General features: G+C 65.8%; 51 protein-coding genes and 2 riboswitches (2 of these 53 only partly in view). Of the genes, 15 read left to right on the forward strand and 36 right to left on the reverse strand.

Annotated elements, in window-relative coordinates; translation table 11 throughout:
• Positions 1–307, forward strand: the 3' portion of a protein-coding gene (gene ppsR, locus AC1D02_RS12460) for a posphoenolpyruvate synthetase regulatory kinase/phosphorylase PpsR (protein WP_477317243.1). The gene continues 542 nt to the left of window position 1, outside the view; only the last 307 of its 849 coding nucleotides appear in the window; the start codon falls outside the window, past its left edge; the stop codon is at positions 305–307.
• Between the two features lie 52 nt (positions 308–359).
• Here ppsR and AC1D02_RS12465 read toward each other — a convergent pair whose 3' ends face one another.
• Both AC1D02_RS12465 and AC1D02_RS12470 read right to left on the reverse strand, forming a co-directional pair.
• Positions 360–878 carry a hypothetical protein gene (locus AC1D02_RS12465; protein ID WP_477317245.1) on the reverse strand — a complete coding sequence of 173 codons (519 nt, stop codon included), beginning with the start codon at positions 876–878 and terminating at the stop codon, positions 360–362.
• Between the two features lie 15 nt (positions 879–893).
• A complete protein-coding gene (locus AC1D02_RS12470) occupies positions 894–1,124 on the reverse strand; it encodes a hypothetical protein (protein ID WP_477317247.1) in 231 nt (76 codons plus the stop codon).
• Positions 1,125–1,127: 3 nt separating this feature from the next.
• On the opposite strand from AC1D02_RS12470, the gene AC1D02_RS12475 reads away from it, so the two are divergent.
• On the forward strand, positions 1,128–2,051 hold the full coding sequence (locus AC1D02_RS12475) for a PEP-CTERM sorting domain-containing protein (protein WP_477317249.1): 924 nt from the start codon (positions 1,128–1,130) through the stop codon (positions 2,049–2,051).
• On the opposite strand, the gene AC1D02_RS12480 is transcribed toward AC1D02_RS12475, so the two are convergent.
• Positions 2,031–2,996 carry a diguanylate cyclase domain-containing protein gene (locus AC1D02_RS12480; protein WP_477317251.1) on the reverse strand — a complete coding sequence of 322 codons (966 nt, stop codon included), beginning with the start codon at positions 2,994–2,996 and terminating at the stop codon, positions 2,031–2,033. The genes AC1D02_RS12475 and AC1D02_RS12480 overlap by 21 nt on opposite strands.
• A gap of 139 nt (positions 2,997–3,135) precedes the next feature.
• Between AC1D02_RS12480 and AC1D02_RS12485 the strand changes: the two genes are divergently transcribed.
• Together AC1D02_RS12485 and AC1D02_RS12490 are read left to right on the forward strand one after the other, a co-directional pair.
• On the forward strand, positions 3,136–3,495 hold the full coding sequence (locus tag AC1D02_RS12485; RefSeq protein WP_477317253.1) for a hypothetical protein: 360 nt from the start codon (positions 3,136–3,138) through the stop codon (positions 3,493–3,495).
• Between the two features lie 96 nt (positions 3,496–3,591).
• On the forward strand, positions 3,592–4,302 hold the full coding sequence (locus AC1D02_RS12490; protein WP_477317256.1) for a trypsin-like serine peptidase: 711 nt from the start codon (positions 3,592–3,594) through the stop codon (positions 4,300–4,302).
• 45 nt (positions 4,303–4,347) lie between these two features.
• On the opposite strand, the gene AC1D02_RS12495 is transcribed toward AC1D02_RS12490, so the two are convergent.
• From AC1D02_RS12495 to AC1D02_RS12605, 23 genes are all read right to left on the reverse strand, one after another.
• Entirely contained in the window at positions 4,348–4,929 is a 582-nt protein-coding gene (locus AC1D02_RS12495) for a DJ-1/PfpI family protein (RefSeq protein ID WP_477317258.1), read from the reverse strand.
• Between the two features lie 58 nt (positions 4,930–4,987).
• Positions 4,988–7,297, reverse strand: coding sequence for a hybrid sensor histidine kinase/response regulator (locus AC1D02_RS12500; protein ID WP_477317260.1), 2,310 nt, complete (start codon positions 7,295–7,297; stop codon positions 4,988–4,990).
• The gene (locus AC1D02_RS12505; RefSeq protein ID WP_477317262.1) at positions 7,297–9,252 is read right to left on the reverse strand and encodes a hybrid sensor histidine kinase/response regulator; all 1,956 of its coding nucleotides are present in this window, start codon (positions 9,250–9,252) and stop codon (positions 7,297–7,299) included. Before AC1D02_RS12505 ends, AC1D02_RS12500 begins: the two co-directional genes overlap by 1 nt.
• Positions 9,253–9,337: 85 nt before the next feature.
• The gene (locus AC1D02_RS12510; protein ID WP_477317891.1) at positions 9,338–10,537 is read right to left on the reverse strand and encodes an EAL domain-containing protein; all 1,200 of its coding nucleotides are present in this window, start codon (positions 10,535–10,537) and stop codon (positions 9,338–9,340) included.
• Between the two features lie 52 nt (positions 10,538–10,589).
• Positions 10,590–11,375: a TrmH family RNA methyltransferase gene (locus AC1D02_RS12515; RefSeq protein ID WP_477317264.1), complete on the reverse strand. Its 786-nt coding sequence runs from the start codon at positions 11,373–11,375 to the stop codon at positions 10,590–10,592.
• Positions 11,372–12,052 (reverse strand): ribonuclease HII, encoded by a 681-nt coding sequence (gene rnhB / locus AC1D02_RS12520; RefSeq protein ID WP_477317266.1) that lies wholly within the window; start codon positions 12,050–12,052, stop codon positions 11,372–11,374. Before rnhB ends, AC1D02_RS12515 begins: the two co-directional genes overlap by 4 nt.
• On the reverse strand, positions 12,049–13,212 hold the full coding sequence (lpxB, locus tag AC1D02_RS12525) for a lipid-A-disaccharide synthase (protein ID WP_477317268.1): 1,164 nt from the start codon (positions 13,210–13,212) through the stop codon (positions 12,049–12,051). Before lpxB ends, rnhB begins: the two co-directional genes overlap by 4 nt.
• Positions 13,196–13,984 carry an acyl-ACP--UDP-N-acetylglucosamine O-acyltransferase gene (gene lpxA / locus AC1D02_RS12530; protein ID WP_477317270.1) on the reverse strand — a complete coding sequence of 263 codons (789 nt, stop codon included), beginning with the start codon at positions 13,982–13,984 and terminating at the stop codon, positions 13,196–13,198. The genes lpxB and lpxA overlap by 17 nt, the downstream gene beginning before the upstream one ends.
• A gap of 1 nt (position 13,985) precedes the next feature.
• Positions 13,986–14,474 carry a 3-hydroxyacyl-ACP dehydratase FabZ gene (fabZ, locus tag AC1D02_RS12535; protein ID WP_477317272.1) on the reverse strand — a complete coding sequence of 163 codons (489 nt, stop codon included), beginning with the start codon at positions 14,472–14,474 and terminating at the stop codon, positions 13,986–13,988.
• Positions 14,471–15,520, reverse strand: coding sequence for a UDP-3-O-(3-hydroxymyristoyl)glucosamine N-acyltransferase (gene lpxD / locus AC1D02_RS12540; RefSeq protein WP_477317274.1), 1,050 nt, complete (start codon positions 15,518–15,520; stop codon positions 14,471–14,473). The genes fabZ and lpxD overlap by 4 nt, the downstream gene beginning before the upstream one ends.
• 31 nt (positions 15,521–15,551) lie before the next feature.
• On the reverse strand, positions 15,552–16,022 hold the full coding sequence (locus tag AC1D02_RS12545; RefSeq protein ID WP_477317276.1) for an OmpH/Skp family outer membrane protein: 471 nt from the start codon (positions 16,020–16,022) through the stop codon (positions 15,552–15,554).
• Positions 16,023–16,062: 40 nt separating this feature from the next.
• Complete coding sequence (locus AC1D02_RS12550) at positions 16,063–16,536, reverse strand: OmpH/Skp family outer membrane protein (RefSeq protein WP_477317278.1); 474 nt, start codon at positions 16,534–16,536, stop codon at positions 16,063–16,065.
• Between the two features lie 83 nt (positions 16,537–16,619).
• A complete protein-coding gene (bamA, locus tag AC1D02_RS12555; RefSeq protein ID WP_477317280.1) occupies positions 16,620–18,956 on the reverse strand; it encodes an outer membrane protein assembly factor BamA in 2,337 nt (778 codons plus the stop codon).
• 53 nt (positions 18,957–19,009) lie between these two features.
• Complete coding sequence (gene rseP, locus AC1D02_RS12560; RefSeq protein WP_477317282.1) at positions 19,010–20,350, reverse strand: RIP metalloprotease RseP; 1,341 nt, start codon at positions 20,348–20,350, stop codon at positions 19,010–19,012.
• On the reverse strand, positions 20,347–21,522 hold the full coding sequence (gene ispC / locus AC1D02_RS12565) for a 1-deoxy-D-xylulose-5-phosphate reductoisomerase (RefSeq protein ID WP_477317284.1): 1,176 nt from the start codon (positions 21,520–21,522) through the stop codon (positions 20,347–20,349). Before ispC ends, rseP begins: the two co-directional genes overlap by 4 nt.
• Positions 21,523–21,531: 9 nt before the next feature.
• On the reverse strand, positions 21,532–22,362 hold the full coding sequence (locus AC1D02_RS12570; RefSeq protein ID WP_477317286.1) for a phosphatidate cytidylyltransferase: 831 nt from the start codon (positions 22,360–22,362) through the stop codon (positions 21,532–21,534).
• Positions 22,363–23,115, reverse strand: coding sequence for a polyprenyl diphosphate synthase (gene uppS / locus AC1D02_RS12575; protein ID WP_477317288.1), 753 nt, complete (start codon positions 23,113–23,115; stop codon positions 22,363–22,365).
• An 8-nt stretch (positions 23,116–23,123) separates the two neighbouring features.
• Complete coding sequence (gene frr / locus AC1D02_RS12580) at positions 23,124–23,684, reverse strand: ribosome recycling factor (protein WP_477317290.1); 561 nt, start codon at positions 23,682–23,684, stop codon at positions 23,124–23,126.
• Positions 23,685–23,736: 52 nt separating this feature from the next.
• Positions 23,737–24,453 carry a UMP kinase gene (gene pyrH, locus AC1D02_RS12585; protein ID WP_477317292.1) on the reverse strand — a complete coding sequence of 239 codons (717 nt, stop codon included), beginning with the start codon at positions 24,451–24,453 and terminating at the stop codon, positions 23,737–23,739.
• A gap of 137 nt (positions 24,454–24,590) precedes the next feature.
• Entirely contained in the window at positions 24,591–25,499 is a 909-nt protein-coding gene (tsf, locus tag AC1D02_RS12590; RefSeq protein WP_477317294.1) for a translation elongation factor Ts, read from the reverse strand.
• 127 nt (positions 25,500–25,626) lie between these two features.
• Positions 25,627–26,376, reverse strand: a complete 750-nt coding sequence (rpsB, locus tag AC1D02_RS12595; RefSeq protein ID WP_477317296.1) for a 30S ribosomal protein S2 — start codon at positions 26,374–26,376, stop codon at positions 25,627–25,629.
• 300 nt (positions 26,377–26,676) lie between these two features.
• Positions 26,677–27,120 (reverse strand): hypothetical protein, encoded by a 444-nt coding sequence (locus tag AC1D02_RS12600; RefSeq protein ID WP_477317298.1) that lies wholly within the window; start codon positions 27,118–27,120, stop codon positions 26,677–26,679.
• On the reverse strand, positions 27,117–27,722 hold the full coding sequence (locus AC1D02_RS12605; protein ID WP_477317300.1) for a hypothetical protein: 606 nt from the start codon (positions 27,720–27,722) through the stop codon (positions 27,117–27,119). The genes AC1D02_RS12600 and AC1D02_RS12605 overlap by 4 nt, the downstream gene beginning before the upstream one ends.
• Positions 27,723–27,969: 247 nt before the next feature.
• On the opposite strand from AC1D02_RS12605, the gene map reads away from it, so the two are divergent.
• From map to AC1D02_RS12630, 5 genes are read left to right on the forward strand one after another with little or no spacing between them, the layout of a single operon-like run.
• Positions 27,970–28,797, forward strand: a complete 828-nt coding sequence (map, locus tag AC1D02_RS12610) for a type I methionyl aminopeptidase (RefSeq protein WP_477317302.1) — start codon at positions 27,970–27,972, stop codon at positions 28,795–28,797.
• Positions 28,798–28,800: 3 nt separating this feature from the next.
• Positions 28,801–31,383: a [protein-PII] uridylyltransferase gene (locus AC1D02_RS12615; RefSeq protein WP_477317304.1), complete on the forward strand. Its 2,583-nt coding sequence runs from the start codon at positions 28,801–28,803 to the stop codon at positions 31,381–31,383.
• 13 nt (positions 31,384–31,396) lie between these two features.
• On the forward strand, positions 31,397–32,143 hold the full coding sequence (locus tag AC1D02_RS12620; RefSeq protein WP_477317306.1) for a pseudouridine synthase: 747 nt from the start codon (positions 31,397–31,399) through the stop codon (positions 32,141–32,143).
• 37 nt (positions 32,144–32,180) lie between these two features.
• Positions 32,181–32,945 carry a type 2 periplasmic-binding domain-containing protein gene (locus AC1D02_RS12625; RefSeq protein ID WP_477317308.1) on the forward strand — a complete coding sequence of 255 codons (765 nt, stop codon included), beginning with the start codon at positions 32,181–32,183 and terminating at the stop codon, positions 32,943–32,945.
• A 26-nt stretch (positions 32,946–32,971) separates the two neighbouring features.
• A complete protein-coding gene (locus tag AC1D02_RS12630) occupies positions 32,972–34,585 on the forward strand; it encodes a M28 family peptidase (protein WP_477317310.1) in 1,614 nt (537 codons plus the stop codon).
• A 3-nt stretch (positions 34,586–34,588) separates the two neighbouring features.
• On the opposite strand, the gene AC1D02_RS12635 is transcribed toward AC1D02_RS12630, so the two are convergent.
• The 7 genes from AC1D02_RS12635 to AC1D02_RS12665 form a co-directional block, all read right to left on the reverse strand.
• A complete protein-coding gene (locus AC1D02_RS12635; RefSeq protein WP_477317312.1) occupies positions 34,589–35,068 on the reverse strand; it encodes a hypothetical protein in 480 nt (159 codons plus the stop codon).
• Positions 35,065–35,601: a peptide deformylase gene (def, locus tag AC1D02_RS12640; RefSeq protein ID WP_477317314.1), complete on the reverse strand. Its 537-nt coding sequence runs from the start codon at positions 35,599–35,601 to the stop codon at positions 35,065–35,067. Before def ends, AC1D02_RS12635 begins: the two co-directional genes overlap by 4 nt.
• Complete coding sequence (galU, locus tag AC1D02_RS12645; RefSeq protein WP_477317316.1) at positions 35,598–36,491, reverse strand: UTP--glucose-1-phosphate uridylyltransferase GalU; 894 nt, start codon at positions 36,489–36,491, stop codon at positions 35,598–35,600. The genes def and galU overlap by 4 nt, the downstream gene beginning before the upstream one ends.
• Positions 36,488–38,503, reverse strand: a complete 2,016-nt coding sequence (gene ligA / locus AC1D02_RS12650) for an NAD-dependent DNA ligase LigA (protein ID WP_477317893.1) — start codon at positions 38,501–38,503, stop codon at positions 36,488–36,490. Before ligA ends, galU begins: the two co-directional genes overlap by 4 nt.
• 43 nt (positions 38,504–38,546) lie before the next feature.
• A complete protein-coding gene (locus AC1D02_RS12655; protein ID WP_477317318.1) occupies positions 38,547–39,638 on the reverse strand; it encodes a cell division protein ZipA C-terminal FtsZ-binding domain-containing protein in 1,092 nt (363 codons plus the stop codon).
• 112 nt (positions 39,639–39,750) lie between these two features.
• Positions 39,751–43,275: a chromosome segregation protein SMC gene (gene smc, locus AC1D02_RS12660; RefSeq protein ID WP_477317320.1), complete on the reverse strand. Its 3,525-nt coding sequence runs from the start codon at positions 43,273–43,275 to the stop codon at positions 39,751–39,753.
• 170 nt (positions 43,276–43,445) lie between these two features.
• On the reverse strand, positions 43,446–45,764 hold the full coding sequence (locus AC1D02_RS12665) for a DUF1631 family protein (RefSeq protein ID WP_477317322.1): 2,319 nt from the start codon (positions 45,762–45,764) through the stop codon (positions 43,446–43,448).
• Between the two features lie 211 nt (positions 45,765–45,975).
• Here AC1D02_RS12665 and AC1D02_RS12670 point away from each other — a divergent pair, with 211 nt between their 5' ends.
• Entirely contained in the window at positions 45,976–47,328 is a 1,353-nt protein-coding gene (locus tag AC1D02_RS12670; protein ID WP_477317324.1) for a methyl-accepting chemotaxis protein, read from the forward strand.
• 182 nt (positions 47,329–47,510) lie between these two features.
• The gene (locus tag AC1D02_RS12675; RefSeq protein ID WP_477317326.1) at positions 47,511–47,864 is read left to right on the forward strand and encodes a hypothetical protein; all 354 of its coding nucleotides are present in this window, start codon (positions 47,511–47,513) and stop codon (positions 47,862–47,864) included.
• A gap of 101 nt (positions 47,865–47,965) precedes the next feature.
• Here AC1D02_RS12675 and AC1D02_RS12680 read toward each other — a convergent pair whose 3' ends face one another.
• Positions 47,966–48,526, reverse strand: a complete 561-nt coding sequence (locus AC1D02_RS12680) for an ATP-dependent Clp protease proteolytic subunit (protein ID WP_477317328.1) — start codon at positions 48,524–48,526, stop codon at positions 47,966–47,968.
• A 143-nt stretch (positions 48,527–48,669) separates the two neighbouring features.
• A riboswitch (glycine riboswitch) is annotated at positions 48,670–48,756 on the forward strand.
• Between the two features lie 15 nt (positions 48,757–48,771).
• A riboswitch (glycine riboswitch) is annotated at positions 48,772–48,878 on the forward strand.
• A gap of 75 nt (positions 48,879–48,953) precedes the next feature.
• Here AC1D02_RS12680 and gcvT point away from each other — a divergent pair.
• The 3 genes from gcvT (at position 48,954) to gcvP (ending at position 53,485) form a co-directional block, all read left to right on the forward strand.
• Positions 48,954–50,078, forward strand: a complete 1,125-nt coding sequence (gene gcvT / locus AC1D02_RS12685; protein WP_477317330.1) for a glycine cleavage system aminomethyltransferase GcvT — start codon at positions 48,954–48,956, stop codon at positions 50,076–50,078.
• A gap of 72 nt (positions 50,079–50,150) precedes the next feature.
• Positions 50,151–50,531 carry a glycine cleavage system protein GcvH gene (gene gcvH / locus AC1D02_RS12690; protein ID WP_477317332.1) on the forward strand — a complete coding sequence of 127 codons (381 nt, stop codon included), beginning with the start codon at positions 50,151–50,153 and terminating at the stop codon, positions 50,529–50,531.
• Positions 50,532–50,611: 80 nt separating this feature from the next.
• The gene (gene gcvP / locus AC1D02_RS12695; RefSeq protein ID WP_477317334.1) at positions 50,612–53,485 is read left to right on the forward strand and encodes an aminomethyl-transferring glycine dehydrogenase; all 2,874 of its coding nucleotides are present in this window, start codon (positions 50,612–50,614) and stop codon (positions 53,483–53,485) included.
• Between the two features lie 3 nt (positions 53,486–53,488).
• Here gcvP and AC1D02_RS12700 read toward each other — a convergent pair whose 3' ends face one another.
• Positions 53,489–55,177: a methyl-accepting chemotaxis protein gene (locus AC1D02_RS12700; RefSeq protein ID WP_477317336.1), complete on the reverse strand. Its 1,689-nt coding sequence runs from the start codon at positions 55,175–55,177 to the stop codon at positions 53,489–53,491.
• Between the two features lie 183 nt (positions 55,178–55,360).
• Between AC1D02_RS12700 and AC1D02_RS12705 the strand changes: the two genes are divergently transcribed.
• A complete protein-coding gene (locus AC1D02_RS12705) occupies positions 55,361–55,699 on the forward strand; it encodes a hypothetical protein (protein WP_477317338.1) in 339 nt (112 codons plus the stop codon).
• 9 nt (positions 55,700–55,708) lie between these two features.
• Here AC1D02_RS12705 and AC1D02_RS12710 read toward each other — a convergent pair whose 3' ends face one another.
• Positions 55,709–57,232: the 3' portion of a peptide chain release factor 3 gene (locus AC1D02_RS12710; RefSeq protein WP_477317340.1), read on the reverse strand. Its footprint extends 129 nt past the window's final position; 1,524 of the gene's 1,653 nt are visible here — the last part of the coding sequence; its start codon lies beyond the right edge, outside the window; the stop codon is at positions 55,709–55,711.

Raw genomic sequence — 57,232 nt, forward strand, 5'->3', positions numbered from 1 at the left:
CAAGGCGGCCAACTACCCGCTGATTCCGGACGACTTCGAGCGCGGCAAGCTGCCGTCGTCGCTGCCGCCGTTCCGCCACAAGATTTTCGGCCTGAGCATCACTCCCGAGCGGCTGTCGGAGATCCGGCACGAGCGCCGCGCCGGCAGCAAGTACGCGTCGATCGAGAACTGCCGCTACGAGGTCAACGAGGCCGAGCTGATGATGAAGCGCGAAGGCATCCGCTGGCTGTCGTCGACCACCAAGTCGATCGAAGAGATCGCGACCACGATCCTGCAGGAGATCAAGCCGGAACGCCGCGAGTACTAGCCTGCGGCCGCTTCGCGGTTGGGGTCTGACCCCGCGGGGGCAGACCTGGTGTTCACAGCGGCCCACGAAACAGCGTGACTTCGAGAGGGCCCGACGCTTTCCTTCGGCCGACCGTGACGATCGCCTCCAACGGCGGCACGCCATCGCCGTGAACCGCAAGCTCGCGACCCAGCCGCGGCTTCCTGCCCGCTTCTTTCAACAGCGTCGCCGCGGCCAGATTGAGATCGAAGGTGGTGTCCGCGTGCTCGCCTTGCAGCATGCCAAGCAGCGACGCCGCTTCCTTGTAACCGTCGACCGCCGAATGCGCTTTCGACTGGAACCGGAACGTTGTGACGAAATACTCGCACCCGCCAAGCTCCACTTCCACCTGCATCCCCGAGGGCAGCCGGAACCGCTCTGTCGCCTCGTGGTCCGACTTCAGCGCAAAGGCGTGTGAGCCGAGACCGGCGCGATCGGTCGCAAAAATCGGAGAAGGCGTGCTGCGGATGCAGTCCTCCGCGTGAGCGCCCCAGCATATCAGTGCTGCCGCCATGCCGGCCAATATCCGCTTGCCGTGTTCCAGTGCAGCCATATTCAAGTCCCGTCCTTAGCCGGCCGTTCGCCGCACCGCGGTCTTGCCGTAATTGAAATTGGTATTGTCGAAATATTTTACACAGTCATGAACTTCCCCGGATCGAAGGATCGCAAGTGCTTGATTCGATTGCAATAAAGAAAAGGGGCATTCTTCTTGCTTCGCAGGGACCTGCTCGCGCGCCGCAATCATGTCGCAGCTCGACACTCCCGCGCCTTTAATCGTCACACGATAATCAGGAGGCATTCCATGATTCTCAATGTTAAATTCGCCGCCATCGTTTCACTGGCCACCGCGCTGATGAGCAGCGTCGCCTCGCACGCGTCCACGTTCGCGCTGGCGCAACTGGACAGACCTTCCGGCATTTTCGGAGGCGCGATCAATGAATATATTTTCAATCCTGTCGGCCCGGTGGAGCGCAGCATCGCCGACCCGTGGGGCAGCGCCGGCACGTTCGCGCTGGCCGAATACGGAATTCTAAAAGCCAAAGCGACCGCGAGCGCCACTGACGATCCATACGGTTCGTTTACCGCGCGGTCCGGTGTCGGCTTCAGCGATCAGTTGACCTTTACCGCGGCCGGGCTTGAGGGCCAGGCCGGCACGCTCAATGCAACCATCTTCTTCGATCGTGATTTATCCCACCAGGGCGAACCGACAGGTTATGCACGGGGGGACCTCAGCGTGGCCACGTCGTTCGATACGTTTTACTATCAGGACCTGCTGTCTTTGCAACCAAGCGGTTGCAGCGTGTCGGCGCCACCATGCCAACTCCAGCACACGAGCAGTTTGGCGGGAACCGGCACCATTCAGTATGTGTGGCAAACACCAACCTCGCTTGCCCTGGCCATACCGTTCACGTTCGGACAAGCCACCGACCTTTCCGTCTCGCTGGACATGCAGGCGGTTGCCTTTTTCACTGAAGGCTCATCGGCATGGCTGGCAGACGCCTCGCACTCCCTGTACTGGGGCGGCATCAACTCCGTATCGGCCGCATCCGGCCAGCCGGTCACGTTCACCGTCTCATCAGCCTCGGGGACCGATTATCTTCGGTCGTTTGCTCCAGCACAGGTACCCGAGCCGAGCACCCTTTTTCTGCTGATTGTCGGCTTTATCGGCCTGTTCGCGGCCCGGCGCAGATTCCAACAAGCGATGTTAGCCCAAGTGGGTATTTAATGGGTCGCCGTCGACTACGACCCGATCGCGGCCGGCGCGTTTGGCGGCATACAGCGCCTGGTCGGCCGCCGCGATCAGGCCCGCCGCAGTGTCCAATCCATCCTTGGCGTAGCTCGCCACGCCGATACTCAATGTGACATGCGGACGCGCCGCCGCCGGCGAGTGCGGAATCCCCATCGCGGCCACATGTTCGCGAATCAGGTTGGCATGCGCGCGCGCCTGTTCCGCCGTCGTGTCGGGCAGGATCGCGGCGAACTCCTCGCCGCCGTAGCGCGCCGCAACGTCGGCCGGCCGCTTGAGCATCCCGGCGAATTCCTGCGCCACCGTGGACAGGCAGCGGTCGCCCTGCTGGTGGCCGAAGTGATCGTTGTAGGCCTTGAACGAATCGATATCCATCAGCAGCAGCGACAGCTCGCCGCCGTGGCGCTGTGCGCGCCGCAGTTCGCGCTCGAGCGCCACGTCGAAGTAGCGCCGGTTGGCGATCCCGGTCAGGCCGTCGACGTACGAACGCGCGCGCAGCGCCTCTGCGTGCTCCCGCAACTGGCGCTCGCGGTCCAGCGCGCCGCTGATGTCGCGGATCTCGATCATGCAGAACTGCGCCTGGCCGCAGTCGAACGGCGACACCGTCACCGCCTGGTCGATGCGCTCGCCGTCGAAGCTGCCGGCCTCGCGCAGCGGGAACGGCGCGCGGCTCTGCGACTGCGGAATCCTGGTGGCCTGCTTGCTGCCCAGCGCCGACTCGATGCGCGAGCCGCGCAGCTCGGGAAAGACATCGAACAGCGACTCGCCGATCACGCGCGCGGCCGCGCGTGCCGACCGCGCCACCATCCAGCTGTTCCACACCACGATGCGGTCGCCGGCGTCGAGAACGATGACGCCGCAATCGACCAGGTTGAGGGCGTGCGACGAGAGCTCATTCGCGGATTCGGGTTTGGAAATGATCACGGCAAGGTTTCACTATCAGAAATGAGGGGGATGATACCGCACTCCCCGCGCCGAGCGACAAAAGCATTGACATTGCTGCAATAGGGGCTACGCTGAATTTTTGGCGAAATATTGTTCATTCAATAGATCAGGAGCGGATATGTCGAAGATCGTTATCCAGGCCATCTTGTTTGCTTCCGGTGTCGCAATGGCGCACGGCGCCACCGGCCAGGAGAAGGACAAGGAAAAGGACGCCACCACCACCATCAAGCGCGACAGCGACACCGGCAAGCAGATGCCGCAGCCGTCGTACCAGACCCGCGAGGAACGCCTGAAAGCCCAGCCCCTCGACTGGAACAAGACCAGCGGAAAACCCAGGCGCAAGGCGCAGACGGCGGCCGAACGAAAGGCGCTGGAAAGCGCCAAGGGCGAATCGGCCGAAGGCGGCGCGCCCGATCCGAAAGCGGACGCCGAAGCGCGCCGGCTGTATCCGGAGGAATGGAAGAAGCACGAAAAATAACCGACAACACGCATTCCAGGGAGGTCTGAAATGGTCACGCACGCACTTCGTCGTCAATCGCCTTTCCGTCTGGTCGTTGCGCTTCTTTGTATCGGGGTGTCGGGGCTTGCCCTGGCCACCGCCAATATCTTCACGCAGTATCAGGAAACCGGCAATTCGAATACGCCGCCGTCGATCGGCAAGCTGTTTTCGAATGCCGGCACCTGCTCGGCGTCCGTCATCAGCGGCAAGAACATCATCGTCACCGCGGCGCACTGCTGCTGGGACCGTTCGACGCGGACCTGGATCGGCGGCTGGTCGTTCGCGCCGGCCTACAACAACGGCAACGCGCCGTACGGCATGTTTCAGTGGGCGCAGGCGCGCGTGCTCACCAGCTGGATCAACAACGGCGACGTCGCCTCCGACGTGTGCCTGATCGCCCTGCAGGACGACCGCTCCGGCCACGGCGTGACGTATTACACGGGCTGGCTGGGCCGCTCGTGGAACTACGGCAGCGTGCTCAGTCAGCATGCGCTCGGCTACCCGGGCAACATCGGCGGCGGCAATACGCTGCAGCTGTGCGCGTCCGAAAGCTTCAGCCCAAGCGCCAGCTGCGGCGGCAACGGAGTGCTCAACACCGGCTGCTCGATGACCTACGGGTCGAGCGGCGGGCCGTGGATCCGCGACTACCGCAGCGGCAACCACGTCGATTCGGTGGTGCACGGCTACGACAGCACCACCTGCACCGGGACCTTCGGCCAGACCTTCAACGGCGCGCGCTTCACCAGCAATAACATCGTCACGCTGTGCACCGCGCAGGGGTGCTGACGCCTCGCACCAGGGTCTGACCCGCAGGTCGGGTCCGACCCTTTCTCATAGCGACACGGTGGTGCCGAGCAGCTTGAGGAACTGTGCAAGCCACGCCGGATGCGCGGGCCATGCGGGCGCCGTCACGAAATTGCCGTCCGTGACGGCGTCCGTGACTTCGATCTCCGCATACTCGCCGCCCGCCAACCGCACTTCGGGCGAGCACGTGGGATAGGCGGAGATTTTCTTGCCGCGGATGACGTCGGCCGCCGCCAGCAGCTGCGCGCCGTGGCACACCGCGGCGATCGGCTTGCCGGCCGCAGCAAACGCCTTCACCAGGTCGATCACCGTGGAATTGAGGCGCAGGTATTCAGGCGCCCGGCCGCCGGCGATCATCAGCGCGTCGTACTTGCCGGCGTCGGCCTCGTCGAACGAGGCGTTCAGCGCGAAAAGGTGGCCCGGCTTTTCAGTGTAGGTTTGGTCGCCCTCGAAGTCGTGGACCGCGGTCTTGATCTTGTCGCCGGCCTTCTTGCCGGGGCAGACCGCGTGCACCGTGTGCCCGACCATCTGCAGCGCCTGGAACGGCACCATCGTTTCGTAGTCTTCCGCAAAATCGCCCGTCAAAAACAGGATTTTCTTCGCTGCCATGGGATTCTCCGTTCGAAAGGTACTTCAATCGAAGGTCCATGATACGCCGCTCGCGCGGTCAGCTGGAGGGAATGGCTTCCAGCAGCAGCGCGAGCTTGCGGGTGTCGATCGGCTTGACCAGGTGGTGGTCGAAGCCGGCCGCCATGGCGTCCTTGCGGTCGCTTTCCTGGCCGTAGCCGGTCACGGCGATCAGCACCGCCGCGTTGGTGGCCGCGTCCTCGCGCAGGCGCTGCGCCAGCTCCAGTCCGCTCATGCCCGGCAGGCCGATATCGAGCAGGCAGGCCTGCGGCCGCCACGCCCGCGCCAGCGCCAGCGCTTCGGCGCCGGCGTGTTCGACCATCACCTGGTGCCCGGCCGCCTTCAGCAGCATGCACAGCATGGCCGCGGCGTCGGCATTGTCATCCACCACCAGGACGCGCAGGCCGTGGACGGCGGCGCGCGCGGCGCCCTCGCCCGGCGTCCCTGTCGCCGGGAGGTCTTCCTGCAGCCGCGCCAGCCGAATGCGGAACTGGCTGCCCTTGCCGACACCGTCGCTGCGGCAGCTCACCGAGCCGCCATGCAGCTCGACCAGGCTCCTGACCAGCGCTAGTCCGAGCCCGAGGCCGCCGGACGAACGATCGGAACTGCGCGCGGCCTGGGTGAACAGGTCGAACACCCGCGGGATCAGGTCCGGCGCCAGTCCGATGCCGTTGTCGGTCACCTTGATCAGCACTTCGGACGGCAGCAATTCGATCGCCAGTTCGACGCGCCCGCCCTCCTGGGTGTATTTGGCGGCGTTATTGAGCAGGTTGGTGACGATCTGCACCAGCCGCTCCTTGTCCGCGGCCACCATCGCGCGGTCGGGCGGCAGTTGCAGCGTCAGCTGGTGATGGCGCGCGCGCACCAGCGGCATCACCTGCTCCGCCGCATCGGTGACGACTTCGCGGCAGTCGACCGGCTGCAGCTCCAGCTCGACCAGGCCGCGCGTGACGCGCGACACGTCGAGCAGGTCGTTCAGCAAGTGGGTCATGTGTTCGGCCTGGCGCGCAATCACTTCGCTGATCTTGCGCACCCGGGCTTCGTCGGGCCGGCCAAGCTGCAGCAGGTCGGCCGCGGCCCGGATCGGCGCCAGCGGATTGCGCAGCTCATGTCCCAGCATCGCCAGGAATTCGTCCTTGGCGCGCGCCGCTTCGACCAGGTCGGCGTTCAGCCGCTCGATCTCCTTGCGCGCCACCACGTGCGGCGTGATGTCGACCGCCATCACCATCAGTCCGTACACGCCGCCCGCCACGCTGCGCAGCGGCGCCAGGTTGAAGCTGAAGTACTTGTCCTGCATCTCGCCGCCGCCGTCTCCGCGCAGGCGCACGTGCGTCTCTTCGGAACGAAACGGCACGCCGGTGCGATACGCCGTCTGGATGGTTTGCAGCAGTTCGGTGCCGGCCATTTCCGGGAACACGTCGAGGAATGCCCTGCCGACGATATCGGCACGGTCGACGATGTTGCAGTAGATCGGGTTGGCCAGGTGGTACACCAGGTCCTCCCCCGCCAGCAGCGCGGTGCCGACCGGCGCATCGGTCAGCAGGCGGTCGCGGTCGGCCCGCGCGATCTCGTGCTTGCGCGCGCTTTCCACCTGCGCGATCGCTTCGCCGATGGAAGCGGTGAACTGTTCGAGGAAAGCGCGGTAGTTGGCGTCGAAGGGCAGCTGTTCGCTCAGCGTGAACGCGATCGCCAGACCGCCCTCGGGCTGCGCGTCGGCGACGCGCAACACCGTCGCCTCGGTGGAATGGCTGCCGGCGTCGCCGATGCGCATCGCCGGAATGTCGGATGCATTGGTCAGCGCCACCGCCTGCGCCTGCGCGATCACGTCCTGGCGCGTGACGCAGGCGCCCAGCGTTCGCGAAAATGCGGCAAGCATCTGCTGGCGCCGCTGGGCCAGCACGCGCGCGGTGGTCTCGGTGCAAATGGTCAGCACGCCGCACAGCGCGCCGCCGTCGTCGAATACCGGCGTGTACGTGTAGCTCCAGTAGACCTCTTCCATCCGGCCGTTGCGCCAGATCGGCACCAGCGCGTCTTCCTTGACGGTCGGCCGGCCGTGCGCGAGCACGGCCTCGATCTGGCCGCCGACGACGGCCCATACGTCCTGCCAGAACGCGACCGCGGGCTGGCCCAGCGCCGCCGGATGGCGGTTTCCCAGGCAGGGCGCGAAAGCGTCGTTGTAGATCTGGACCAGGTCCGCGCCCCACCACAGCAGCATCGGCTGCTCGGCGGCCAGCACCATCGCCATCATGCTCTTGAGCGAAACCGGCCACGCCGAACGCGGCCCCAGCGCGGTCGCCGCCCAGTCGAAGGCCTCGACCCGTTCGCGTACCGTCATCAAGCCCATGTCCATCAGCTGGCCTGCCGCAGTTTCTTGATCACCTCCGACATGCGGTAGGGTTTCGCGAGCAGCTCGAATTTGGAGGTGTCGCCGAATTGGCGCGCCAGTTCGGGCGCGGCATAGCCGGACACCAGCAGCACCTTGAGGTCCGGGTTGATCAGAAGCGCCTCGCGCGCAAGCTCATAGCCGTTCATGCCGGGCATCAGCACGTCCGAAAACAGCACGTCGATATTCGGCGTGCGGCGCAGGATCGCCAGCGCTTCGGCGCCGCTGTTGGCGGAGAAAACGTCGTAGCCAAGGCTCTTGAACTGTTCGACCGCGATGTCGAGCACGTCCGGCTGGTCGTCGACCACCAGCGCCCTGTCATTGCCGTCGTTGGTTTCGAGCGAGGCGCCATTGCCGTCTTCATGGTTCAGCATCGGGAAATACAGCGAGATGCAGGTGCCCTTGCCGATTTCGCTCTGAATCTGCAGCACCCCGCCCGATTGCTGCACCAGGCCGTACGCCTGGCTGAGGCCGAGCCCCGTGCCCTTGCCTACCGGCTTGGTGGTGAAGAAAGGTTCGACCGCGCGCGACACCACGTCGGCGGGCATGCCTATGCCGTTGTCCGACACGGACACCTGCAAGTAAGCGCCTGCCGCGGCGTCGTGGACCTCGTTGTCGGCAAGGATCACGGACTCGGTCCTGATGACCAGCGTGCCGCCGGCCGGCATTGCATCGCACGCATTCGAAATGAGGTTCAGCACCGCCGCTTCGAACTGCACGACGTCGATGCGGACCAGGTTCGGCCGGTCCGACAGCCTCAGTTCCAGCTGTACTTCGGGCGGCACGGCGCGGCGCAGGATGGCCTCGAACTTCTGGATCACCATGTTCAGGTTGAAATCGTCCTGCACCAGCGGCTGCTGGCGCGCGAACGACAGCAACTGCTGCGTCAGCGTTGCGCCGCGCATCGCCGCGCGCTGGATGCTGTCGAGGATCTTCGACGCACTGGCGCTCTTGTGCTCGCGCGACAGCAGCTCGGCGCCGCTGACGATCACGTTGAGAAGGTTATTGAAGTCGTGCGCGATGCCGCCGGTCAGCTTGCCGATCGCTTCCAGCTTCTGCGACTGGAACAGCGCTTCGCGGGTCTTCTCCAGCGTGACCGCCGCTTCGCGCCGCTCGGAGATGTCGCGCGTGATCTTGGCGAAGCCGATCAGCTCACCGTCGTCGTCGCGGATGGCGTCGATCACCACATGGGACCAGAATGTCGTGCCGTCCTTGCGCACGCGCACGCCCTCGTTCTCGAAGCGCCCGTCCTCGCGCGCCCGGGCCAGCGCCCTGGCGGGCAGGCCCGCGATCCGGTCAGGTTCGGTGTAGAAGCGCGAGAAGTGCGTGCCCACCACCTCTTCGGCGCGGTAGCCCTTGATGCGCTCGGCGCCTGCATTCCAATTGGTGACCACGCCCTCGGGCGACAGCATGTAGATGGCGTAGTCCGTCACTCCCTGCACCAGCAGGCGGAACTTCTCCTCGCTCGAATGCATCCGGTCCTGGGCCTGCTTGCGCTCGGTGACGTCGCGCGTGATCTTGGCAAAGCCGACCAGCACGCCCTGCTCGTCGCGAATCGCATCGATCACCACGCTGGCCCAGAAGCGCGTCTTGTCCTTGCGCACGCGCCAGCCCTCTTCTTCGTACTTGCCGGTCGACGCGGCCGTGGCGAGCGCGCGCTGCGGCTTGCCGGACAGCTGGTCCTCGTCGGTGTAGAAGCGGGAGAAGTTGGAGCCGATGATTTCCGCACCGGTGTACTGCTTGAAGCGCTCGGCGCCGGCGTTCCAGGTCACCACCGTGCCGTCCGGCGCCAGTGCGTAGATGGCATAGTCGGTGACGCCGGCGATGAAACGCGCAAGATGGCGCGCATCGGCGGAGGACGCGACCGCGCCGCCTGGCGCGGCGGGGAGTCCGTCCGGCACGGACTGATCGTTAGGGGTCATTCGGCTCTCTTGGACAATTTTCTCGCAACTTGCATACTGTACACGAAATGGCACAAATGCAGCGCGCGGCGGCGCCATGCTGCGATCAGAAAAACTGGCGCCAGTCTTCCAGCCAGCCGGGGAAGGCCGACGCTTCCATCGGGCTGGCGATGTGATAGCCTTGGGCGTAGGTGCAGCCGAGGCCCTGCAGGAAATCCCAGTCTTCCTTGGTCTCGACCCCGACCGCCACCGACATCCGGTCCAGGCTGCGCGCCAGGCCCAGGCAGGAACTGAGCACGGTGCCGAGCGCGCGCTTCTTCGAGGCGCCGTCGACGAAGCTGCGGTCGATCTTCAGTTCCGAAAACGGGATGCGCGCCAGCAGCTGCAGGTTCGAGCGCCCGGTGCCGTAGTCGTCGATCGCCAGGCCGTAGCCGGCCATGCGCAGGCGCACCAGCCGCTCGACGAAATTCGGGTCGGTGGTCAGCACCGACGATTCGGGCATCTCGAAGGTGATGTAGTCGGGCATGACGCGATGGCGCTCGACGCAGGCGGCGATCTGCTGCATGAAGGCCGGATGGGCCAGCGTCTCGGGCGCGAGGTTGATCGAGATCGACATCGGGATGCCCTGGTCGTGGAAGCCGCGGCAGGCCTCGACCGATTTCTCGATCATGCTCCAGTCGAGGAAGTCGATGCGGTTGTTCTGTTCGAGCGCGTCGATGAACGCCGACGGCCCAAGCACGCCGTGCTCGGGATGGCGCCAGCGCGCAAACGCTTCGAGGCCCTTGACCTGGCCCGTCTCGAGTTCGATCTTGGGCTGGAAGAAGGGTTCGAACTGGCGCGCCTGCAGGCCGATGCCAATCTCGGAAAACGTGAAGCTCGGGCCTTTCGGCGCGCGGTCCGCCGGCGCGACCGGGGGCACATAGTTTTCCAGCAGCGCGGCGAGGCGGCTTGCCGTGACCGGCTTGGCGATCGCGCCGAGCAGGTCGAAGCCGTAGGCCTGGGCCATGGTCTCGACCGAGAACATCAGGCCGGCCGGCTGCGCGCCGACCACGATCAGGCGCGCGCGGCACTGCATGCCGGCCAGCGTGCGGATCAGCTCAAGGCCGTCCATGCCGGGCAGCGCCAGGTCGATGATCGCCACGTTGACCGTCGGCGTGAACGAATCCTGGAAACAGCGCAGCGCCGTGTGCCCGTCCGGCACCTCGGTGACCTGGCTGGCGCCAAGCTGGGCGAGCATCTCCACCAGCGAGGCTCGCTGCGAAGGGTCGGCTTCCGCCACCAGAAAATGCAAATGCGCGATGTCCATCATTACTCCACTTGGCTCCAGGTGAAAGATTAACCCAGAGCAACGACAGCGTCTACGCCTGATTTTGCCGCAGTTGTTCAAAAAAGCACACCGCGGCGCAGGCGGCCACGTTCAGCGACTCGATCTGGCCCAGGTGCGGGATCACCACCCGGTGGGTCGCCAGGGCCAGCAGGTCGTCGGCCACGCCCTGCCCTTCGTGCCCCATCAGCCAGGCCACCGGCTGGCGCAGGTCGACGTCGTACAGGCGCTGGGTCGCGTAGCCGCTGGTGGCCAGCACCGCCACCCTGGACGCCTTCACCAGTTCGGCCAGGTCGACGTTCTCGTAAATCTCCAGCACAAAGTGGGCGCCCATCGCCGCGCGCAGCACCTTGGGCGACCAGCAGAACGCCGTGCCGGCGCTGCAGTAGACCTGGCCGATGCCGGCCGCCGCGGCGCTGCGCAGGATCGAGCCGACGTTGCCGGGGTCCTGCAGGTTGTCCAGCAGGACCGCCGATTTGGTCAGGGCGCCGTCGATCGCCCGCACCGGGGTGTCGACCAGGAACATCAGGCCGACGCCGTGTTCGACCTGGGTGACGGCGTTGTACAGCGCGTCCGGCAGCAGCGTCACGTGCGCGTGCAGCTCCTCGCAGCGGCGCACGATGGGCGACACCTCGGGGTTGTGCAAGGCGCCTTCGCTGACGATGCACTGCAACGGCGCGCCGCGAAGTTCCAGCCAGGACTGGCACAGGTGCACGCCGTCGAGCAAGGTGCGGCCGGCCTTGCGGCGCGCCTGCGAACTGGTCGCCAGGTGCTTGAGCTCCTTGTACAGCGGATTGTCGCGCGAGGTGATCGACTTCATTCCTCGTCCTCCAGGCTGAAGTCGAGCGGCAGGGTTTCGAACAGGATCTCGCCGGCCAGCGCGGCGCGCACCGGGGCGAACGAGCGGCGGTGCACCGGGCAGGCGCCGAACTCGCGCAGGCGCTCCATGTGCATCTTCGTGCTGTAGCCCTTGTGCTGGTCGAATCCGTACTGCGGATACTGCGCGTGCAGCACCACCAGCGCGGCGTCGCGCGCGGTCTTGGCCAGGATCGAGGCGGCGGAAATCGCGTGCACCTTGTCGTCGCCTTCGACGATCGGGTGGCAGCGCACCGTCATGACCGGGCTGCGGTTGCCGTCGATCAGGGCGATGGTCGGCGCCGTCTTGAGCGCCTCCACCGCGCGCTTCATCGCCAGCATGGTGGCGTTGAGGATGTTGATGGCGTCGATCTCTTCGTGCGAGCACTCGGCGATCGCCCACGCCAGCGCGCATTCCTTGATCTGCGGCGCCAGCTCGTCGCGCCGCTCGGCGGTCAGCTTCTTCGAATCGCGCAGGCCATCGATCGGGCGGCGCGGGTCGAGGATCACGGCAGCCGCGAACACCGGGCCGGCCAGGGGCCCGCGCCCCGCCTCGTCGACGCCGCAGACGATGTCGTCCAGCGTGAACGGGTACTGGGACTTCTTCAGCCCGGGATAAAAATTGATTTTCTTTTTCGTCATGATGAATGTGGTGCGTCGATGATGCGCATGACGGCGGCGGCGCTTTCCTGCGCGCTGTTGCGCAGCAGGCTGTGATGCATGTCGGTGAATCGCTGCACCAGCCGCAGGCGGCCGGGGGCGTCGTTCAGCTGCTTCCACACCGCGTCGGCCAGCGCCTGCGGCGTGGCGGCGTGCTGCAGAAGTTCGGGCACGAGGAATTCGCGCGCCAGGATGTTCGGCAGGCCGATCCACGGCTGGTAGCCCATGTGGCGCATGATCTGCCAGGACGCCGCCATCACCTTGTAGGCGATCACCATCGGCTTCTTGAACAGCGCCACTTCCAGCGTCGCCGTGCCCGAGGCGACCAGCACCGCGTCGGCCGCGCAGATCGCCGTGTGCGAATGGTCGGTGAGCGAAATTTCGACGTCGCCGAGGCCGGCCTTCGCCACCAGTTCGCCGAAATAGGCGCGCTGGCGTTCGCCGGCCATCGGCACGACGAATTTCAGGCCGGGATCGCGTTCGGCCAGCAGCTTGACCGCGCCGACGAAGGGCTCGGCCAGGTACTTGAGTTCGCCCATGCGGCTGCCCGGCATCACCGTCACCACGCGGGCGCCGGCGTCGATGCCGAGCGCCTGGCGCGCCGCGGCCTGGTCGGGCTGCAACGGGATCATCTCGGCCAGCGGATGCCCGATGTAGGTGACCGGTACGCCGGCCTGCCGGTAGATCTCTTCCTCGAACGGGAAGATCACCAGCATGTGCGAGACCGCTTTCTGGATCTTCTTGATGCGCCCGCCCCGCCAGGCCCAGATCTGCGGGCTGACGAAGTGCACGGTCGGGATGCCGGCTTCCTTCAGCTGCATTTCGAGGCCGAGGTTGAAGCCCGGGTAGTCGGCGCCGATGAACACCGCCGGCCGCTCGGCCAGCAGGCGGTCGCGCAGCGCGTTCTGGATGCCCTTGATCTCGCGGTAGCGGGGAATGACTTCGAACAGGCCGCGCACTGTCAGCGTGTCCATTGGAACGTCGGACTCGAAGCCCTGCTCGATCATGCGCGGCCCGCCGATGCCGTGGAAACGCGCATCGGGCAGGTGCGGACGCAGGCCGGCCAGCAGGCGCCCGGCAAGCATGTCGCCGGACACCTCGCCGGCAACCAGCGCTACCGAAATGTCAGCGGACGATGCCACGGGTCGCGGCTCCGAGGAACTCGCGGAAGGCGCGCAGCTGCGGCGCGGTGTCGGCGTTCGCCGCTTCCTGTTCGGCCAGCGCGGCCTTGGCTTCTTCCAGCGACAGGCCGGAGCGGTAGATGGTCTTGTAGGCGCCGCGGATGGCGTCGACCTGCGGGCGCGAGAAGCCGCGCCGCTTGATGCCTTCGATGTTGACGCCGCGCGCGCCGGCCGGGTTGCCCGAGACGAGCACGAACGGCGGCACGTCCTGGGTAAGGCTGGTGTACATGCCGATGAAGGCGTGCGCGCCGATCTTGCAGAACTGGTGCACGCCGGCGTAGCCCGACAGGATGGCCCAGTCGCCCACTTCGACGTGGCCCGCCAGCTGGGCGTTGTTCGAGAAGATCGTGTTGCTGCCGACCTGGCAGTCGTGCGCCAGGTGGACGTAAGCCGAGATCCAGTTGTCGTTGCCGAGCCGGGTCACGCCGGCGTCCTGCGCGGTGCCGAGGTTGAAGGTGCAGAACTCGCGCACGGTGTTGCGGTGGCCGACTTCGAGGCGGGTCGGCTCGCCGGACCACTTCTTGTCCTGCGGCGCCGCGCCGATCGAGGAGAACTGGAAGAACTTGTTGTCCTCGCCGATGGTGGTGTGGCCTTCGATGACCACGTGCGGTCCCACCACGGTGCGCGCGCCGATCGACACGTTGGGGCCGATGATCGAGTACGGGCCGACTTCCACCGTGCTGTCGAGTTGCGCCTTCGGGTCGACGATGGCGCTGGGATGGATCAATGCCATGTTACTGTCCCGCCGCCTTGCTCGCGTCGTCGGTGGCGCGGATGGTGCACATCAAGTCCGCTTCCAGCGCGACCGCGCCGTCGACCGTGCCGACCGCCTTGTACTTCCAGATGCCGCGCGACACGCGCACGATCTCGACGTCCATCTTCAGCTGGTCGCCAGGGCCCACCGGGCGCTTGAAGCGCGCGTTGTCGATGCCGACGAAGTAGACCACCGAGTTCTCGTCCGGCTGCACGCCCATCGTCAGGAACGACAGGATCGCGGCGGTCTGAGCCAGCGCTTCGATCATCAAGACGCCCGGCATCACCGGCTTGTGCGGGAAGTGGCCGTTGAAGAATTCTTCGTTGACGGTGACGTTCTTGATCGCGGTGATCGACTTGTTCGCTTCCCAGGTAAGCACGCGGTCGACCAGCAGCAGCGGGTAACGGTGCGGCAGCAGCTTCTTGATGGCGCAGATGTCGAGGGTCTTGTTTTCGGAAGTGGTGGTCATGATTTGTCTGTCAGTGTTTTGATTGTTTTTTCGAGCGCCCGGATTTTATCCCGCATGGCGTCCAGATTGCGAACGATTGCCGCACTTTTTTCCCAGTCGGCGTTCTTGGCCAATGGGTAAAATCCCGTGTACTGCCCCGCTTCGAGGATCGAGCGCGACACCATGCTGCCCGACGAAATGTGCACGCGGTCGGCGATGGTCAGGTGGCCCAGCACCATCGCGGCGCCCCCAAAAGTACAGTACTTGCCGATCTTCGCCGAGCCGGCCACGCCGACGCAGCCGGCCATCGCGGTGTGCGCGCCGATGTGGCAGTTGTGGCCGATCTGGATCTGGTTGTCCAGCTTGACGCCGTCTTCGATGACGGTGTCGGCCAGCGCGCCGCGGTCGATGGTGGTATTGGCGCCGATATCGACGTCGTCGCCGATGATCACGCGGCCGGTCTGCGGAATCTTGATGTAGACGCCGCCCTCGTTGGCGAAGCCGAAACCGTCGGTGCCGATCACGGCGCCCGAATGAATGATGCCACGCTTGCCGATCTGGCAGCGCGCGTGGAAGGTGGCGTTGGCGAACAGCTGGGTGCCCTCGCCGATCACGGCGTCCTTGCCGACGAAGCAGCCGGCCCCGATCACCGCGCCGGCCTTGACGATGGCGCCCGCTTCGATGGTCGCCCGCGGCCCGACGTGGGCGCCGGGGTCGACCTGGGCGCCGGCGGCGACGCTGGCGCTCGGATCGATGCCCGGCGCGGGCGGCACTTCAACGAGCGACGCGAAATACTGCGCGGCGCGGGCGAAATACACGTAAGGGTTGGGCGCGACGATGCGCGCGCCGGCGTACGAGGCGGCGACGAATGCATCGTCGGCGCCCGACACGATCAGCGCGGCGGCGCCGCTGGCGGCCGCCTGCGCGCGCAGTTTGCTGTTGGAGAGGAAGCTGATGTGATCGGCCCCGGCGTCCGCCAATGGGGCGATCCCGCTCACTTCGAGGTTCGGGTCTCCCACCAGCTGGCCGCCCAAGCGTTCGACCAATTCACCCAGTCGCGTGCCCATCTGGTTGTCCGTTCGATGTCTGGTCAAGCGCTTATTTGTCGAGCTGCTTGATGATGTTGTCGGTGATGTCCACGCCCGGCCGCGCCCACAGCACGTCGCGGAACAGGACCACGTCGATTTTTTCCTGTTCGGCGAAGCGGCCGATCAGCGCATGCGCCCTGGCGGTAATCAGTTCGCGTTCTTCGTTCTTGCGGTGCTGCAGGTCGTCGCGGTAGGCGATTTCCTTGCGCCGCGCCTCGGCGTCGAGGTCGTACACCTCGCGGCGGCGGCGCGTGCGTTCCGGCTCGGCCATGCCGGCCTCGTCGGCCTCGTACTTGTCGGACAGCTTGCGCAGGCGCGCGACCATCTCCGCGTTGGCCTTGGCGCGGCCGGAAAACTCGGCCGCGATGCGGGCGTCGGCCGCCTTGGCCTGCTTCGTCTCCGAGTACAGGCGTTCGGGCGCGACGTAGACCACCCGTGCCGGGCCGCCTTGCGCATGCGCCACGGCTCCCAGTACCAGCAAACCCAGCGCGCTCCATCTGATTCTAAGAAGTGTCACGTATTTATTTGTCGAGCAGCTTGATGATCTTGTCGGTGATGTCGATGCGCGGGCTGGTCCAGGCCGATTCCTGCAGCACCACGTCGAGGTGCTCCTGCTCGGCGATCTGTTCGATCAGCTTGTAGGCTTTCTGGGCGATGTTGGCGCGCTCTTCGCTTTTACGCTGCAGCAGGTCCTCGTTGAACTCGCGCTGGGTGCGCTGGACGTCCTTTTCCAGGTCCGCCACTTCGCGGTAGCGGCGGGTGCGTTCCGGCTCGACCAGGGTCGGCGCGTCGGCGTCGAGCTTTTCCGACAGCGTCTTCAGGCGCGCCAGCATGTCTCGGTTGGCCTTCTGGCGCTTGGAAAACTCCGCCTCGATCTTGGCGTCGGCCGCTTTGGCCAGCTTCGAGTCGGTCATCAGGCGCTCGGTGAAGACGAAACCAATGCGGCTCGGCGCGGTCTGCGCCTGCGCCAGCGAACATGCGCACAAGGCGGCCATGGCGAGCGCTCTGGGCAGCAAGGCAGTCACAGTTTTCAACATAATTCTCCGCTATCTGGATAGTCTAAGTCGACAAGCAAGGATCAGAAACCGGTACCCATCTGGAACTGGAAGCGTTCCAGGCGGTCGCCGAACTTCGCATTCAACGGCTTAGCATAACTCAACTTCAAGGGGCCGACCGGCGAGATCCAGCTTACGCCCAAACCGGTCGAGTAACGCAGCTCCGACAGGCGCATCTTCTGGTTTTCCTGGTACACCTGGCCGGCGTCGAAGAAGCCGAACCAGCGCAGGCTCTTGTCGGTGCCGCCGCCCGGGAACGGCATCTGCAGTTCGGCATTGCCGATCAGGCGCTTGGCGCCGCCCAGCGCGTCGCCGAAGTGGGTGTCGACCACGCCCAGCGAGGAGCTGGTGTAGCCGCGCACCGAACCGATGCCGCCGGCGTAGAAGTTCTTGAAGACCGGGTAGCTGGTGCCGCGGATGCCGTGGCCGTAATCGAGCTCGCCCTTCAGGGCCAGCGTGATCGAACGCGTCAGCGGACGGTACCACTGCTGCTCGTACACCGCGCGGTAGTACTTCGAGTTGCCGACCAGGTCGAGCTCGAGGTTGGCGCGCTGGAAGCGGCCGGCCGTCGGCGTGATCGCGCTGTCGCGGCTGTCGCGCGCCCAGGCGGCCGTCAGCGGCAGCGAATTGGTGGTGGCCGATCCCACGCCGCCCGGAATGTGGGAGAACTGCGCCACGTAGTCCTTGTAGCGCTGCGGGCTCGTGTCGTCGGTCTCGATGGTGGTGCGTTCCACGCCGGCGCCGAAGTACACGGTGTCGGTCTCGGAGAACGGCACGCCGAAGCTCATGCGCCCGCCAGTCTGCTTGACGGTGAAGCTGCCGGTGTTGAGCGCCGGCGGACGGGTGGTGCGCAGGTACACCTCGAACGAACGCGAGATGCCGTCGTCGGTGAAGTAGGGATTGGTCTGCGAGAACGCGATGGTGCGGCTGTAGCGGCTGGTGTTCAGCTCGATGCCGACGGTGTTGCCGCTGCCGGCGAAGTTGGCCTGCTGGATCGCCGCGGTGAAGGTGAACTTCTCGGCCTGCGAGAACGCGCCGCCGATCATGAAGTTACCGGTCGGCTTCTCGACCACGGTCAGGTTGATGTCGACCTGGTCGGAGGTGCCCTGCGCTTCCGGCGTGTCGACGGTGACGTCCTTGAAGTAGCCGAGGCGGTCGACGCGGTCGCGCGACAGCTTGATCTTGTTGCCGTCGTACCAGGAGCCCTCGAACTGGCGGAACTCGCGGCGAATGACTTCGTCGCGCGTGGTGGTGTTGCCGACGATGTTCATGTGGCGCACATAGGCGCGCTTGCCCGGATCGATGAAGAAGGTGAACGCGACTTCGCGCTTTTCGCGGTCGATTTCGGGATTCGCGTTGACGTTGGCGAAGGCGTAGCCGAAGGTGCCGAGGCGGTCGGCGATGCGCTTGTTCGAATCGGTCAGGCGTTCGCCCGAATAGGTCATGCCGGGTTTCAGCAGCAGCAGCGACTTCAGTTCCTCTTCGCGGCCGAACATCTCGCCATCGAGCTTGACCGCCGAGACGGTGTACTTCTCGCCTTCGGTGATGTTAATCGTCAGGTAGATGTCTTTCTTGTCGGGCGTGATCGAGACCTGGGTCGATTCGATGTTCACTTCGAGGTAGCCGCGGTTCAGGTAGAACGACTTGAGCGCCTCGATGTCGCCGGTCAGCTTGGTCTTCGAATACTGGTCGGCCTTCGAGTACCAGGTGAACCAGCCGGACGTGGACAGCGCCATCGTCTCGCGCAGCTCCTTGTCGCTGAAGTGCTTGTTGCCGACGATGTTGATGCCGCGGATGCGCGCGATGTCGCCTTCGTCCACGTTGAACATGACGGTGACGCGGTTACGCTCGATCGGCGTGATGGTGGTGGTGATCTTGACGCCGTACAGGCCGTGCGAGAGGTACTGGCGCTTGAGCTCCTGCTCGGCGCGGTCGACCGATGCCTTGTCGAAGATCTTCGCTTCGCCGACGCCGATTTCCTTGAGCGCCTTGACCAGCACGTCCTTCTCGAATTCCTTGGTGCCGGTGAAGTCCACGGTGGAGATCGCCGGACGCTCTTCAACCAGCACGACCAGCACGCCGTTTTCTTCTTCCAGGCGCACGTCCTTGAAGAAGCCGGTCGCGTACAGCGCCTTGATTGCGGTGATGCTCTTCTCATCGTCGAAGGTTTCGCCCACGCGCACCGGCAGGTAGGTAAACACGGTGCCGGCTTCGGTGCGCTGGATCCCTTCGACGCGGATGTCCTTGACGACAAACGGATTGACTGCGAGTGCATGGCCGGCGCACAGGGCCAGGGCGGCGGCGCCGATCAAACTGCGGCGAAAGAATGGCAGGGCAAAACGATCTGAATGTAATTTCATTGGCAAAATCAATGGTCAATCATAAGACAGCGTACATGTTCGAAAGACGCCGGCTACAGCAGCCGGACGACGTCGTTGAAGACAGCTAGCGCCATCAGCAGGACCAGCAAGCCGATCCCGGCGCGCTGCGCGAAGGCCCCAATCCGCTCGGGCAAGGGGCGGCCGGTCAAAACTTCCAGCGAATAATACAGCAAATGTCCCCCATCCAGCACCGGAATTGGTAACAGATTCATCACGCCGAGGCTGATGCTGATGAAGGCGACGAAGCTCAAAAACACCTGCGCGCCCATCAGGGCGGTGCGCCCCGCGTAATCGGCGATGGTGATAGGGCCGGTGACGTTCTTCAGCGAGACCTCGCCGGTGATCATCTTGCCGATCATCTTGATGGTGAGGACGCTGGTGTCCCAGGTCTTGACCGAGGCCTTGGCGACCGCTTCGAACGGGCCGTAGGACACCGTCACCATCTCCGGCGCCATGCTGGTCATGACCTTGATCGCCCACAGCTTGCGGGATGCGTCGAACTCGGGCGCCACGGTCAGCGCGAACGGGCTGCCGGCGCGCAGGCCTTCGAGCGCGAGCGGGCGCCCGCCGGAAGCGCGCACCGCTTCGACCAGCGCCAGGCCGTCGATCACGCTCTTGCCGTCGATGGCCGTCACCAGGTCGCGCGGCTGCAGGCCGGCTTTCGCGCCGGGACCGCCGGCGATGACCTGCTCGATCACCGCCTTCGGCAGGCCGGGACCGAAACCGAGGCGCGTCATGACGTCGCCTTCCACATCGAGGCCGGCGAACGCGCGGCTCGGGATGACCGCGGCGAACTGGCCGCCCTGCGCCTGGCGCACGTCGAGGCGCGCCTCGTGCTGGTCGACGATGGCGTCCACCAGCTCCCAGCGCATTTCGTCCCAGCTGGCGACAGGCTTGCCGTTGACCGCGACGACATGCTCGCCGCCGCGCAGGCCGGCCGCGTAAGCCGCCGACGTTTCGGCCGGCGCGCGCAGTTTGGTCGACGGCTCGACCGAGCCGTACATCGACAGGCCGGCGTAGACGACGATCGCGAGCAGGAAGTTGGCCAGCGGGCCGGCGGCGACGATGGCGATGCGGCGCCAGACGCTCTGGCGGGTGAATTCGTGGAGCAGGTCGGCCTCGGTCATGCTTGGCGCGTCCGGGTCGCGCGAGTCGAGCATCTTGACGTAGCCGCCCAGCGGCAGCGCCGAAATGGCCCATTCGGTCTGGTCGGGGCCGAAGCGGCGCGACCAGACGATCTTGCCCATGCCGACCGAGAAGCGCAGCACCTTCACGCCGCACAGGCGCGCCACGACGTAATGTCCCAGCTCGTGGAAGATGATCAGCGGACCGAGCGCCAGCAGCAGCGCGAGCACCTTGACGATCAGGGTCATCGCACCAGCCCGGCGACGATGCGCTGCGCCGCGGCGCGCGCCAGCGCGTCCTGCGCCATCACCGCCTCGATGCTGCTGGCGGCGCCGTGCGCGTTTTCGTGCATCACTCGGGCGATCACGCGGTCGATGTCGCGGAAGCCGATGCGGCGATCGAGGAACGCTTCGACCGCCACTTCATTGGCCGCGTTGAGCAGCGCCGGCGAGGTGCCGCCGGCGACCAGCGCCTCGAACGCCAGCGCCAGGCACGGGAAGCGCGCGAAGTCGGGCTTCTCGAACTGCAGCGTGCCGATGGTGGTCAGGTCGAGCTGCCCTACTCCGGATTCGATCCGCTCAGGGAAGGCCAGCGCGTGGGCGATCGGCGTGCGCATGTCGGGGTTGCCCAGTTGCGCCAGCACCGAGCCGTCGACGTAGGACACCATCGAGTGGATTACGCTTTGCGGATGGATCACCACCTCGATCTGCGACGCGGGCGCGCCGAACAGCCAGTGCGCCTCGATCACTTCGAGGCCCTTGTTCATCATGGTGGCCGAGTCGACCGAGATCTTGCGGCCCATCGACCAGTTGGGGTGTTTGCAGGCCTGTTCCGGCGTGACCTCTTCCAGCGTCTCGACCGCGCGCGCGAGGAAGGGGCCGCCGGACGCGGTCAGCAAAATCTTGGCAACGCCGGCGCTTTCGGGCGAACGTGCGTACGACTGCGGCAGCGACTGGAAAATCGCATTGTGCTCGCTGTCGATCGGCAGCAAAATTGCACCATTTTGGTGCACTGCATCCATGAACAATTGGCCGGACATGACCAGCGCTTCCTTGTTGGCGAGCAGGATCTTCTTGCCGGCCCGCGCGGCGGCCAGGGTCGGCGCCAGGCCGGCTGCGCCGACGATGGCGGCCATCACGGTGTCGGCTTCGGCGGCCACTTCGCACAGCGCTTGTTCACCGTACGAGACGTCGCAGCGGATGTCCTTCGCGCGCAGCAGTTCGGACAGGCGCGCGGCCGCGCCGGCCGTGCCGACCACCGCGCGGGCCGGGCGAAACTGCGCGCATTGCGCGGCCAGTTCCTCGACCTTGCCGTGCGCGGTCAGCGCGTGGACTTTATATTTGTCGGGATGACGGGCGAGCACGTCGAGGGTCGACACACCGATCGAGCCGGTGGCGCCTAGGATGGTGATGTGTTGCATGGTGTGCCTTTAGAGCCAGGTGTCGATCAGCGCTGCCAGCGGCAATACGGGGATCAGGGCGTCGATCCGGTCCAGCACTCCGCCGTGGCCGGGCAGCAGGCTGCTGCTGTCCTTGACGCCGGCGCGGCGCTTCAACTGGGATTCGAACAGGTCGCCGACGATGCTCGCGGCGACGATCACCGCCAGTATGCCCGCCAGCGCGGCCCACCCGAACTTGGACTGGACGTGCACCGCGAAGGTGTCGGCCAGCGCGGCGCCGCCGAAGACCACGGTCAGCGCGGCGATGACGAACACCGCGATGGCGCCGCCGATCGCGCCTTCCCAGGATTTGCCGGGAGAGATCGATGGTGCGAGTTTGTGCTTGCCGAACGCCTTGCCCGCCGCGTAGGCGCCGATGTCGGCGATCCATACCAGCGCCATCACCGACAGCAGGTAGATGGGCGAATGGCGGAACAGCGCGACGATGGCGGCGAAGCAGGCGACGATCGCGATCGCGTAGGTCACCGACAGCATGGTGTTGGCGGTGGTGGCCAGCGCCGGCAGGCCGATCTTCAGCGACGGCGCCAGGCGCAGCAGCCAGATCAGCGCGCTGATGGCGAACCAGAACGTCATGACGGTCCGGGGAGCGATGAAGAAGGCGTAGGCGAAGGCAGCGGTCCAGGCGGCGGCGATCAGCAGCGCGCGGCTCGAATCGGGATTAAACAGGCGAAAGCCTTCCCACATCGCGGCGCCGAAGAACACCGTGACCACCACCGCGAACGCGATCGCGTTGTCGAAGTAAAGCACCGGCAGCAATACCGCCAGCAACGCGACCGCCGTGATGATCCGGGTCTTGAGCATTTATTTTTTCTTTTCGGCCAGTTGGTCGCCGGTGCGGCCGAAACGGCGTTCGCGGCCTTGATACGAGGAGATCGCCGCGTCCAGCGACTGGGTCGAGAAATCCGGCCAGAAGGTGTCGGTGAAATACAGCTCCGAATACGCCAGTTGCCACAGCAGGAAGTTGGAGATGCGCTCTTCCCCGCCGGTGCGGATGAACAGGTCCGGCTCGGGCGCGTACGCCATCGCCAGGTGCTCGGCCAGCTGCTCCTCGGTGAAATCGTTTACACCCGGATGCGCGGCCACCATTTTGCCGGTGGCCTGCATGATGTCCCAGCGCCCGCCGTAGTTGGCGCAGATGGTCAGGGTCAGGCGCGTGTTGTTGGCGGTGCGGCGCTCGGCGCTGGCGATCATCTCGCGCAGCTTGGCGTCGAAGCGCGACAGGTCGCCGACGACCTTGAGGCGGATGTCGTTGGCATGCATCTTCGCCACTTCGCGTTCGAGCGCGGTGACGAACAGGCGCATCAGCAGCGACACTTCCTCTTCCGGACGGCGCCAGTTCTCCGACGAGAACGCGAACAGGGTCAGGTACTCGATGCCGCGTTCGACGCAGGCCTCGACGCAGTCGCGCACCGCTTCCACGCCCTTGACGTGGCCGGCGACGCGCGGCAGCAGCCGCTTGGTGGCCCAGCGGCCGTTGCCGTCCATGATGATCGCCACGTGCCGGGGCACCTTGGCGACTTCAGGGACGGCGGTGGTGGAACTCTTGAAAATCATCTGGCGCGTTATACCGTCAACACTTCTTTTTCTTTGTCGACAACCATCTTGTCGACGTCGGCGACAAACTTGTCGGTCAGCTTCTGGATCTCGTCGCTGGAACGGCGCTCGTCGTCTTCCGACGCCAGCTTGTCCTTCACCAGCTTCTTGACCTGCTCGTTGGCGTCGCGGCGGATGTTGCGGATCGCGATCTTGGCGTCTTCGGCCTCGTTCTTGACCAGCTTGACCATTTCCTTGCGGCGCTCTTCGGTCAGCATCGGGGTCGGCACGCGGATCTGGTCGCCCTGCGAGGACGGGTTCAGGCCCAGGTCCGAATCGCGGATGGCTTTTTCGATCGTCGCGGCCATTTTCTTCTCGAACGGCGCCACGCCGATGGTGCGGGCGTCGATCAGGGTCACGTTGGCCACCTGGGCCAGCGCGGTTGGCGAACCGTAGTACTCGACCATGATGTGGTCGAGGATGCCGGTGTGGGCGCGGCCGGTGCGGACCTTGGCCAAATCGGCGCGCAGCGTCTCGATCGACTTGGTCATGCGATCCTGGGCGTTTTTCTTGATGTCAGCGGGTGTCATGCTGCTCTCCTGTAGCTTTTTGAGAATTGTTGCTTGAAAATAATGCGTTATTTTACACGTGAACCAGGGTGCCTTCATCTTCACCCATGATGACGGCCATCAGCGCGCCCGGCTTGACGATCGAAAACACCTTGATCGGCAGCTTCTGGTCGCGGCACAGTGCGAACGCGGTGGCGTCCATCACCTGCAGGTGCTTGGAGATCGCCTCGTCGAAGGTGATCGAATTGTAGCGGGTGGCGTTCGGGTCCTTCTTAGGGTCGGCAGTATATACGCCATCGACCTTGGTGGCCTTCAGCACGATCTCGGCGCTGATCTCTGAACCGCGCAATGCCGCTGCGGTGTCGGTGGTGAAGAAGGGATTGCCGGTGCCGGCGGCGAACACCACGACCTTGCCCTCTTCCAGGTACTGCAGCGCTTTCGGGCGCACGTAAGGCTCGACCACCTGGTCGATGCCGATGGCCGACATCACGCGCGCGGTCACGCCAGCCTGGCGCATCGCGTCGGCCAGCGCCAGCGCGTTCATCACGGTGGCCAGCATGCCCATGTAGTCGGCGGTGGCGCGGTCCATGCCCTGGGCGCCCGGGGCGACGCCGCGGAAGATGTTGCCGCCGCCGATGACCACGGCCAGTTCCACGCCCAGCTTGGCCACTTCGGCGACGTCGGCGACCATGCGCTCGATGGTGCCGCGGTTGATGCCGTACGGGTCGTCGCCCATCAGTGCTTCGCCAGACAACTTGAGAAGAACGCGTTTATAGGCTGGTTTGGTCATGTAGAGGCTCCTGGGTGACGGTTATTCGATGCTGACCGGCGGGCGCCGCGCGGGCGCGCCTGCCGGCCTCACCGCCCGCGAGGGACGGTGAAAACTGCGACAGCTAAAAAAACGGGCCTTCCGGCCCGCTTTGCAACTTACTGCTTCGAGGCAGCCATCTGGGCTGCGACTTCCGCGGCAAAGTCGTCCTGCTTCTTCTCGATCCCCTCGCCGACCACGAACATGGTGAACGACTTGACGGTGGTGTTGGCCGCCTTCAGCATCTGCTCGATCGACTGCTTGTCGTTCTTGACGAACGCCTGGTTCAGCAGCGAGACTTCCTTCAGGTACTTCTGGACCGAACCTTCGAGGCGCTTGGCCAGGATTTCCGGCGACTGGGCCGGCTTGCCCGCGGCGGCTGCCTGGTCGGCGTCTTCCTGTGCTTTCAGTGCGGCGACCGAACGCTCTTTTTCGATCAGCTCGGCTGGAACCTGGTCGGCCGACAGCGACACCGGCTTCATCGCGGCGATGTGCATCGCGACGTCCTTGCCGACCTGCTCGTCCGCGCCTTCGAACTCGACCATGACGCCGATCCGGTTGCCGTGGATGTAGGAAGCCAGCTTGCCGGTGGTTTCGAAACGCTGGAAGCGGCGGATCGACATATTTTCGCCGATTTTACCGATCAGTGCGGCACGCACTTCGTCCAGGGTCTTGCCGTCGAGCGGCAGGGCCAGCAGCGCGGCGACGTCGGCCGGGTTCTTCTCGGCGACCAGCTTGGCGGCGTTGTTGGCCAGGGCCAGGAAGTCGTCGTTCTTGGCGACGAAGTCGGTTTCGCTGTTGATTTCCAGCAGCGCGCCGGTGTTGCCGGCGATGTAAGCGACGACCACGCCTTCGGCGGTGATGCGCGACGAGGCCTTCGATGCCTTGCCGCCCAGCTTGACGCGCAGGATTTCTTCGGCACGTGCCATGTCGCCATCGGCTTCGGTCAGTGCTTTTTTGCATTCCATCATTGGTGCGTCGGTCTTGCCGCGCAGTTCCCCTACCATCGCTGCAGTAATCGCTGCCATGTGAATTCTCCTAGTATCTATCCGTCGGGGGCGCGCATTGCTGGCGCCGCGCTATCGACTTCGGTTTAAAAAAAAGGGTGACGACGCCACCCTTTTTGATTCAAGCAGGGTCGCCCCTGCCTGTGAATTACGCCTGCTCGGACACTTCGACGAAGTCATCGCCCGACGACTTGACCATGTCGGCCACTTCGTTGGTGGCGTTGGCACGGCCTTCGATGATCGCATCGGCGACGCCGCGGGCGTACAGCATGATGGCCTTCGACGAGTCGTCGTTGCCCGGGATGATGTGGGTCACGCCGGCTGGCGAGTGGTTGGTATCGACGATGCCGATGACCGGGATGCCCAGTTTGCCGGCTTCGGTGATCGCGCCCTTGTGGTAGCCGACGTCGACGACGAAGATTGCGTCAGGAACGCCGCCCATGTCCTTGATGCCGCCGATGGACTTCTGCAGCTTGACCATTTCGCGCTCGAACATCAGGCCTTCTTTTTTCGACAGCTTCTCGACCGAACCGTCGGCGATCTGAGCTTCCATGTCCTGCAGGCGCTTGATCGAGGTCTTGATGGTCTTGAAGTTGGTCAGCATGCCGCCGAGCCAGCGCTGGTCGACGTAAGGCACACCGGCGCGCTGTGCTTCAGCGGCGATGATGTCGCGCGCCTGGCGCTTGGTGCCGACCATCAGGATGGTGCCGCGCTGGGCAGCGACCTGCTTGACGGTTTTCATCGCTTCCTGATACATCGCCATCGTCTTTTCGAGGTTGATGATGTGGATCTTGTTGCGGTGACCGAAAATGAACGGCGCCATCTTCGGGTTCCAAAAACGGGTTTGGTGACCGAAGTGGACACCGGCTTCCAGCATTTCACGCATTGTTACAGACATTTAATTCTCCAGGGTTGGGTCTGGAATCCGGTCAGTCACCATGGAGGCACCCTTTGCGACCGGACTCGCGATTTAACATTATTTGCACTACGTTTTACATCTGTGCCCGAAAACCAAACCGAGCAACCCGAGATTATAAGGGGATTTGGGCATTCTTTCAAGCGAAACCATGGCCTGCACGCTGGGGCAGCCACGTGCGCGGCCGGGGCCCGACCCTGATAGCGCGATTCAAAACCTAGGGTCGGGTCATCCGGACCTGACCCCGGGTTGGCGCCGCAAGGGGCTTTCACCGATAACTGGTCACAGCAGCGCGGCCTCAATGGCCGACATGACCGTAGAATCGTCCCGGTTTGCAAGCCAAACAGCGTGAATCTGCCTGGAAAGCAGGTGGCGCTCCATCCGCGGATCGACCTTACCCTCGACAAACAGTAGGCAATCTCCGCCATCGCGCCGCGCGGTCTTGCCGATCAGGCCTAATAGAATGAGGTTCGGCAATGACAAGCCCGGCACGGAGTTAATCTCAACGAACAACCGCCGCCCGGTCTCGGTGTTTCGAATTGCGAAAGTCGGCTCATAGTAGTAGGGGGGATTCTCCCCGCCTTCCAACTCGATTGGGTCGGCACCGTATTCCCACAGGAGCGGTGACCGCAATCGGCTTCGCAGAACGTTCGCGATCCAGAGTTCTTGTTCAGTAAGAGGAACAGAGCCGTCATCGATGTAAGTATGCTCAGCAAGCTTGTTCACAATACTTCCTTCCATACCCAATCTCTGGCGTGAAAAATAAACACGGAAATCTCGATTAACACGCCAATAATTGCTGCAAGCGCGCCTATCCCCGCGGACTGGACTGCTGAAGTTCCTGACAGTCGGTATGCGGTCAATGCAAACACAATTGCCGGAACGACCATCCGGCTCAACCATTTTTCCGCAAGCGCTTGAAAGACTTTGCGCGAAGGCGAAACGCGCTCCCCGCTGATCATGAGCACATGTTGCTTCGCCTTGTCCTGTGCAAACAGGTACGCCAAAGCTGTTCTCTTGCGAGATGTTAGAAACGGCCAGAGCTCACGCGTTACCCGCTCAACCTGCGCCTTCAAATTCGTCATTCTCTTCGCAAAAATGTGAATGAAAATTGTATCTGGTCCATCGAAAAAATACAGAATGGTCACTGCATCCCGGAGACCCAGCGCCGCGACAACGGTGGGAGCTGTTTGCCTCGCGTCCCCGGCCATGCCGGCGCGTCGCAACGCCTCCACCGCCGGAATAGCAGTGGCGCCGATGTGATTCGTCAGTGCCTGCCGCAACTCTTCGCCGTCGTATTTTGCAGTGATGAAGATCTGTGCGTACATTTTAGTCCTTGCAGGGAGGATTGCGAGGCTAGCGAAAAACTGGGCCGCAACGGTCGATCCTAGCGTCAAACCCGGCCACCCGAAATGACGCCCGCGGAATTACGCGTCGAATTTCCCGCCATCACCGGCGGCTCCGGAATCGGCTTCCCGCGTCGCCGATGGCGCAGTTCCCTTATAATGTCGACATATCTGCACGGGTCCGCACCTCGACGGCCCGCTGCGTCCGTTTATTACGATTGCGACCTCTATGTCCTCCATCTCCATCAAGACCCCCGAAGAAATCGCGGGCATGCGCATTGCCGGCCGGCTTGGCTCCGAAGTGCTCGACTACATCACCCCGTTCGTCAAGGCGGGCGTCACCACCGGCGAACTCGATCGCCTGTGCCACGAATACATGGTCAACGTGCAGGGTTCGATCCCGGCGCCGCTGAATTACTGCCCGCCCGGCTACACGCCGTATCCGAAGGCGATCTGCACCTCGGTCAACGACGTCATCTGCCACGGCATTCCGGGCGACAAAGTGCTGAAGAATGGCGACGTGGTCAACCTCGACATCACCGTCATCAAGGACGGCTACCACGGCGACAACAGCCGCATGTTCTTCATCGGCGAGCCGTCGATCCTGGCCAAGCGCCTGTCCGACGTCACCTACGAGTGCATGTGGCTGGGAATCTCGAAGGTCAAGCCGGGCGCGCACCTTGGCGACATCGGCCACGTGATCCAGCAGCACGCCGAAAAGAACGGCTACAGCGTGGTGCGCGAATTCTGCGGCCACGGCATCGGCACCGTGTTTCACGAAGAGCCGCAGGTACTCCACTACGGCCGTCCGGGCACGCTGGAAAAGCTCGAAGCGGGCATGATCTTCACGATCGAGCCGATGATCAATGCCGGCCGCCGCGACATCCGCGAAATGGGCGACGGCTGGACCATCAAGACCAAGGATCGCAGCCTGTCGGCGCAGTGGGAGCACACCGTGCTGGTCACCGAAACCGGCTACGAGGTCCTGACCTTGTCGGCCGGCTCCCCGCCGCCGCCGGCCATCATCGCCAAACAGCCGGCTACCGCGGCGGCGTAAGCCATGCCCGCCGCCGTCCAGATCAGCCTCGCCCGCGACCTCCTCAAGCAGCAGCTGAAGGCGGATCGCCAGCTACTGATCGCGGCATTCCGCGAGGACGGCAAGCCCGAGAAACTGCTGCGCGGACTGCGCCAGAGCGTCGACGCGGTGCTGGCCGAAGCCTGGGCCGGCGCCGGCCTGCCGCCGAAGTCCGCGCTGGTCGGCGTGGGCGGCTACGGCCGCGGCGAGCTGTTTCCCTACTCCGACGTCGACCTGCTGATCCTGCTGTCCGAGCCGGCCGACGCGATCACCCGCTCGCGCCTGGAAAATCTGGTGCAGCTGCTGTGGGACCTGGGACTCGAAATCGGCAGCAGCATCCGCACCATCGACGAGTGCATGACCGAGTCGCAGGCCGACATCACCGTACAAACCAGTCTGCTCGAAGCGCGCCTGGTATGCGGCGACCACGAGCTGTTCGAGCAGCTGCAGCAGCGCTATCGCGCCGCGCTCGACCCGCAGGCTTTTTTCCAGGCCAAGACCGCCGAGATGCGGCTGCGCCACGCCAAGTACGAGGACACCGCGTTCGCGCTCGAGCCGAACTGCAAGGAGAGTCCGGGCGGGCTGCGCGACCTGCAGGTGATCCTGTGGGTGGCCAAGGCCGCCGGCCTGGCCAATTCGTGGAGCCAGCTCGCCACGCGCGGCATGATCACCCAGACCGAGGCGCGCGCGCTGATGGAAAAGGAAAGCGCGTTCAAGGACATTCGCATTCGCCTGCACCTGCACACCGGGCGCCGCGAGGACCGGCTGGTGTTCGACGTGCAGACCGCGATCGCCGAATCGCTGGGACTGGCGCCGACCGGCGACGGCGTCAACGCGCGCCGCTCCAGCGAGATCCTGATGCAGCGCTACTACTGGGCCGCCAAGACCGTCACCCAGCTCAACACCATCCTGCTGCAGAACATCGAGGCGCAGCTGTTCCCGCAGCCGGTCGTCCTGGTCGAGATCAATCAGCGCTTCAACGAAGTGAACGACCTGATCGACATCCGCGACGACGACACGTTTGAAAAGCATCCGTCGTCGATGCTCGAGATCTTCGTCGTGATGACCGAGCGCCCCAACCTGAAGGGCATGACGGCCCGCACCACGCGCGCACTGTGGCATGCGCGCAAAGCCATCGACGACGCCTTCCGCGCCGATCCCGTGAACAAGGCGCTGTTCCTGCGCATCCTGCAGGCGCCGGTCGGCCTGGTGCACGCGCTGCGCCGGATGAACGACATGAGCATCCTGGGCCGCTACCTGCCGGCCTTCCGCCCGATCGTCGGGCAGATGCAGCACGACCTGTTCCACGTCTACACGGTCGACCAGCACATCATGATGGTGGTGCGGAACATGCGCCGCTTCACGATGAGCGAACATGCGCACGAATACCCGTTCTGCAGCCAGCTGATCGCCAACTTCCGCGATGCCTGGCTGCTGTACGTGGCGGCGCTGTTCCACGACATCGCCAAGGGCCGCGGCGGCGACCACTCCAAGCTGGGCGTCGACGACGCGCGCACGTTTTGCGAAGGCCACGGCCTCAAGCCCGAAGACACCGAGCTGGTGGCCTTCCTGGTCGAACAGCACCTGACGATGTCGCAGGTGGCGCAGAAGCAGGACCTGTCGGATCCCGACGTCATCTCGGCCTTCGCCGCCACGGTCGGCGACGAGCGCCACCTGACCGCGCTGTACCTGCTGACGGTGGCCGACATCCGCGGCACCAGCCCGAAGGTGTGGAACGCGTGGAAGGCCAAGCTGCTCGAAGACCTGTACCGCGTGACACTGCGCGTGCTGGGCGGCGAGCCGCATTCGGCCGACCGCGAGCTGCGCAACCGCCAGGACGAGGCGCGCGCCATGCTGCGCCTGTACGGTTTGCCCGAGCACGCGCACGAGGCGCTGTGGAGCCAGCTCGACGTGGCCTGGTTCCTGCGCCACGACGCCGCCGACATCGCATGGCTGACGCGCTCCCTGCACGACCGCCTGGAGTCGCCCAAGCCGGTCGTCAAGTGTCGCCTGGCGCCGATCGGCGAGGGCCTGCAGGTGGCGGTCTACCTGAAAGACCAGCCGGACCTGTTCGCGCGCATCTGCAGCTACTTCGACCGCAAAAATTTTTCGATTCTCGACGCGAAGATCCACACCACCGCGAACGGCTACGCGCTCGACACCTTCCTGGTGACCGAGCAGAATTTCGCCAAGAGCTACCGCGACATCATCAGCCTGATCGAGCACGAGGTCTGCGAGCTGCTGACCAAGCAGACGCCGCTGCCGGCGCCGTCGCGCGGGCGCCTGTCGCGCATGTCGCGCACCTTCCCGATCACGCCGACCGTGGACCTGCGCCCGGACGAACGCGGCCAGTATTACCTGCTGTCGATTTCGGCGGCCGACCGCACCGGCTTGCTGTACTCGATCGCCAGCGTGCTCACGCGCTACCGCATCAACCTGCACACCGCGAAGGTCATGACCCTCGGCGAGCGCGTCGAGGACGTGTTCCTGGTCGACGGCAAGGTGCTGTCGAGCTCGCGCAACCAGATCCAGCTTGAAACCGACCTGCTGGACGCCCTTAAAGTTTAATTGGAATTAACGCATGTCTGAATTGTTACGCCTCTCCAAACGCATGTCCGAACTCGGGCTGTGCTCGCGCCGCGAAGCCGATGAATGGATCGCCCGCGGCTGGGTGCGGGTGGACGGCCAGGTGGTGTCCGAACTGGGCAGCAAGGTCACGCCGGACCAGAAAGTCACGGTCGAGCGCCAGGCCGCGGCCGAGCAGTCCAAACGCGTGACGGTGCTGATCAACAAGCCGATGGGCTACGTCAGCGGCCAGGCCGAGGACGGCTACACCCCGGCCGTGGCCTTGATCAAGCCGGAAAACCGCTGGCCCGACGATCCGTCGCCGGAGCAGTTCCATCCGACGCAATTGCGCTCACTGGTGCCGGCCGGCCGTCTCGACATCGACTCGGTGGGCCTGCTGATCCTGACCCAGGACGGGCGCGTGGCCAAGACCCTGATCGGCCAGGACACCGCGATCGAAAAGGAATACCTGGTGCGCGTCGAGTACACCAAGCCGGGCACGCTGCCCGAGTCCGACCTGAAGAAGCTGTGCTTCGGGCTGTGGATGGACGGCAAGCCGCTGCTGCCGGCCAAGGTGCGCTGGCAGAACGAGGACCAGCTCAGCTTCACGCTGAAGGAAGGCAAGAAGCGCCAGATCCGCCGCATGTGCGACATGGTCGGCCTGAAGGTCATCGGCCTCAAGCGCGTGCGCATCGGCAAAGTCAAGCTGGGCGACCTGCCGGTCGGCCAGTGGCGCTACCTGCGTCCGGAGGAACACTTCTGAGCGCGCGATGAGCAGGCCGGCGCCGCGCGGCGCGGCCTTGTTGCTGTGCCTTTGCCTGTGCGGCGCCAGCACGGCGGCGGAACCCTGTCCGGCGGAAGTGCGGGTCAGCCTGCCCAATTTCGAGATCGCCCCCTATGTGCTGGGCACCGACAAGGTCGAGCACCCGCCGGGACTGCTGATCGAATGGACCCGCAATGCGCTGCGCGCGGCCGGCTGCGCACCCCGGGTCGTCGTCAAGCGCAGGCCGCCGGACCGCCAGCTCGCGGAACTCGAAATGGGCCTGCTCGACGTGCTGCCGGGATTCGCGTACAGCGCATCGGCGCGCAAGGCGCTGGCCTACCCGATGAAAAACGGCGCGGCCGATCCGCGCAGCGCCGTGATGGCGGATGCCGTGTCCTTGTACGTGCGGGCCGACGAGCGGCGCGTGCGCTGGGACGGCAGGACCCTCAGCAGTCCCAACCCGGTCGTGGGCACTTCCACCGGGGGCGCGATCACCGCCGGAATCGCGCGGCAGCACGGCTGGAAGCTCGAAAGCGCCGCAACGCCGGAGCACGACCTGCACAAGCTGAGCGCGCACAGGATCGATGTGATCCTCGAACCCGACGTGGTGGCGGCGCATTACCTGACCGGCCCGCTCGGACGTGCCGTGCGCAAGCTCGAACCGCCCGTGCAGGTGACTTACCGCTACGCTCCGGTCAACGCGGACTTCGCGGCACGCTATCCGGAATTCACGCGTCGCTTCTGGCGGCAGCTGTGCCGCCAGTCGCGCACCCACTCGCCGTCGCTTCCCGAATGCGATTAAGCGCAAATAAACTTCAAGGAAAAATCATGCGACCTTCCCTCATCGTCGCCGCCGGCCTGCTGGCCGTAGCGCACACGGCAGGCGCGGCGCTGCCGGTGGTGGCCGAAGCCCCTCTGCGCGCCCACCTTTCGTTCCTGGCCGACGACCTGCTCGAAGGCCGCGGCACCGGCCAGCGCGGCGGCGACCTGGCCGTGCGCTACCTCGAAACCCAGGCCGCGGCGATCGGCCTGCAGCCGGCCGCCGGCAAGTCGTATCGCCAATCGGTGCCGATGCTGGGCATCCGCACCCTGCCCGGCAGCTCGGTGACCTTCGAGGCGGGCGGCAAGACGCTCGCCCCGAAGGCGCCGCTCGACATCGTGTTCGGCAACGGCAACGGCCAGGCCGAGGTCAGGATCGATGCGCCGGTGGTGTTCGCCGGCTACGGCATCCACGCCGACGACGAACGCTGGGACGACTTCCGCGGCGCCGACGTCAAGGGCAAGCTGGTGATCATGATGGTCAACGACCCGAAGCCGACCGCCGCCGAGCCGAACCGCTTCGGCGGCAAATCGCTGACCTGGTACGGCCGCTGGGTCTACAAGTACGAAGAAGCGCTGCGCCAGGGCGCGGCCGGCGTCCTGCTGATCCACACCCCCGAATCGGCGTCGTATCCGTGGAGCGTGCCGTCCAACGGCTTCGGCGACGACAAGTTCCACCTGGCCGCGCCGGGCAACCCGCTGCAAGGCTGGATCACCGAAGACACCGCGCGCGCCCTGTTCGCGGCGGCCGGCAAGGATCTCGACACCTTGCGCGCGCAGGCCGAGGTGCGCGGCTTCAAGGCGGTCGACCTGGGCGCCACGGTGCACGCAACGCTGCACAGCGCGATCCGCAAAGTCGAACAGTTCAACGTGGCGGGCATCGTGCCCGGTTCCGATCCGGCGCTGCGCGACGAGGCGGTGATCTATTCGGCGCACTGGGACCACCTGGGCATGGGCGCGGCGAACGGCAAGCCGGACCACATCTGGAACGGTGCGATCGACAATGCGTCCGGCGCCGCGGCGCTGCTGGCGATGGCGCAGGCGGCGGTCAAGCATCCCGCGCGCCGCACGCAGATCTTCCTGTGGCCGTGCGCCGAGGAGCAAGGGCTGATCGGCAGCCTGGCGTACGTGCGCAATCCACTGTGGCCGCTGGCGAAGACCGCCGCGGACCTGAACCTGGACAGCATGAACTTCGTCGGCAGGACGCGCGACATCGGCGTGGCCGGCAGCGAGCGCAGCACCTTGCGCGCGACCGCGGCGCAGGTGGCCAAGTCGATGGGGCTCAAGCTGGCGCCGGCCACACCGGACCTGGGCGGCGCCTACTTCCGGGCCGACCACTTCAATTTCGCGAAAGTCGGCGTGCCCGCCTTTAACGTCGGCTCGGCGGTGTTCTCTGGGGACGGCTCGTTCGAGTTCGATCACGACGCCAGGGAATCGAGCGCGCGCATGGTCGGATTCAAGAATCACTATCACCAGGTCAGCGACGAATATGATCCGGCGTGGGACTTGTCGGGCATGGTGCAGCAGGCGCAGTTCACGCTGAACCTGGGCTATGCGGTGGCGAACGCGAAGGCCATGCCGGCGTGGATGCCGAACGACCCGCTGGGGAAAGTGAAGCGCTGAGGCTTACTGGAGCAGCTTGAACTTGAGCTGCACCGAGATGCCGCCGTACATCCGGTCCTTGTACGACGGGACGAATCCGAAGTTGACGCCGACCCGCTGGTATTCGAGCGTCGCCACCGGAATCAGCGCCGGAAACCAGCGGCCGTCGCCGATGCGCGGATAGCCGTTAAAAGCCGCCGCCACGGCGCCCAGCCGCACCGGCCCGAGCGCGAACGGCTGCCAGATCGCGCCCGCATAATTCGAATACCGACGGTCGCTGTTGTAAAAGCGCCCCGCCGTCAGCGCCAGGTCGGCGCGCCAGCGGTACTCGGCGCCCAGGCCGGTGTTGCGGCCGTTCAGGTCCTTGTCGCTGTGGAAGTGCCCGGTCAGGAAGCCGCTGTCGATCCACAGCTCGCGCACCGGCGCCGGCTCGACGCGCGTGAACACGTCGTCCGCACGCGCCAGCGGCGCCAGCACCAGCAGGCCGATCGCGGCCAGCTTCATTCGTCGTCGTTCGGGTCGAGGTCGGGGAACATCACGCTTGTGTAGCCGAAGCGCGAGAAGTCGGTGATCCGCATCGGATACAGGATGCCCAGCAGGTGGTCGACTTCATGCTGGACCACGCGCGCATGGAAGCCGTCGGCCTCGCGAACAATGGCGGCGCCGAACTGGTCGACGCCCTCGTAGCGCAGGCGGGTGAAACGCGGCACCACGCCACGCAGGCCAGGCACCGACAGGCAACCCTCGAACGCCTCGTCCATCTCGTCCGACAGCGGCGTCAGGATCGGATTGATCAGCACCGTCTCGGGCACCGGCGGCGCGTCGGGATAACGCTGGTTGTCCTTGAAGCCGTAGATCACCAGCTGCAGGTTGACGCCGATCTGCGGCGCGGCCAGCCCGGCGCCGTTGGCCGCATGCATGGTGTCGAACATGTCGGCGATCAGCGCGTCCATTTCGGGCGTGCCGAATTCGGTCACCGGCTCGGCCACGCGCAGCAGGCGCGGATCGCCCATCTTCAAAATTTCACGAACTGTCATTTTGCCACCAGTTCCTTGTGCGTCTGCTCGAGGAAGGCGCGGAAGCCTTCGGCGGTCTCGGGATGCTTGAGCCCCATCGCCGTCGTCGCCTTCAGGTAACCGAGCTTGGAACCGCAATCATACCGCTGTCCGGCGTAGCGGTAGGCCAGCACGCGTTCGGAGGCCATCAGCGCCGCGATGCCGTCGGTCAGCTGGATCTCGCCGCCGGCGCCGGCGCCGATCTCGGCCAGGTAATCGAAAATCCGCGGCGACAGGATGTAGCGCCCCACCACCGCCAGCGTCGATGGCGCCGCTTCCGGCAGCGGCTTTTCGACGATGCCCGACACCAGCTCCAGGTCCGGCCGGTACGCCGACGCGCTGACGATGCCGTACTGGCGCGTGTTGGCGCGCGGGACGTCCTGCACCGCCAGCACGCTGCATTTTTCGTAGCCGTAGACGTCGGCCATCTGCGCCAGCACCGGCTTCTGGCCGGAGGCGGTGTCCATGAAATCGTCTGCCAGCAGCACCGCGAACGGCTCGTCGCCGACCACTGGGCGCGCGCACAACACCGCGTGGCCGAGGCCCAGCGGCGCCGACTGGCGAATGTAGATGCAGTTGACGTGCTTCGGAATCACGTTGCGCACGAAGTTCAGCAGTTCTTCCTTGCCGGCCGCTTCCAGCTCGCTTTCCAGTTCGTAGGCCGTGTCGAAATGATCCTCGATGGCGCGCTTGTTGCGGCCGGTGATGAAGATCATGTCGGTGATGCCGGCCGCAACCGCCTCTTCGACCGCGTACTGGATCAGCGGCTTGTCGACGATCGGCAGCATCTCTTTGGGCTGGGCTTTGGTCGCGGGCAGGAAGCGGCTGCCTAGCCCCGCTACCGGGAAGACGGCCTTGGTGATTTTTTTCATTCTGGTTCCGTGGATGATGATTTGAGCAGTTGCTGCAGGTCGCCTTCGTCGAGGATGGCGATGCCCAGCTCCTGCGCTTTGGCCAGCTTGCTGCCCGCGTCGTCGCCGGCGACGACGTAGGCGGTTTTCTTCGACACCGAACCGGATACCTTGCCGCCGGCCGCTTCGATCAGCGCCGCGGCCTCGTCGCGGCTCAGGGTCGGCAGCGTCCCGGTCAGCACGAAGGTCTTGCCGGCTAGCGCGCCGGTGGGCTTCATGACGTGCGCGCCCTCCTTCCAGTGCAGGTGCGTGCGCAGCTGCGCCACCAGCGCGGCGTTCCCCGGATCGGTCAGGAATTCGGCGATCGAGCGCGCCACCACCGGGCCGACGTCGGCGACTTCCAGCAGTTGGATGCCGCCCTCGAAGCCGGCCGCGTGAAGCAGCGCGTCGAGATTGCCGAAGTGCTGCGCCAGCGCCTTCGCCGTCGATTCGCCGACGTTGCGGATGCCCAGGGCGTAGATGAAGCGCGCGAACGTGGTGTCCTTCGACTTCTCCAGCGCCGCCAGCACGTTCTGCGCCGACTTGGTGGCCATGCGGTCGAGCGCGCACAGCTTGTCCTGGTCGAGCGTGTACAGGTCGGCCGCGGTATCGATCACGCCCTTGTCGACCAGCTGCTCGATCAGCTGGTCGCCCAGTCCCTCGACATCGATCGCGCGGCGCGACACGAAGTGCATCAGGCCACCTTTCTTCTGCGCGCTGCAGTGAGTCCAGCCGCCGGAGCAGCGCGCCACGGCTTCGTCCTCGGGACGCACGATGGCGGAACCGCACACCGGGCAACTGGCCGGCATGACGAATTCGCGCACGCTGTCGGTGCGGCGCTCCGGCACATACGCCACCACTTCGGGAATCACGTCGCCGGCGCGGCGCACGATGACGGTGTCGCCGATGCGGATGTCCTTGCGCCGCACTTCGCCTTCGTTGTGCAGGGTCGCGTTTTCGACCGTCACGCCGCCGACGAACACCGGCGCCAGCCGCGCCACCGGAGTGATGGCGCCGGTGCGTCCGACCTGCACGCCGATGTCGAGCACCTCGGTCAGGGCTTCCTCGGCCGGGAACTTGTGCGCCATGGCGAAGCGCGGGGCGCGCGAGATGAAGCCCAGCTTGCGCTGGTCTTCCAGCCGGTCGACCTTGTAGACCACGCCGTCGATCTCGTAGGCCAGGCCGGCGCGGCGCTTGCCGATGTCGGCAAAGTAGTCCAGCAGGCCGGCGGCGCCGGTGACGACCGCGCGCTCCTTCGATACCGGCAGGCCCAGTTCGGCCAGCCAGTCGAGCAGCACGGAATGCGATTCGGGCATGTCGGCGCCTTCCAGCGCGCCGATGCCGTAGCTGAAGAAGCTCAGGTTGCGGGACGACGTGATGCGCGAATCGAGCTGGCGCAGGCTGCCCGCCGCGGCGTTGCGCGGGTTGGCGTATTCCTTCTGGCCGGCGTCGCGCTGGCGTTGATTGAGCTTGGCGAAATCGGCCTTGTACATCAGCACCTCGCCGCGCACTTCGAGCACCTTCGGAACGGCGTCGCCACGCAGGCGCAAGGGGATCGCGCGGATCGTGCGGATGTTGACGGTGACGTCCTCGCCGGTTGTTCCGTCGCCGCGGGTGCCGGCCTGCACGAACACGCCGTCCTCGTAACGCAGGCTGATCGCCAGGCCGTCGAACTTGAGTTCGCCGTTGTAGTCGACCTGCTCGGCGCCGAGGCCTTCGCGCACGCGCCGGTCGAAGTTCTCGACGTCCTCGGGCGAGAAGCCGTTATTCAGCGACAGCATCGGCACGGTGTGCGTGACCTGCTTGAATTCCGGGACCGGCGCCGCGCCCACGCGTGACGTCGGCGAATCGAGCGACGCCGCTTCGGGGTGCGCCGCCTCGAGGTCCTGCAGTTCGCGGAACATGCGGTCGTATTCGGCGTCCGGGATGGTCGGCGCGTCCTGCACGTGGTAGGCGTAGATGTGGCGATTCAGTTCGGCGCTCAGCCACGCCATGCGCTCGCGGAAAGCTGGTACGGTGGTCACGGCGAAACGGTCCTCAGCTGAACAGGCGCAGCGCGCGGGTCGAGCCGGCCGGAATGTCGGCCGCCGCCATCTCCTCGTAGAACTCGAGCACCTGGCCGTTGATCTCGGCCAGCGTCTCGTCCGTCAAAGGCTGGCTGCTGTCGTCGACCAGGGTCGCGTCCAGGCGCTGGCCCAGCGTGCGGGCGCAGGCGACCATGCTGCCGAAGCCGTCGCGCGCGGGCGCCACTACCGGCACGTCGAGAAGCAGGGTCAGGTGCGAGGTGGTGTCGGCGCCCAGGGTGACGTTGGTCGACAGCGTGAACAGCACGCCGCCGTCGCCGTCCGGCATGGCGAAGCGGCCGCTTGGCCCCACGTCGAAGCCCTGCTTCTCCAGCGCGCCGATCAGGGTCGAAATGGCCCATGGGGCGCCGTTCGACATCAGGTTCACGCCAAGCTGGGCGTCGTGGCCGGCGACGAAACGGTGCAGGTTCTTGGCCTCGCCCATCACTTCGATCATGTCCGGAATTTCCGGCTCGGCGCCGATGTCGTCGGACAGAGTGCGCAGGCGCGTCACCAGTTCGGAGTATTCGAGTTCGTTCAGCGCGGTGGTGCGGCTGGCCATCTGCACGCCGGCTTGCAGCTTGGTGTAGACGCCGCCGTGCGAGATCGGCTCCCAGTCGCCGGAAACGGCCAGGCCGATGTAGTGGATCGGCTTGTTGCCGACGTGGCGCAGCGTGTGCAGCGCCGGAATCAGTTTGTCGCCGCGCACCGCGATCTCCAGCGCCAGCGGGATCAGGCAGTCGATCAGCGGATCGACCAGGCTTGTGGCCTGTTCGGCCGCGGCGGTCGCGCGCTCTTCGACGTCGTCGGCGCCGATCACGGTATTCGGCAGTTCGGGCTCGACGCGTTCGCCGCTGTCGCCGCCACCGCCGGCGCCCAGCTCGAAGCTCGGCTCCTGGCGCGGCGCCGGCGCGTCGCCGGTGCGCATCAACACGTCGTCATGTTCGGACGAGAAGGCGCGCTCTACGCTCTTGCGCGCCTTGTGCTCCTGCCACTTGTTGTACACGAATACGGCGCCGACAAAAACGACGGCGCCGCCGATCAGGCTCATTTGAAGATCTGTCATTCTGTTCCAAAAATTCGGTTAGTAAATCACTGGCCTGTCAGGCTATTCGCGCAAGCGCGATCATGATACCAATAACAAGAGCTATATGCCATTTACAGAGGGTGCGCGACGCTTACGCCGCCTGCAGGCCGTCGACCATGCCGGCGGCCGACTCCATGTCCACCGCGACGATGCGCGACACGCCCTGCTCCTGCATCGTCACGCCGATCAGCTGGTTGGCCATCTCCATCGCGATCTTGTTATGCGAGATGAACAGGAACTGGGTGTGTTCGGACATCCGCTTGACCATGCGGCAGAAACGCTCGGTGTTGGCGTCGTCCAGCGGCGCGTCGACCTCGTCGAGCAGGCAGAATGGCGCCGGGTTCAGGCGGAACATCGAGAACACCAGCGCCGTCGCCGTCAGCGCCTTTTCGCCGCCCGACAGCAGGTGGATGGTGGCGTTCTTCTTGCCCGGGGGCTGGGCCATCACCTGGACGCCGGAATCGAGGATCTCGTCGCCGGTCATCACCAGCTTGGCGTTGCCGCCGCCGAAAAGAATCGGGAACAGCTCCGAGAAGTGATGATTGACCTTGTCGAAGGTGTCCTGCAGCAGGTCGCGGGTCTCCTTGTCGATCTTGTGGATCGCGTCTTCCAGCGTGACGATCGCCTCGGTCAGGTCGGCGTTCTGCGAGTCGAGGAAATTCTTGCGCTCCGACGCCTGCGCCAGTTCGTCCAGCGCCGCCAGGTTCACGGCGCCGAGCATCGAGATGGCATTGGTCAGGCGCGTCACTTCGCCTTGCAGGTATTGCGCCTTCATGTCCGGCTGCAGCTTCTCCTGCAGCGCCGCTTCGTCGGCATCGACCGCCTTCAGCGCTTCGGCGAACTGCTCCTGGTTCAGGCGCGCGGCCTGCTCCTTGAGCTGCATCTCGGAGATCTTGTCGCGCTGCGGCTGCAGGCTGCGCTCGGCGCCCATGCGCGCTTCCTCGGCGTGGCGCAGCTGCTGCGTGATCTGGTCGAGCTCGTGGCGCGCATCCGACAGCGCGCGTTCCTGGCCGCTGCGGCGGTCCAGCAGCTCCTGCAGGCCGTCGCTGGCGGCGCCCGATTCGAGCGACTCCAGTTCCCGGCGGCCGGTTTCCAGGCTTTCGCCGACCTGCGACGCCTGCTGCGTGGCGGTGGCGATATTGCGGCGCAGTTCCTCGATCTTGCTGCGCTGGGACTTCTCGGCGAACTGCGCCTCCTGCGCCGCCCGTTCGAGTTCGCGCAGCTTCTCGCGCGCGTTGGCCAGCGCCTGTTCCTGCGCGAGGAAAGCGGTCTGGCCGTCTTCGTGCGCGCCCTGCAGCTCGGCCAGCTCCATGTCGAGCTGCTCGAACTTCTCCTCGGCCTCCATGCGAACCTGCTGCTGCTCTTCTTCCTGCATGGCGATTTCGGCCAGGTCGGCGTGGATCTGCGTGCTGCGCTGGTTGAAGCGGGCTTCGACTTCGGACTGCTTGACCACCTCGATCTGCAGGCCGTGCACCGATTGCGTCAGGGTGCCGATGCGCAGGCGCGAGTCCTGGATACGGCGCGTCAGTTCGGTCACGGCGGCGTCGGCACGCACCGACCGCGCACGCGCCTCGTCGGCAAGCAGCGCCTGGGCGCGCAGCTGCTTGCCGATGTTGTCGATTTCCTGCTGGCGCCCCAGCATGCCGTCCTGCTCGGCATCGGCGGCGTAGAAACGCACCGACGACGCGGTGACCACATGGCCCTGGCGCGTGATGAACGAGCCGCCCGGCGGCAGCGAGGCGCGCGCGGAGAAGGCGCTGGCGGTGTCCTCGGCGACGTAGACGCCGTGCAGCCAGTCGTTCAGCACGCCGCGCAGGCCAGGCTCGTTGATCTTCAGGAGGCTGGCGAACGGTTTGAAGCCGGGAATCTCGGCCGGCGCGGCGGCGGCCAGCGACGGCGCGTACAACGCCAGCTTGGCCGGCGGCGCGTCGGCGAAGAAAGCCTTGGCCCACTCGATGTTCGACATTTCCAGCGCCGCGGTGCGTTCGCGCAGCACCGCTTCGAGCGCGGTCTCCCAGCCCTGCTCGACGTGCAACTTCTGCCAAAGGCGCGGCAACCCATCGAGTTCGTGCTTCTTCAGCCACGGCTGGACCTTGCCCTCGGTCTGCACCCGCTCCTGCATCTGCTTCAGGGCCGACAGGCGCGCTTCGAGCTGCGCGTTGGCGGCCGATTCGGCGTTCACCTGCGCCTGCGCCGCGGCGCGCTCCTGCTCCATGCGCTCCTGCTGCTCGGTGGCCTCTTCCAGCACCATCGACTGCTCTTCCAGTGCCTGCTGCTTTTCCTCCAGCTGCAGCCTGAGGTTTTCCAGGTGCGCGCTGTCGGGCAGGTTCAGGCCGTTCTTCTCCTGCTGCAGGCGTTCGCGCCGGGTCGCCAGGCCGGCCAGGATGTTCGATGCGTTGCGCTGGTGCGCCGACGACAGCTCGATCTGTTGCTGCGCCTGCATGATGCGCGCACGCGATTCGGTAGTGGTGTTCTGCGCCGCGCGCCAGGCCGCGTCGAGCGCCGGCAGGCTGTCCGACTGCGCCTCGGAGGCCATCTGCGCGTGTTCGACGCGCGCGCCAAGCTCCTCCAGCATGTACTCCGCTTCGCCCAACTGCTCCTGGTAGTCCTGGCTTTGCGCCTGCCACTGGTTGCGCTGGGCTTCCAGCGTCGCCAGCTGGTTCTGCAGCCGGCTGCGCGACTCGATGACGAACTTGATCTGCGCTTCCAGGCTGCCGATCTCGGAATTGGTCTGGTACAGGTGGCCCTGCGCCTGGTGCAGGCGGTCGCCGACGGCGAAGTGGGCCTGGCGCATGTGTTCGAGTTCGAGTTCGACGTGGCGCAGCTTGGCGGTCTGTTCTTCCAGCCCGGTCTGGGCCTGCTCCATCTCGCGGAAGTAGCGGGTCTGCTCGGCCTGCGCCTCGTTCTTGCGCAGCAGCCAAAGCAGCTTCTGCTTCTCTTCCTGGTCGGCCTGCAGCGAATGGAAGCGGTTGGCGACGACCGCCTGCGCTTCGAGCTTTTCCAGGTTGGCGTTCAGTTCGCGCAGGATGTCCTCGACCCGCAGCAGGTTTTCGCGCGTGTCGTTGAGGCGGTTCTCGGTCTCGCGGCGGCGCTCCTTGTACTTCGACACACCGGCGGCCTCTTCGAGGAACACGCGCAGTTCTTCGGGGCGCGACTCGATGATGCGCGAGATCATGCCCTGGCCGATGATCGCGTAGGCGCGCGGACCCAGGCCGGTGCCGAGGAAGATGTCCTGGATGTCGCGCCGGCGCACCGGCTGACCGTTGATGTAATAGGTGGAGGTGCCGTCGCGCGTCAGGGTGCGCTTGACCGCGATCTCGGCGTACTGCCCCCATTGGCCGGCGGCCTTGCCGTCGCTGTTGTCGAACACCAGTTCGACCGAGGAGCGGCCGGCCGGCTTGCGGTGGGTCGAGCCGTTGAAGATCACGTCCTGCATCGACTCGCCGCGCAGTTCGGACGCTTTCGATTCGCCCAGCACCCAGCGCACCGCGTCGATGATGTTCGATTTGCCGCAGCCATTGGGACCGACCACGCCGACCAGCTGGCCAGGCACCGGGAAATTGGTGGGATCGACGAAAGACTTGAATCCCGACAATTTGATGGAAGAGAGACGCACGTTGCTTGACTATCCTATGGCCAGGCCGGAAACCGGCAACACCCCGGAGGCGGTAAAGACGGTGATCATACCATGCGGGGAATAGGGTTATCTTACCCGAAGTTGCGATTTGGCAATAGTGATTTGCGGTCAATGCCGAACTGCGCGGCATCTTTCCGGTCAAACAACTTTCAACCGAACGAGGCGGCCGGAAGCGCCAGCGGTTCGTTGACCGCCATCGCCTCGGCCAGCGCGCGCGCCACCACGCCGTCCTGGCGCACCACTTTCACGCCGCCGTCGCGCCAGGCGTCGGCCAGCTTTTCGATCGACAGCGAAAACGCTTCCTTGCGTGCCGCGGTCGAGAAAATGAACAGGCTGCGAAGCGGACTGATCCACGCGAGCTTGACCGTCTGCACGGAGCCTTCCGGCGCCGCGAATTCGAGCCACATGCCGCGCTCCAGCGCTTCGATGGCGGCCAGCGCCGGATCGGCCTGCGCCTGGGCGGCCTCGGCGTCCAGGGCAGCGGCCAGCGCCTGTTCTTTCTCGAGCCGCCGCTGGGCGTCCTGCTGCGCCACTTCCAGGGCGATTTCCAGCTGACGCTCGGGCGACAGCACGATCGGCGCGCGCACGATCGAAGCGTGGCACTCGGCCAGCTCGGCGAAGAACTGCAGGCGGTCGGCGTCCTGCCACTTGATGATGTCGAGCCACTTATTGAGGGTGGCCAGCAAGGTCGGCAGGCGCGCGATCAGGTGCTTGCGCTGCTCCTGGGTGATTTTCGGCTTGACGCTCCAGATCAGGTCGTCCATGGTGCGGGTGGCGTTGTTGACCGCGCCCGGCTTGCCCGGCTCGACGCTGTAGGCGATCGTCAGCACCGAGGTCCATTTCTTTTCGAGGAAGGTCTCGACCACTGCGACGACGTCGCCGCCGCCGACCCGCAGGGCGACGGCGTTGCGCGCCGAGCGGGTGGCGGCGCTGACCTTTTCCTGCTTGAGCGCGGCGGCGATCGGCGCCGAGATTTCAGCGGCGGCGACGCCCTGCTCGCTTTCCAGGCTGGCCTCGAGTTCGGCAACCGCATCGGCAAAGCCGGCGCCGTCGTCGCGGCCGACCCGGTCGACGCCGCGCCGCATCGCCTGGAACAGCGGATCGTCGGCGCCGCTGCGCTGCTCCCAGCCCATGCGCGACATCAGGTCGATCATGCGCCGCGCCGGGTGCTGCTCCTGGAAGAAGAACTCCTTGTCCATCAAGGCGGCCTTCAGCACCGGCACCTGCAGGAACTGGATCAGCTCGCGCGTTTCCTTCGGGATGTTCTCGTCGATGTAGACGGTTTCAAAGATCCGCGTCAGCAGGTCGATGGTGCTTTCGTCGCCGCGCGACAGGCTGCCGCGCGGCAGGCTCGCTTTCAGGCGCGGCAGGTAGAACACGTTGCCGGCGGCGCCGCCGCCCGCGTCGGCAACCGGCTGCTGCGGCAAGTCGTTGGCGATCCGCGACAGCAGGTCGAGCAGGACCGGCGGCGCCGCCTGCGCCGGCGCGGACTGGGCGAAGCCGCCGTGCGCGGCTGCGCCGTGCGTCATCGCGCCATTCACCGGCGCGGCGGGAACTGCGGAGGCATGAAATACCGGAGCGGGCGACCCGTGATGAAACCCCGCGGCGCCGCTGGGACGCCAGCCACCGCTGCCCTGCGGCATGGCCGGCAGCTCGGGAATCAGGGGAATCCCGGTATCGTTGGCCGCGCCGGAGGCCGCATCGTCCGAGAAAAACTGGCGCAGCTGCTGCGCCAGCGCCGCTTTGCCGGAGGCGCGCTCGGCCCGGGCACGCGCCGCGTTGTCGGTCTTGCGAATGCGCAGCGCGTCCGATTCGCCCTTGGCGGCGGCCAGCGACCGGTTCAGCGTTTCGTACAGCGGGGCGAAATCGAACAGTACCAGCGGGCGCAGCAGCGGCGCCATCAGGCCGTGCGCTTCCGCATCCGGCTCGAACTCGGCCCAGGCCCGGTTCAGCGCGATCAGGATCACGTCCGGGCGGAACGGGTTCTGGGCCAGGCGCAAGGTGTCGCGTCCGAGCAGGTAGCCGAGCCGCACGTTGAGAGTGGCCAGCAGCTCGGCGCAGGCCGCCTCGAACGGCCGGCTGATGCCGCCGAACGCGACGCTGCGGTCCATCTCTTCCATCGGCACCAGCGCCAGCGCGTCGGCGGCCCGGTCCAGCAACTGCTTGCGGGTCGGCGCCAGCACGTCGATCTCGCGCCGCACGCCCTGCTCCAGCGCGGCGCTGGCGAGGTGGATGAAGGCGTAGCTGTTGGACTTGAGCAGGTTGCCGGACTTGACCCGGTGGTACACGGTATGGGCGTCGAGCGCGGGGTCGTCGACATCGAGCAAGGCCGACACCATGCGGCCGGCCAGCGCGGTCAGCTGCTCGTTGAGATGGGCGATCGCGATGCCGCCCAGGCTGTCCAATTGCAGGCGCGCCGGCGCGACGCCGGTCCGGGATGCCGCTTGCTGTTGGAGAGTCGTTGCCATGGATTGCCTCGGTCGCGAAATGACTGCGCTACCCCATTCTGGCACATTATTGCCGCATGGCAATAGTTAAAAGGCCATTTGGCCGCTTTTTTTCGCTTCGTCATGATTTTCGCCACAATCGCGCCCGGCTTTTAAGTTGACGCGACGCAATGGTCACGCCCCGCGTTTCCTTACCATGGGGAATCCCGCCGCTTGCACGAAGGAAAAATCCATGAACGCCATTCGCCAGCTGGAAACCCGCACCAAGCTGTTCGCCAGTTTCGCCCTCGTGCTCAGCCTCGCCATCCTGGCGTCCAGCTGGCTGCTGGGGCAACTCGCGCACATGAGCGACCTGGCCCAGGCCGGGCAGAAAGCCAACGCCGCCGCCGCGGCGCTGGCGCGCGCCGAATTCGACGCGGCGACCACCTGGAGCCTCGTGTTCCTGGCGAGCGGCCTGGCGGTGTCCGGCCTGCTTTGCATGTGGCTGGCGGCCGAGGTGGCGCGGCCGGTGCACGAGGCCGTCATCGTGGCCCGGCGTGTTGCCGCGGGCGACCTGAGCAACAAGTTCGACGGCTCGGCACAGGGCGAGGCCGGCCTGCTGCTGAAGGCGATGCAGGAGATGAACGACAAGCTGGTCGGCATGATCGTCGAGGTGCGCGCCGGCACCGAGGCGATCACCTGCGGCGCCGGCGAGATCTCGATGGGCAGCCAGGACCTGTCGGCGCGTACCGAGCAGCAGGCCGCGTCGCTGGAGGAAACCGCCTCGTCGATGGAGGAGCTGACCGCCACCGTCAAGCAGAACGCCGATCACGCCCACCAGGCCAGCAAGCTCGCGGTGTCGGCCTCGGAAGTGGCGGTCAAGGGCGGCGAAGTGGTGTCCGAGGTGGTCGGGACCATGGCTTCGATCAACGATTCCTCCAAGCGCATCGCAGAAATCATCGGCGTGATCGACGGCATCGCGTTCCAGACCAACATCCTGGCGCTGAACGCGGCGGTCGAGGCGGCGCGCGCCGGCGAACAGGGGCGCGGTTTCGCGGTGGTGGCGTCGGAAGTGCGCAACCTGGCGCAGCGCTCGGCCGCGGCGGCCAAGGAGATCAAGGCGCTGATCGACGACTCGGTGGAAAAGGTCAACGCCGGCACCCTGCTGGCGGACAAGGCCGGCAACACCATGAACGAGGTGGTCACCAGCGTCAAGCGGGTCACCGGCATCATCGGCGAGATCGCCGACGCCAGCGCCGAGCAGACCACCGGCATCGAACAGGTCAACCAGGCGATCGCCGCCATGGACCAGGCCACCCAGCACAATGCCGCCCTGGTCGAAGAAGCGGCCGCGGCGGCGGCGTCGATGCGCGAACAGGCCGCCAGCCTGAACCGGGTGATCGGCGGCTTTGCGCTGGGCGCCGGCCATGCGCGGCCGGCGGCGCAGGTGCACCTGATCGGCGCCAAACCGGCCGCGACGCCGGCCGCCGGCGCGCCAGCCGTGCCGCTGCGCAAGGTCGCCGGCACGCGCCCTGCCCCCGCCCCCGCCCGCGCGGCGCGCCGCGCCACCGCGGCGAAACCGGACGTCGACTGGGAGGAGTTTTGAGCCGCCGCACGCTTGAAATCATTTCAATTTTGTAGGTGGATCTCCTACACTGGTTCAAGCCCTCTTCCGATACCGATCCTGAAGTGTGAATCCCATGATTGTGGCTCCGGAAACGCTAGAGAAAGCGTAATTTCCATAGCAACCGGCAGCAGGGCATTTTCAAACTTTGTAAAGGAATGAACATGAACAAGCAGAAAAAGATGCAACAGCAAAAAGACCAGCAGAACCAGTCGCGCAGCCAGGGCGCCAGCCAGCAGAGCGGCAGCCAGCGTTCGGACAGCCAGCAGTCGGGTTCGCAGGGTTCGGGATCGCGTTCGGGCGGCCAGGGCGGCACCCATGAGCAGCACGTCGAAGCCGGCCGTCAAAGCCACAAGAACGACGCCAGCCGCCAGTCGCAGTCGCAATCGGGTTCGCAGCAATCGGGATCGCAGTCGGGCAGCCAGCAGTCGGCATCGCCCTCGGCGGGCACCCGCGGCGGCACGCCCGAGCAGCACGCAGCGGCCGGACGCCAGAGCCACAAGAACGACAAACGCTAAACTTAACTAATCGAAGAAAGCCTGCCAGCGGTGATGCCGCCGGCAGGCTTTTTTCTGTTGAGGGCGGAGTCAGGTCCCGCGGGCCAGACTACGGTGATCAATCAGATGTTGCTGAGGTGCGCGCCCTTGGGCGGCGCGAAGTCGCCGATGTCGCTGATCATGCCGGCGATTTTCGCATCGCGCGCGGTCAGGTGCAGGTCGGAGTACTGGTGGATCGCCCACTGCTCCGGCGCCAGTTCGATGTGCTTGCGCAGGATGGACTCGGTGCGCGCGTCGTCGGCGCGCAAGCCCTCGACGATGATGTTGAGCGCATCGGGCCGCGCGCCCGGCGACGCCGTCGCGTGCGACTTGTGTACCATGAATCGCGCCGTCTCGCTGGCGTAGCGGCGGGTCCCGCTCAGGTACAGGATCACCGCGATCGAGGCCACGGCGCCGCCGTTGTACATGACGAATTCGACCGGCGCGTTGGACAGGAAGTTATACAGGCACAGGCCGTCGCTGACGTAGCCGCCGTTCGACTGAACCAGCACGTGCGCGACGTCGATGCCGTCATCGGTCATGTGCGACACGGCTTCGAACACGCGGTGCACCATGTCGCTGTTGACGTCTCCCGACAAGGTGAACCAGGCTTCTTTTTTTTCGTTGGATTGATCTTCGCTCATGGCCGTTTTACCCGCTATGTGAATTCCTCATTCTAACAAATAGGGGTAAATATGGCCTTGCGCCGGGCCCATTCGTGCGCGCCCCCGCCCCTGCGCGCGCCACCTGCCAGGTTGACACTTTGGCCCTGCTTGCGTATCCTCCACAGTCTTGATCGGGAGAGGGCAGCCGCGCGCTGCCGCCGAAGGGGCATCACCCAAAAACTCTCAGGCAAAAGGACCGGTCAGGGGTCGCGGCGCAATCTGCCGCACCACACTCTGGAGAGCGGCCGCGGCGCACAGCCGGCGGCCCACCGAAGGGGCAGGCGGATCCATCGTCCGCTATCTCTCAGGTACCAAGGACAGAGGGGCGCGAACATCCATCGGAAAGGCTCACGCCGTCCCATGCTGGTCGGCGGCCCTTTTTTGTTTACCTTGCCTCGAGGATTCCATGACGCTTCAAACGACCCCGCTCAATTCCGCACACCGCGCCGCCGGCGCCAAGATGGTCGATTTCGGCGGCTGGGACATGCCCGTCAACTACGGCTCGCAGATCGAAGAACACAACGCCGTGCGCACAGACGCCGGCATGTTCGACGTGTCGCACATGTGCGTGGTCGATATCGAAGGCGCCAACGCGCGCTCCTTCCTGCGCGGCCTGCTGGCCAATAACGTCGACAAGCTGCAGGTCCCGGGCAAGGCCCTGTACTCGTGCATGCTCAATCCGCAGGGCTTCGTCATCGACGACCTGATCGTCTACTTCTTCCGCGAAGACTGGTTCCGCCTGGTCGTCAACGCCGGCACCGCCACCAAGGACATCGCCTGGATCGACAACCGCAATGCGATCACCGCCAGCGGCGTCACCGTGACCCAGCGCCGCGACGGCGGCGGCGAACACGCGATGGCGCTGATTGCCGTGCAGGGCCCGAATGCGCGCGCCAAGGTGTGGGAGGTGCTGCCGACCGCGCAAGCCGCGGCCGAGCCGATGAAGCCGTTCAACGCCGTCATCGTCAAGGACACCGCGTTCGGCGAAGTGATGGTCGCGCGCACCGGCTACACCGGCGAAGACGGCTTCGAACTGGCCTTCCCTGCTTCGCAGGCGGAAGCGGCGTGGAACGCGCTGGCCGCGGCCGGCGTCAAGCCGGCAGGCCTGGGCGCGCGCGACACGCTGCGCCTGGAAGCCGGCATGAACCTGTACGGCCAGGACATGGACGACACCGTCAACCCGCTCGACGCCGGCCTGGCATGGACCATCGACCTGGTGTCCGAGCGCGACTTCGTCGGCAAGGACGCCTTGATCGCGATGGGCCAGCAATTCCAGTTCCTCGGCCTGATCCTGCGCGAAAAAGGCGGCGTGCTGCGCGCGCACCAGAAGGTCATCTCGGCCTCCGGCAGCACCGGCGAAATCACCAGCGGCACCTTCAGCCCGACCATGCAGCAGGCCATCGCTTTGGCGCGCGTGCCGATGGACGTGGCGGTGGGCGACACCGTCAAGGTCGAAATCCGCGACAAGCAGCTGGCCGCCACCGTGGTCAAGCTGCCGTTCGTGCGAAACGGTAAAATCCTGGTTTCCTGAATTACCAACACCGGGGTCCGACCCGCGGGGTCGGACCCGAGCCGCAACTACACTCACTTTGGAGCGAACAACATGAACATCCCAGCCGACCTGAAATACACCGAGTCCCACGAGTGGGTGCGCGCCGAAGCTGACGGCACCGTCACCGTCGGCATCACCGAGTACGCGCAGGATGCGCTGGGCGACATCGTGTTCGTCGAACTGCCGGCAGTCGGCAAGTCGTTCACCGCCGGCGACGACGCCGCGGTGGTGGAGTCGGTCAAGGCCGCCAGCGACATCTACGCGCCGCTGTCGGGCGAAGTCACCGCCGTCAACCAGTCGGTCGCCGACTCGCCAGAATCGATCAATTCCGACGCCTACTCGGCATGGCTGTTCAAGCTCAAGCCAAGCGACGCCAACGCGATCAACGGCCTGCTCGACGCCGACGCCTACGGCAAGAACACCGCCGACTAATTGCCGGCAGCGCTCCCCTTCCCCATCCCGGCCACGGCGCCCGCGCGCCGTCGGCCAGCACTTCTTTTTTGGCCCCTACCATGACCCGCACCAGCCTGACACAACTTGAAGCACGCGACGCGTTCATCCCGCGCCACATCGGCCCATCCGAATCCGAGCAGGCAGCCATGCTGTCGACCCTCGGCTACGCATCGCGCGATGCGCTGATCGACGCGATCGTTCCGCCAAACATCCGCAACAAGAGCAAGCTCGATCTGGGCCAGTTCTACGAGCCGATGACGGAGCAAGCCGCGCTGGCCAAGCTGAAAGCGCTGGCGGGCCGGAACAAGGTCATGAAGTCAATGATCGGCCAGGGCTACGCGAACACCTTCACGCCGCCTGTCGTGCTGCGCAATATCTTCGAGAACCCGGCCTGGTACACCGCGTACACGCCTTACCAGCCGGAGATCTCGCAGGGCCGCCTTGAAGCAATCCTGAACTTCCAGCAGACCGTCACCGACCTGACCGGCATGGGCATCGCGAACTCGTCGATGCTGGACGAAGGCACCGCCGCCGCCGAAGCGATGACGCTGATCCAGCGCGTCGGCAAGTCGAAGTCGCAGGTGTTCTACGTCGCCGACGACGTGCTGCCGCAGACCCGCGAAGTGGTCGAGACGCGCGCGCAGCCGCTCGGCATCGAAGTGCGCACCATCGCCGCCGCCGACATCGAGACGCTCAATGAAGCGTGCTTCGGCGTGCTGCTGCAGTACCCTGGCGTGAACGGCGAAGTGCGCGACTACCGCGCCGCCTGCGAACACCTGCACGCCGCCGGCGCGATGGTCATCGCCGCCGCCGACCTGCTGGCGCTGACGCTGCTGACGCCTCCGGGCGAATGGGGCGCCGACGTGGTCGTCGGTAACAGCCAGCGCTTCGGCGTGCCGCTCGGTTTCGGCGGCCCGCACGCCGGCTACCTGGCCACCCGCGACGAATTCAAGCGCAGCATGCCGGGCCGCCTGGTCGGGGTGACCATCGACGCCCAGGGCAACAAGGCCTACCGCCTTGCCCTGCAGACGCGCGAGCAGCACATCCGCCGCGAAAAAGCGACCTCGAACATCTGCACCGCGCAAGTGCTGCTGGCGGTGATGGCGTCGATGTACGCCGTCTACCACGGCCCGGCGGGCCTGAAGCAGATCGCCACCCGCACCCACCGCTTCACCAGCATCCTGGCCGCCTCGCTCAAGGGCGCCGGCTACAAGCTGGCCAACGAGAGCTGGTTCGACACCCTGACCGTGGTGACCGACCGCGCCGCGGCGATCCACGCCGCCGCCGTCGAACACGGCGTCAACCTGCGCAAGGTCGACAACGGCCACGTCGGCATCTCGCTCGACGAGACCACCACCCGCGAAGACATCGCCCTGCTGTGCAAGATCTTCGGCGTCGATGCGGCGCCGGACTTCGAGGCGATCGGCGACGACGCCTTCCCGGCGCAACTGGCCCGTACCAGCGCCTACCTGACCCACCCGACCTTCCACCGCTACCACGCCGAGCACGAGATGCTGCGCTACCTGCGCAGCCTGGCCGACAAGGACCTGGCGCTGGACCGCACCATGATCCCGCTCGGTTCGTGCACGATGAAGCTGAACGCGACCTCGGAAATGATCCCGGTGACCTGGCCCGAGTTCTCCAATATTCACCCGTTCGCGCCGGACGCGCAGACGGTCGGCTACCGCGAGATGATCGGCCAGCTGGAAGACATGCTGTGCGCGCTGACCGGCTACGCCGCCGTCTCGCTGCAGCCGAACGCCGGCTCGCAGGGCGAGTACGCGGGCCTGCTGGTGATCAAGGCTTACCACGAGTCGCGCGGCGAAGGCCACCGCAACATCTGCCTGATCCCGTCTTCGGCCCACGGCACCAACCCCGCATCGGCCAACATGGTCGGCATGCAGGTGGTCGTCACCGCCTGCGACGCGCGCGGCAACGTCGACCTGGACGACCTGAAGGCCAAGGCTGAACTGCACAGCAAGAACCTGGCGTGCGTGATGGTGACCTACCCGTCGACCCACGGCGTGTTCGAGGAAGGCATCGACGAACTGTGCGAAGTCATCCACTCGCACGGCGGCCAGGTCTACATCGACGGCGCCAACATGAACGCGCTGGTCGGCGTGGCCGCTCCCGGCGCGTTCGGCGGCGACGTCTCGCACCTGAACCTGCACAAGACCTTCTGCATTCCGCACGGCGGCGGCGGTCCCGGCGTCGGCCCGATCGGCGTTGGCGCGCACCTGGCAAAATTCCTGCCGAACCAGCGTTCGACCGGCTACACCCGCGACGAAGCCGGCATCGGCGCGGTCAGCGCGGCGCCTTACGGCTCCGCCTCGATCCTGCCGATTTCGTGGATGTACATCGCGATGATGGGCGGCGCCGGCCTGACCGCGGCGACCGAGACGGCGATCCTGAACGCGAACTACATCGCACGCCGCCTGGCGCCGCACTATCCGGTGCTGTATTCGGGCCACGACGGCCTGGTCGCGCACGAGTGCATCATCGACCTGCGCCCGCTGCAGGACGCCACCGGCATCAGCAACGAAGACGTGGCCAAGCGCCTGATGGACTTCGGCTTCCACGCGCCGACCATGAGCTTCCCGGTGCCCGGCACCTTGATGATCGAGCCGACCGAGAGCGAATCGAAGGTGGAGATCGACCGCTTCATCGAGGCGATGATCGCGATCCACGCCGAGATCGTCAAGGTCGAGCGCGGCGAGTATGACCGCATGGACAATCCGCTCAAGGGCGCTCCGCACACCGCGGAAGTGGTCATGGCGGACGACTGGCAGCACAAGTACACGCGCGAAGAGGCGGCCTTCCCGGTCGCTTCGCTGCGGCGCCAGAAGTACTGGCCGCCGGTCGGCCGCGCCGACAACGTCTACGGCGACCGCAACCTGTTCTGCGGCTGCGCGCCGATCAGCGACTACGAGTAATCCTCACGCTCGTTTCGACGCCAGCCGCAGGTGCGGCCGGCGTCCCGGCGCCCCGGTCCGCACGGCCGGCGGCAGCAACGCCGTTTCGTCGAGGCTGAAACCGGCGACGGCGCGCGCCAGGCTCACCGCCTGGCGCTGCAGGCTTTCGGCGGCCGCCGCGGCCTCGGTTACCAGCGCCGAATTCTGCTGCGTCATCTGATCCATCTGCACGATCGCCTGGCTCACCTCCAGGATGCCGGTCGCCTGTTCGGCGCTGGCATGGCTGATCGCGCTGATGATCGACCCCACCTGCTGCACCGAAGTGGCGATGTCGGCCATGCTGTGGCCGGCCTCCTCCACCGTTGCGCTGCCACCGTCGATTTCGGCCACCGACAACGCCACCAGCTCCCGGATCTCGCGCGCCGCCGTCGCCGTTTCCTGCGCCAGCGTGCGCACTTCCGACGCCACCTGGGCGAACCCGCGTCCGTGTTCGCCCGCGCGCCCGGCTTCCACCGCCGCGTTCAGCGCCAGCATGCCGGTCTCGTTGGCGATGCGGTCGATGCGGCAGGCGATCGTCGCCACCTTCCCCGAGCTGCCCTTGATCGAGCGCATCGTGCCGACCAGGCGCTCGACCACGTCGCTGCCGCGGGTAGCCACGCTCGACGCGCTGGCGGCGAGCTGGTTGGCCACCTGGGCGCTGCGCGCGTTCTGGCTGACCACTGCGTTGAGCTCCTCCATCGAGCTGGCGGTCTGCTGCAGCGAGGTGGCCTGCGCTTCGGTGCGGCTGGATAAATCCGCGTTCCCGCGCGCCATCTGGCGCGAGGCGTTGTCGATCGAGCGCGCCGCCTCGAAGATGCCCTTGAGGGTCGCGTTCAGGTTGCGGATGCTGGTGTCGAGCACGCGCGAGGTGTCGGAGATTTCATCGCTGCCGTAGTCGCGCTGGCGCACCAGCAGGTTGCCGCTGGCGAGGTCGGTCGCGGCGTCGCCGATATCGGTGATTTCGCGCAGCAGCGAACGGCGCACCGCCACCGTGATCGCCAGCGACAGCGCGATCGACAGCGCGACCACCAGCGGCATCAGCGTGGCCATCATGCGGAAGTCGGCTTCCGCGCTGTCCGAGGCTTGTTCGCTCAGCTGCTGCTCCAGGCGCGACAGTTCGCCCAGGCGCAGCGCGACCACGTCGAACGCGCGCTCGGCTTTCGACATCGCGTTGGTGCTGGTCGACTGGTCGGGGCGCGCCAGCTCCATTACGTCGCGCACCGCCTTCAGGTAGCCGAGGTGCGCCGTGTTGGCCTGTTCGACCAGGCGCCGTTCGGTGCTGTCCTTCTCGGTCAGCGCGGCCAGCGCGGCGAACTGGCGCCCGATGCCGGCGTGGCGCTGGTTGATGTCGCGCGACAGTGCATCGATGCGCGCCTGCGAAAAGCCGGCGCCGATCCAGGTCAGCAGCTGGTAGATCTCGGTGTGGGCGTGCTGCGCCGATTGCACCAGCGTCGCGGTGTCGCGCAGGTGGGCGGCGCGCTGGTCGACGATGACGTCGAGCGAACGGTTCTGGCGCACCATCGCGTAATAGGCGCCGGCCGACAGCACGATCAGCAGCAGCAGCACCACGCCGGGCGCGAGCAGCAGTTTGGGGCCGATGCGCAGCTTCGACAGCATTGCCTGGCAACTCGCGGGCAGGCCAGGCAGGCGGCGCGGGGCGAACTGGATCTTCAAGATGGCACCTCCCGGATCAGCGAATCGGCGCGCGCCGGAATCCGCGCGCAGGTATGATGACGGTCATGGCATTTCATGTGCATGTGCAATATTTCCAAGACGCACAGGCCAATTTACCCCCATCGCGCCCGGCCGGTTTGAGCACCGTCAATCCCGACCGGCCGATCGCAAAAAAAGGACAAGATGAATCGATCGGTGATTGCCGCACTGCTGTCGGCGCTGGTGTTTCCCGGCGCAGGCCATTTCTACCTCAAGCGCCCGGCGCGCGCGCTCGCCTTCCTGGCGCCGGCGCTGGCCGCGGTCGGGTATTTCCTCGGGAAGGTCGCCGGCCAGGTCGGCGAGATGGTCGACCTGGTGCGGGCCGGCAAACTGGCGCTGGACCCGGTGGCGATCGGCGCGCGGCTGGAAAACAGCGGCATCGATTCGCCCATGATGACGATCGCGATCTGGGTGATGATCGCGTGCTGGGTCGGCGCCATCGTCGACGCGGCGCTGCTCGGGCGCGCGGCCCGGCAGCCTTGATGGATCGGCTTACGCCAGCTTGGCGGAGTGCTCGCGCGTGGCGTGGAAGGTCAGCTTCGGCCAGCGTTCCTCGGTCAGGCGCAGGTTGACGTTCGACGTGGCCAGGTAGGCCAGGTTGCCGGCCGCGTCGTAGGCCACGTTGTGGCCCAGCGCCGCCTCGAAGTCCGCCAGCACCCGCTTGTCGCCGCTGACCCAGCGCGCGCTGCTGATGCTCGATCCTTCGAATACCGCGTCGACGCCGTACTCGTTGAGCAGGCGGCTGGCGACCACTTCGAATTGCAGCACCCCGACCGCGCCCAGGATCAGGTCCGTGCCCTGCACCGGCTTGAACACCTGCACCGCGCCCTCCTCGCCCAGCTGCTGCAGCCCCTTGTGCAGCTGCTTGATCTTCAGCGGATTGCGGATCCGCACCGAGCGGAAGAAGTCCGGCGCGAAGTAAGGAATGCCGGTGAAGGCCAGCATCTCGCCTTCCGAGAAGCTGTCGCCGATCTGCATGTTGCCGTGGTTCGGCAGGCCGATGATGTCGCCGGCGTAGGCTTCCTCGACCTGCTCGCGCGACGAGGCCATGAAGGTGACCACGGACGACACCTTGATCTCGCGGCCCAGGCGCAGGTGCTTGACCTTCATGCCGCGCTCGAAGCGTCCCGAGCACACGCGCAGGAAGGCGATGCGGTCGCGGTGCGCCGGGTCCATGTTGGCCTGGATCTTGAAGACGAAGCCGGTGAACGGCTGTTCCGTCGGCGCCACCACGCGCACCGACGCGTCGCGCCCGCGCGGGGCCGGCGCCCAGTCGACCAGCGCCGACAGGATTTCGCGCACGCCGAAATTGTTGATCGCCGAGCCGAAGAACACCGGGGTCTGGATGCCGGCCAGGAAGCGCTCGAGGTCGAACGGATGCGAGGCGCCGTGCACCAGCTCCACTTCCATCTTGAGCTGCTCGATCTCGAGCGGGAACATCTCCTGCAGGCGGGGATTGTCGATGCCCTTGACGATCTCGTAGGCGCCGTCGGCCTTTTCCTCGCCGGCCTTGAACAGCATGATCTCGTCGCGCAGCAGGTGGTACACGCCGCGGAAGTTCTTGCCCATGCCGATCGGCCAGGTCACCGGCGCGCATTCGATCTTCAGCACCGACTCGAGTTCGTCGAGCAGCTCGAGCGGATCGCGCGTTTCGCGGTCCATCTTGTTCATGAAGGTGACGATCGGCGTGTTGCGCATGCGGCAGACGGCCAGCAGCTTGATGGTCTGCGCCTCGACGCCCTTGGCCGCGTCGATCACCATCAGGGCCGAGTCGACCGCCGTCAGCACCCGGTAGGTGTCTTCCGAGAAGTCCTGGTGGCCCGGGGTGTCGAGCAGGTTGATGACGTGGTCGCGGTGCTCGAACTGCATCACCGACGAGGCCACCGAAATGCCGCGCTGCTTCTCGATTTCCATCCAGTCGGACGTCGCGTGGCGCCCGCTCTTCCTAGCCTTGACGGTGCCGGCCATCTGGATCGCGCCCGAGAACAGCAGCAGCTTCTCGGTCAGCGTGGTCTT

It is taken from the genome of Massilia sp. P1_C10, from assembly GCF_056406475.1.

Coding starts and splice junctions, on each gene's coding strand:
- rseP (WP_477317282.1), bottom strand. CDS start 20,350: ATGACCCTGATCGTCAAGGTGCTCGCGCTGCTGCTGGCGCTCGGTCCG.
- galU (WP_477317316.1), bottom strand. CDS start 36,491: ATGAAAAAAATCACCAAGGCCGTCTTCCCGGTAGCGGGGCTAGGCAGC.
- AC1D02_RS12605 (WP_477317300.1), bottom strand. CDS start 27,722: ATGTACGCACAGATCTTCATCACTGCAAAATACGACGGCGAAGAGTTG.
- AC1D02_RS12675 (WP_477317326.1), top strand. CDS start 47,511: ATGAACAAGCAGAAAAAGATGCAACAGCAAAAAGACCAGCAGAACCAG.
- AC1D02_RS12630 (WP_477317310.1), top strand. CDS start 32,972: ATGCGACCTTCCCTCATCGTCGCCGCCGGCCTGCTGGCCGTAGCGCAC.
- tsf (WP_477317294.1), bottom strand. CDS start 25,499: ATGGCAGCGATTACTGCAGCGATGGTAGGGGAACTGCGCGGCAAGACC.
- lpxD (WP_477317274.1), bottom strand. CDS start 15,520: ATGGGCACGCGACTGGGTGAATTGGTCGAACGCTTGGGCGGCCAGCTG.
- def (WP_477317314.1), bottom strand. CDS start 35,601: ATGACAGTTCGTGAAATTTTGAAGATGGGCGATCCGCGCCTGCTGCGC.
- AC1D02_RS12615 (WP_477317304.1), top strand. CDS start 28,801: ATGCCCGCCGCCGTCCAGATCAGCCTCGCCCGCGACCTCCTCAAGCAG.
- ligA (WP_477317893.1), bottom strand. CDS start 38,503: ATGGCGTGGCTGAGCGCCGAACTGAATCGCCACATCTACGCCTACCAC.
- gcvH (WP_477317332.1), top strand. CDS start 50,151: ATGAACATCCCAGCCGACCTGAAATACACCGAGTCCCACGAGTGGGTG.
- lpxA (WP_477317270.1), bottom strand. CDS start 13,984: ATGGCATTGATCCATCCCAGCGCCATCGTCGACCCGAAGGCGCAACTC.
- bamA (WP_477317280.1), bottom strand. CDS start 18,956: ATGAAATTACATTCAGATCGTTTTGCCCTGCCATTCTTTCGCCGCAGT.
- frr (WP_477317290.1), bottom strand. CDS start 23,684: ATGACACCCGCTGACATCAAGAAAAACGCCCAGGATCGCATGACCAAG.
- ispC (WP_477317284.1), bottom strand. CDS start 21,522: ATGCAACACATCACCATCCTAGGCGCCACCGGCTCGATCGGTGTGTCG.
- rnhB (WP_477317266.1), bottom strand. CDS start 12,052: ATGACGAAAAAGAAAATCAATTTTTATCCCGGGCTGAAGAAGTCCCAG.
- rpsB (WP_477317296.1), bottom strand. CDS start 26,376: ATGTCTGTAACAATGCGTGAAATGCTGGAAGCCGGTGTCCACTTCGGT.
- AC1D02_RS12550 (WP_477317278.1), bottom strand. CDS start 16,536: ATGGCCGCCTTGTGCGCATGTTCGCTGGCGCAGGCGCAGACCGCGCCG.
- AC1D02_RS12620 (WP_477317306.1), top strand. CDS start 31,397: ATGTCTGAATTGTTACGCCTCTCCAAACGCATGTCCGAACTCGGGCTG.
- AC1D02_RS12705 (WP_477317338.1), top strand. CDS start 55,361: ATGAATCGATCGGTGATTGCCGCACTGCTGTCGGCGCTGGTGTTTCCC.
- AC1D02_RS12470 (WP_477317247.1), bottom strand. CDS start 1,124: ATGCCTCCTGATTATCGTGTGACGATTAAAGGCGCGGGAGTGTCGAGC.
- uppS (WP_477317288.1), bottom strand. CDS start 23,115: ATGATTTTCAAGAGTTCCACCACCGCCGTCCCTGAAGTCGCCAAGGTG.
- AC1D02_RS12510 (WP_477317891.1), bottom strand. CDS start 10,537: ATGGACATCGCGCATTTGCATTTTCTGGTGGCGGAAGCCGACCCTTCG.
- AC1D02_RS12495 (WP_477317258.1), bottom strand. CDS start 4,929: ATGGCAGCGAAGAAAATCCTGTTTTTGACGGGCGATTTTGCGGAAGAC.
- AC1D02_RS12500 (WP_477317260.1), bottom strand. CDS start 7,297: ATGGACATGGGCTTGATGACGGTACGCGAACGGGTCGAGGCCTTCGAC.
- AC1D02_RS12570 (WP_477317286.1), bottom strand. CDS start 22,362: ATGCTCAAGACCCGGATCATCACGGCGGTCGCGTTGCTGGCGGTATTG.
- AC1D02_RS12465 (WP_477317245.1), bottom strand. CDS start 878: ATGGCTGCACTGGAACACGGCAAGCGGATATTGGCCGGCATGGCGGCA.
- AC1D02_RS12670 (WP_477317324.1), top strand. CDS start 45,976: ATGAACGCCATTCGCCAGCTGGAAACCCGCACCAAGCTGTTCGCCAGT.
- map (WP_477317302.1), top strand. CDS start 27,970: ATGTCCTCCATCTCCATCAAGACCCCCGAAGAAATCGCGGGCATGCGC.
- gcvP (WP_477317334.1), top strand. CDS start 50,612: ATGACCCGCACCAGCCTGACACAACTTGAAGCACGCGACGCGTTCATC.
- AC1D02_RS12635 (WP_477317312.1), bottom strand. CDS start 35,068: ATGAAGCTGGCCGCGATCGGCCTGCTGGTGCTGGCGCCGCTGGCGCGT.
- pyrH (WP_477317292.1), bottom strand. CDS start 24,453: ATGACCAAACCAGCCTATAAACGCGTTCTTCTCAAGTTGTCTGGCGAA.
- AC1D02_RS12475 (WP_477317249.1), top strand. CDS start 1,128: ATGATTCTCAATGTTAAATTCGCCGCCATCGTTTCACTGGCCACCGCG.
- AC1D02_RS12680 (WP_477317328.1), bottom strand. CDS start 48,526: ATGAGCGAAGATCAATCCAACGAAAAAAAAGAAGCCTGGTTCACCTTG.
- gcvT (WP_477317330.1), top strand. CDS start 48,954: ATGACGCTTCAAACGACCCCGCTCAATTCCGCACACCGCGCCGCCGGC.
- AC1D02_RS12665 (WP_477317322.1), bottom strand. CDS start 45,764: ATGGCAACGACTCTCCAACAGCAAGCGGCATCCCGGACCGGCGTCGCG.
- fabZ (WP_477317272.1), bottom strand. CDS start 14,474: ATGACCACCACTTCCGAAAACAAGACCCTCGACATCTGCGCCATCAAG.
- AC1D02_RS12515 (WP_477317264.1), bottom strand. CDS start 11,375: ATGAAGTCGATCACCTCGCGCGACAATCCGCTGTACAAGGAGCTCAAG.
- AC1D02_RS12485 (WP_477317253.1), top strand. CDS start 3,136: ATGTCGAAGATCGTTATCCAGGCCATCTTGTTTGCTTCCGGTGTCGCA.
- AC1D02_RS12655 (WP_477317318.1), bottom strand. CDS start 39,638: ATGACAGATCTTCAAATGAGCCTGATCGGCGGCGCCGTCGTTTTTGTC.
- AC1D02_RS12505 (WP_477317262.1), bottom strand. CDS start 9,252: ATGACCCCTAACGATCAGTCCGTGCCGGACGGACTCCCCGCCGCGCCA.